General features: G+C 64.9%; 46 protein-coding genes (2 of these 46 only partly in view). 20 read left to right on the forward strand and 26 right to left on the reverse strand.

What is annotated here, in order from left to right; all coding sequences use genetic code 11:
* Positions 1–547, reverse strand: partial view of a calcium/sodium antiporter gene (locus IEV75_RS01665; RefSeq protein WP_188450803.1) — the 5' portion only. The gene continues 398 nt to the left of window position 1, outside the view; the window shows 547 of its 945 coding nt (coding positions 1–547); its start codon is at positions 545–547; its stop codon lies off the left edge, out of view.
* 193 nt (positions 548–740) lie between these two features.
* Between IEV75_RS01665 and msrA the strand changes: the two genes are divergently transcribed.
* Complete coding sequence (gene msrA, locus IEV75_RS01670) at positions 741–1,409, forward strand: peptide-methionine (S)-S-oxide reductase MsrA (RefSeq protein WP_188450804.1); 669 nt, start codon at positions 741–743, stop codon at positions 1,407–1,409.
* Between the two features lie 28 nt (positions 1,410–1,437).
* Complete coding sequence (locus IEV75_RS01675) at positions 1,438–2,109, forward strand: HAD-IB family phosphatase (RefSeq protein WP_188450805.1); 672 nt, start codon at positions 1,438–1,440, stop codon at positions 2,107–2,109.
* Positions 2,110–2,213: 104 nt separating this feature from the next.
* Here IEV75_RS01675 and IEV75_RS01680 read toward each other — a convergent pair whose 3' ends face one another.
* A complete protein-coding gene (locus tag IEV75_RS01680) occupies positions 2,214–2,630 on the reverse strand; it encodes a DUF1330 domain-containing protein (protein ID WP_188450806.1) in 417 nt (138 codons plus the stop codon).
* Between the two features lie 106 nt (positions 2,631–2,736).
* Between IEV75_RS01680 and IEV75_RS01685 the strand changes: the two genes are divergently transcribed.
* From IEV75_RS01685 to IEV75_RS01695, 3 genes are all read left to right on the forward strand, one after another.
* On the forward strand, positions 2,737–4,905 hold the full coding sequence (locus tag IEV75_RS01685; RefSeq protein WP_188450807.1) for a penicillin acylase family protein: 2,169 nt from the start codon (positions 2,737–2,739) through the stop codon (positions 4,903–4,905).
* Between the two features lie 317 nt (positions 4,906–5,222).
* On the forward strand, positions 5,223–6,266 hold the full coding sequence (locus tag IEV75_RS01690) for a strictosidine synthase family protein (protein WP_188450808.1): 1,044 nt from the start codon (positions 5,223–5,225) through the stop codon (positions 6,264–6,266).
* Between the two features lie 98 nt (positions 6,267–6,364).
* Entirely contained in the window at positions 6,365–7,711 is a 1,347-nt protein-coding gene (locus IEV75_RS01695) for a spinster family MFS transporter (protein WP_217978809.1), read from the forward strand.
* Here the strand turns inward: IEV75_RS01695 and chrA are convergent.
* Together chrA and IEV75_RS01705 are read right to left on the reverse strand one after the other, a co-directional pair.
* Positions 7,708–9,009, reverse strand: coding sequence for a chromate efflux transporter (gene chrA / locus IEV75_RS01700; RefSeq protein WP_188450809.1), 1,302 nt, complete (start codon positions 9,007–9,009; stop codon positions 7,708–7,710). The two genes, IEV75_RS01695 and chrA, sit on opposite strands and share 4 nt — an antisense overlap.
* On the reverse strand, positions 9,009–10,316 hold the full coding sequence (locus IEV75_RS01705; RefSeq protein WP_188450810.1) for a HAMP domain-containing sensor histidine kinase: 1,308 nt from the start codon (positions 10,314–10,316) through the stop codon (positions 9,009–9,011). The genes chrA and IEV75_RS01705 overlap by 1 nt, the downstream gene beginning before the upstream one ends.
* A 110-nt stretch (positions 10,317–10,426) precedes the next feature.
* Here IEV75_RS01705 and IEV75_RS01710 point away from each other — a divergent pair, with 110 nt between their 5' ends.
* Positions 10,427–11,014 (forward strand): hypothetical protein, encoded by a 588-nt coding sequence (locus IEV75_RS01710; protein WP_188450811.1) that lies wholly within the window; start codon positions 10,427–10,429, stop codon positions 11,012–11,014.
* A gap of 9 nt (positions 11,015–11,023) precedes the next feature.
* Here the strand turns inward: IEV75_RS01710 and IEV75_RS01715 are convergent, their stop codons facing one another.
* Positions 11,024–13,942 (reverse strand): CHAT domain-containing tetratricopeptide repeat protein, encoded by a 2,919-nt coding sequence (locus IEV75_RS01715; RefSeq protein WP_188450812.1) that lies wholly within the window; start codon positions 13,940–13,942, stop codon positions 11,024–11,026.
* Between the two features lie 191 nt (positions 13,943–14,133).
* On the opposite strand from IEV75_RS01715, the gene IEV75_RS01720 reads away from it, so the two are divergent.
* Positions 14,134–15,861: an alpha/beta hydrolase gene (locus IEV75_RS01720; protein WP_188450813.1), complete on the forward strand. Its 1,728-nt coding sequence runs from the start codon at positions 14,134–14,136 to the stop codon at positions 15,859–15,861.
* A gap of 2 nt (positions 15,862–15,863) precedes the next feature.
* On the opposite strand, the gene IEV75_RS01725 is transcribed toward IEV75_RS01720, so the two are convergent.
* From IEV75_RS01725 to IEV75_RS01735, 3 genes are all read right to left on the reverse strand, one after another.
* Positions 15,864–17,648 (reverse strand): CHAT domain-containing protein, encoded by a 1,785-nt coding sequence (locus tag IEV75_RS01725; RefSeq protein WP_188450814.1) that lies wholly within the window; start codon positions 17,646–17,648, stop codon positions 15,864–15,866.
* 4 nt (positions 17,649–17,652) lie between these two features.
* The gene (locus IEV75_RS01730) at positions 17,653–19,983 is read right to left on the reverse strand and encodes a caspase family protein (RefSeq protein ID WP_188450815.1); all 2,331 of its coding nucleotides are present in this window, start codon (positions 19,981–19,983) and stop codon (positions 17,653–17,655) included.
* A gap of 218 nt (positions 19,984–20,201) precedes the next feature.
* Positions 20,202–20,885, reverse strand: coding sequence for a hypothetical protein (locus tag IEV75_RS01735; protein ID WP_188450816.1), 684 nt, complete (start codon positions 20,883–20,885; stop codon positions 20,202–20,204).
* A 263-nt stretch (positions 20,886–21,148) separates the two neighbouring features.
* Between IEV75_RS01735 and IEV75_RS01740 the strand changes: the two genes are divergently transcribed.
* The 4 genes from IEV75_RS01740 (at position 21,149) to pbpC (ending at position 30,411) form a co-directional block, all read left to right on the forward strand.
* Positions 21,149–22,588, forward strand: coding sequence for a trypsin-like peptidase domain-containing protein (locus tag IEV75_RS01740; protein WP_188450817.1), 1,440 nt, complete (start codon positions 21,149–21,151; stop codon positions 22,586–22,588).
* A gap of 41 nt (positions 22,589–22,629) precedes the next feature.
* Entirely contained in the window at positions 22,630–23,337 is a 708-nt protein-coding gene (locus IEV75_RS01745) for a response regulator transcription factor (RefSeq protein ID WP_188450818.1), read from the forward strand.
* Positions 23,338–23,452: 115 nt separating this feature from the next.
* Positions 23,453–28,354 carry an alpha-2-macroglobulin family protein gene (locus IEV75_RS01750; RefSeq protein ID WP_188450819.1) on the forward strand — a complete coding sequence of 1,634 codons (4,902 nt, stop codon included), beginning with the start codon at positions 23,453–23,455 and terminating at the stop codon, positions 28,352–28,354.
* Complete coding sequence (gene pbpC, locus IEV75_RS01755) at positions 28,354–30,411, forward strand: penicillin-binding protein 1C (RefSeq protein WP_188450820.1); 2,058 nt, start codon at positions 28,354–28,356, stop codon at positions 30,409–30,411. Before IEV75_RS01750 ends, pbpC begins: the two co-directional genes overlap by 1 nt.
* Before the next feature lie 9 nt (positions 30,412–30,420).
* Here the strand turns inward: pbpC and IEV75_RS01760 are convergent, their stop codons facing one another.
* Positions 30,421–31,029 carry a hypothetical protein gene (locus IEV75_RS01760; protein WP_188450821.1) on the reverse strand — a complete coding sequence of 203 codons (609 nt, stop codon included), beginning with the start codon at positions 31,027–31,029 and terminating at the stop codon, positions 30,421–30,423.
* Between the two features lie 126 nt (positions 31,030–31,155).
* Between IEV75_RS01760 and rsmI the strand changes: the two genes are divergently transcribed.
* Positions 31,156–31,914 (forward strand): 16S rRNA (cytidine(1402)-2'-O)-methyltransferase, encoded by a 759-nt coding sequence (gene rsmI / locus IEV75_RS01765; protein ID WP_188450822.1) that lies wholly within the window; start codon positions 31,156–31,158, stop codon positions 31,912–31,914.
* Between the two features lie 206 nt (positions 31,915–32,120).
* Here rsmI and IEV75_RS01770 read toward each other — a convergent pair whose 3' ends face one another.
* Positions 32,121–32,783 (reverse strand): COQ9 family protein, encoded by a 663-nt coding sequence (locus tag IEV75_RS01770; protein WP_188450823.1) that lies wholly within the window; start codon positions 32,781–32,783, stop codon positions 32,121–32,123.
* 226 nt (positions 32,784–33,009) lie between these two features.
* On the opposite strand from IEV75_RS01770, the gene rpsU reads away from it, so the two are divergent.
* Positions 33,010–33,243 (forward strand): 30S ribosomal protein S21, encoded by a 234-nt coding sequence (gene rpsU / locus IEV75_RS01775; RefSeq protein WP_036514953.1) that lies wholly within the window; start codon positions 33,010–33,012, stop codon positions 33,241–33,243.
* A gap of 78 nt (positions 33,244–33,321) precedes the next feature.
* Here the strand turns inward: rpsU and IEV75_RS01780 are convergent, their stop codons facing one another.
* The 6 genes from IEV75_RS01780 to IEV75_RS01805 all read right to left on the reverse strand — a co-directional run bounded on the left by IEV75_RS01780 (position 33,322) and on the right by IEV75_RS01805 (position 42,099).
* Entirely contained in the window at positions 33,322–34,044 is a 723-nt protein-coding gene (locus IEV75_RS01780; RefSeq protein ID WP_188450824.1) for a M48 family metallopeptidase, read from the reverse strand.
* A 14-nt stretch (positions 34,045–34,058) separates the two neighbouring features.
* A complete protein-coding gene (locus IEV75_RS01785) occupies positions 34,059–36,368 on the reverse strand; it encodes a penicillin acylase family protein (RefSeq protein WP_188450825.1) in 2,310 nt (769 codons plus the stop codon).
* 81 nt (positions 36,369–36,449) lie between these two features.
* The gene (locus tag IEV75_RS01790; protein WP_188450826.1) at positions 36,450–37,871 is read right to left on the reverse strand and encodes a coniferyl aldehyde dehydrogenase; all 1,422 of its coding nucleotides are present in this window, start codon (positions 37,869–37,871) and stop codon (positions 36,450–36,452) included.
* A 33-nt stretch (positions 37,872–37,904) separates the two neighbouring features.
* Positions 37,905–39,509 carry a GMC family oxidoreductase gene (locus tag IEV75_RS01795; protein WP_188450827.1) on the reverse strand — a complete coding sequence of 535 codons (1,605 nt, stop codon included), beginning with the start codon at positions 39,507–39,509 and terminating at the stop codon, positions 37,905–37,907.
* Positions 39,509–40,828: a serine hydrolase domain-containing protein gene (locus tag IEV75_RS01800; RefSeq protein WP_188450828.1), complete on the reverse strand. Its 1,320-nt coding sequence runs from the start codon at positions 40,826–40,828 to the stop codon at positions 39,509–39,511. The genes IEV75_RS01795 and IEV75_RS01800 overlap by 1 nt, the downstream gene beginning before the upstream one ends.
* Positions 40,829–40,944: 116 nt before the next feature.
* Positions 40,945–42,099, reverse strand: coding sequence for a PQQ-dependent sugar dehydrogenase (locus IEV75_RS01805; protein ID WP_188450829.1), 1,155 nt, complete (start codon positions 42,097–42,099; stop codon positions 40,945–40,947).
* Between the two features lie 163 nt (positions 42,100–42,262).
* On the opposite strand from IEV75_RS01805, the gene IEV75_RS01810 reads away from it, so the two are divergent.
* A complete protein-coding gene (locus IEV75_RS01810; protein WP_188450830.1) occupies positions 42,263–42,703 on the forward strand; it encodes a hypothetical protein in 441 nt (146 codons plus the stop codon).
* 152 nt (positions 42,704–42,855) lie between these two features.
* Positions 42,856–45,555 carry a TonB-dependent receptor gene (locus tag IEV75_RS01815; RefSeq protein WP_188450831.1) on the forward strand — a complete coding sequence of 900 codons (2,700 nt, stop codon included), beginning with the start codon at positions 42,856–42,858 and terminating at the stop codon, positions 45,553–45,555.
* A 289-nt stretch (positions 45,556–45,844) separates the two neighbouring features.
* On the opposite strand, the gene IEV75_RS01820 is transcribed toward IEV75_RS01815, so the two are convergent.
* Positions 45,845–46,720 (reverse strand): glycerophosphodiester phosphodiesterase family protein, encoded by an 876-nt coding sequence (locus IEV75_RS01820; RefSeq protein WP_188450832.1) that lies wholly within the window; start codon positions 46,718–46,720, stop codon positions 45,845–45,847.
* A 90-nt stretch (positions 46,721–46,810) separates the two neighbouring features.
* Between IEV75_RS01820 and IEV75_RS01825 the strand changes: the two genes are divergently transcribed.
* Genes IEV75_RS01825 through IEV75_RS01835 form a run of 3 tightly spaced genes read left to right on the forward strand, consistent with a single transcriptional unit; the run spans position 46,811 to position 49,099 of the window.
* Positions 46,811–47,626: a PIG-L family deacetylase gene (locus tag IEV75_RS01825; RefSeq protein WP_188450833.1), complete on the forward strand. Its 816-nt coding sequence runs from the start codon at positions 46,811–46,813 to the stop codon at positions 47,624–47,626.
* Between the two features lie 44 nt (positions 47,627–47,670).
* Positions 47,671–48,150 (forward strand): hypothetical protein, encoded by a 480-nt coding sequence (locus tag IEV75_RS01830; protein WP_188450834.1) that lies wholly within the window; start codon positions 47,671–47,673, stop codon positions 48,148–48,150.
* A complete protein-coding gene (locus IEV75_RS01835) occupies positions 48,134–49,099 on the forward strand; it encodes a sterol desaturase family protein (RefSeq protein WP_188450835.1) in 966 nt (321 codons plus the stop codon). The genes IEV75_RS01830 and IEV75_RS01835 overlap by 17 nt, the downstream gene beginning before the upstream one ends.
* A 2-nt stretch (positions 49,100–49,101) precedes the next feature.
* On the opposite strand, the gene IEV75_RS01840 is transcribed toward IEV75_RS01835, so the two are convergent.
* Complete coding sequence (locus IEV75_RS01840) at positions 49,102–50,235, reverse strand: TraB/GumN family protein (RefSeq protein WP_188450836.1); 1,134 nt, start codon at positions 50,233–50,235, stop codon at positions 49,102–49,104.
* A gap of 244 nt (positions 50,236–50,479) precedes the next feature.
* On the opposite strand from IEV75_RS01840, the gene IEV75_RS01845 reads away from it, so the two are divergent.
* On the forward strand, positions 50,480–51,565 hold the full coding sequence (locus IEV75_RS01845; protein WP_188450837.1) for a ferritin-like domain-containing protein: 1,086 nt from the start codon (positions 50,480–50,482) through the stop codon (positions 51,563–51,565).
* A 77-nt stretch (positions 51,566–51,642) separates the two neighbouring features.
* On the opposite strand, the gene IEV75_RS01850 is transcribed toward IEV75_RS01845, so the two are convergent.
* From IEV75_RS01850 to IEV75_RS01870, 5 genes are read right to left on the reverse strand one after another with little or no spacing between them, the layout of a single operon-like run.
* Positions 51,643–52,542 (reverse strand): VOC family protein, encoded by a 900-nt coding sequence (locus IEV75_RS01850; protein ID WP_188450838.1) that lies wholly within the window; start codon positions 52,540–52,542, stop codon positions 51,643–51,645.
* A gap of 13 nt (positions 52,543–52,555) precedes the next feature.
* A complete protein-coding gene (locus IEV75_RS01855) occupies positions 52,556–52,912 on the reverse strand; it encodes a DUF1428 domain-containing protein (protein WP_188450839.1) in 357 nt (118 codons plus the stop codon).
* Between the two features lie 34 nt (positions 52,913–52,946).
* Complete coding sequence (locus IEV75_RS01860; protein WP_188450840.1) at positions 52,947–53,363, reverse strand: VOC family protein; 417 nt, start codon at positions 53,361–53,363, stop codon at positions 52,947–52,949.
* A gap of 33 nt (positions 53,364–53,396) precedes the next feature.
* A complete protein-coding gene (locus IEV75_RS01865; protein WP_188450841.1) occupies positions 53,397–54,011 on the reverse strand; it encodes a dihydrofolate reductase family protein in 615 nt (204 codons plus the stop codon).
* A complete protein-coding gene (locus IEV75_RS01870) occupies positions 54,008–54,676 on the reverse strand; it encodes a TetR/AcrR family transcriptional regulator (RefSeq protein WP_233351712.1) in 669 nt (222 codons plus the stop codon). Before IEV75_RS01870 ends, IEV75_RS01865 begins: the two co-directional genes overlap by 4 nt.
* 214 nt (positions 54,677–54,890) lie before the next feature.
* Here IEV75_RS01870 and IEV75_RS01875 point away from each other — a divergent pair, with 214 nt between their 5' ends.
* Positions 54,891–55,361: a GNAT family N-acetyltransferase gene (locus tag IEV75_RS01875; protein ID WP_188450842.1), complete on the forward strand. Its 471-nt coding sequence runs from the start codon at positions 54,891–54,893 to the stop codon at positions 55,359–55,361.
* Here IEV75_RS01875 and IEV75_RS01880 read toward each other — a convergent pair.
* The 3 genes in view from IEV75_RS01880 to IEV75_RS01890 are tightly spaced (at most 48 nt apart) and all read right to left on the reverse strand, a layout consistent with a single transcriptional unit that may run on beyond the window.
* Positions 55,358–56,362 carry an alpha/beta fold hydrolase gene (locus IEV75_RS01880; RefSeq protein WP_188450843.1) on the reverse strand — a complete coding sequence of 335 codons (1,005 nt, stop codon included), beginning with the start codon at positions 56,360–56,362 and terminating at the stop codon, positions 55,358–55,360. The genes IEV75_RS01875 and IEV75_RS01880 overlap by 4 nt on opposite strands.
* 17 nt (positions 56,363–56,379) lie before the next feature.
* Complete coding sequence (locus tag IEV75_RS01885) at positions 56,380–57,141, reverse strand: slipin family protein (RefSeq protein ID WP_188450937.1); 762 nt, start codon at positions 57,139–57,141, stop codon at positions 56,380–56,382.
* Between the two features lie 48 nt (positions 57,142–57,189).
* Positions 57,190–57,671 carry the 3' end of an NfeD family protein gene (locus IEV75_RS01890; protein ID WP_188450844.1) on the reverse strand. 988 nt of this gene lie beyond the right edge of the window, so only the last 482 of its 1,470 coding nucleotides appear in the window; the start codon falls outside the window, past its right edge; its stop codon occupies positions 57,190–57,192.

Here is a 57,671-nt window from a genome sequence, read left to right on the forward strand (position 1 = left end):
CGCCGGCAAACCCCGCCGCCAGAAAGGTCAGATCGATGCCGAGGCGGCCAGCCGGTACAGCTGCCGGACCGATATCTGTTGCAGCCGCCGCATCCTGCCGGCCTGTATGCCAGGAGATCGCGAGATAGGTCACCAGCCCTGCGAGCAAAATGGCGCCGCCCCAGCGCTCCAGTCCGAAAAACGCAATCAGACCAGCACCCAGCAGGGCAGAGAGCGCCAGCGCCGTGCCGTCACGCCGGAAGGGGCCGGGATCGACCGCCAGCGGGCGGACCAGCGCCGCGAGGCCCAGGATCAGCAGGATATTGGCGATGTTCGAGCCGATGACATTGCCGACCGCGATGTCCGGCGCATTCTCCAGGGCGGCGGTGATCGAGGTCGTCAGTTCCGGCATCGAGGTGCCAAAGCCCACCACGACCAGACCGATCAGCAAGGAGGGCAGGCCGAGCCGTGCAGCCAGCCCTGACGCGCCGCGTACCAGGCTTTCGCCGCCGGCCACCAGCAATACAAGGCCGCCAGCGATAAATGCGGACATTGCAAGGAGGGACATTATGTTGTCTTGCCTTTCGTGATCCTGCCGCGCCGGGCAGTTGCTGCGAGTGATCATCACAATGCCATCATGGCGCGTTGATGGCAGTCCGGTCATCGCGGAACGATTTACTGCTTCTCGCACAGGTGGCAGATGACGGCGGCGGCCCGGCTACCTATGTTCATGACAGATCAGATTTTCAGGAGTGCCATGGATGCGCCTGCGCAGCGATACGCAATGGAAAACAGAGCTGGTGCCCGCCGGCAAGGCCTTGCCGGGGCGTATCCAGTCGATCCCGACGGCAGCCACGCATTTTGTGAAGGGCGGCACGCTCAAGGCCCCGGTGCCCGCAGGTCATGAGGAAGCGATTTTCGCCATGGGCTGCTTCTGGGGCGTGGAGCGTGTGTTCTGGCAGTTGCCGGGCGTGGTGAACACGGCTGCGGGCTATGCGGGCGGCATCACGCCCAACCCCACCTATGAGGAAGTGTGCTCAGGGCGCACCGGCCATACCGAAGTGGTGCGCATTGTATTTGACCCCAAGCGGATCAGCTTTGAGACCCTGCTGAAGGTATTCTGGGAAAGCCATGACCCGACGCAAGGCATGCGTCAGGGCAATGATATCGGCACGCAGTACCGCTCGGCGATCTACTGGACCAGCAAAGACCAGAAAAAAGCCGCTGAGGCTTCAGCGAAAGCCTATGAGGCGGCCCTGAAAGAGGCGGGTCGTGGCGCGGTGACAACCGAGATCCGCGAGGCTGGCCCGTTCTATTATGCCGAGGATTATCACCAGCAATATCTCGCCAAGAATCCGGACGGTTATTGTGGCATTGGCGGAACGGGTGTGACCTGCCCGATCGGAACGGGCATCAGCGCCGCGGGTTAGTCTCCGTAACGGCAAGGGACGGGGGCCGATGGCACGCATCATCATATTCGACGTGGATTCCACGCTTTTGAAGGTGGAAAGCCTCGACTTTGCCGTGGAGCGCGCGCTGGCCGGTCAGCCGGGCGGCAAGGCGCGTGCGGCAGAGCTGGCAGAGATTACCGACAAGGGCATGGCTGGCGCGCTGGATTTTCGCCAGTCGCTGGAGGTGCGGATCTCCATGGCGGGCCTGACGCGCGGCGATGTCGAGGATGCGGCGCAGGCGCTGGCCTTCGAACTCACACCGGGGATGGCGGAGCTTCTGGAGAAGCTGCGCGCCCGTTCAGCGGGTGTGTTCGCCGTCTCGGGCGGATTTGCCGAGCTGGTCAGCCCCGCGCTGGACGCTTTGGGCTTTGCGCCGGGGGATATCCGTGCCAACCGTTTCGTGTTCGATACAGATGGCAATGTCAGCGATTTCGACCGCGACAACCCGCTTTCGCGCTCTGGCGGCAAGGGGCCGGTGGCGGCGGCGCTCAAAAGCCTCACCGGCGCGGATCTCGCCGTGATGGTGGGCGACGGCATTACCGATTACGAGGCCTTCGCCGGTGGCGGAGCCGATGCGTTTATCGGCTTTGGCGGCGTGGTGCGCCGCGAGGCTGTGGCGCAGCGCGCACCGGCCTTTGCCGGTAGCGTGGACGAGCTGGCGAAATTGCTGGGGGTCTAGTTCTCCGGGAGTGGTCCGAAGAACCGAGGCGGATTATTCAATAAAGCCTCCCTCAGTCAGCTGCGCTGACACCTCCCCGTAAACGGGGGAGGACATCGTCCACCCTATCCGAACATGTCCCCGACCGGCAGCGCCGCATGGCGGACAAGGCGGCTGTCGGCCACGGCCGCCTGACGGTGCGGTACGGCGTTCTGCTGGTAGTGCGGGTCTGTCACCATTTCCAGAAACGCATTGGCGCTGGGATAGCGGGCGATGAAGGCCATGTCCCAGCGCTCCTCTGACGGCCCGATCAGCGTCAGCTGTGGCAGGCCGCGCCAGATGATCTTGCCGCCCACGCGCTGGAAGACGGGCGCGCTTTCGCGGCCATAGGCCTTGTAGGCGTCCTCCCCGCTCATCTTGCGATCATCCGGATAGGCGGCAATCTCGCGGAACCTGAGCAGGTTGAGCATCTCGACCGGCTGGGTGCGGTCGAGACCCTTGAACAGGGTGAAGGCGTCGCGTGTGGGATCAATATGGCTCATGGTCCAATGGTGCGATGCGGCGTGCGTGCACGCAAGCGGGTGATTGCGCACACGGCGCGGGCATGCACACTGACACACCAATAAACGAAACGGGGAGGGGGCGCTCATGCGTGCAGGACGGATCATTCTCATCGCGGTGCCGGTGGTGCTGGCGCTGGCGGTCGCGGTCGCGTTTGCCGCCGGGCTGCGCCTTGTACCGCTGGAAGTGCGCAGCTTCGACGAAGATGTGGCGCTTGCCGAGGCCATGCATTTCGAGGCGGAGATTTTCCGCGATGAATGGGGCGTTCCGCGCGTGCTGGGAGAAACCGATGGGGACGCCGCCTTTGCGCTGGCTTACGCCCATGCGGAAGATGATTTTGCCACGATCCAGTATGCGCTGCGCGCCGCTCTGGGCCCGGAAATGCTCGCCACCGACGAGAGCGAGGCGCGCGGCGCGTATCTCGTACAGGCGCTGGGTGTCACCGATCTGGTCGCAGCCGAGTACGAGACCCAGCTTACGCTGGATACGCGCGCCTTGCTCAGCGGCTATGCGGCGGGGCTGAACTATTACGCGGCGCTGCACCCGGACGAGCGTGTGCGCGATCTCTTTCCGGTGACGGGCCGCGATGTGGCCGCGCTTGCCGCCTTCTACTTCCCGCTCTTCTACGGGATGAGCGATGTGCTGACCGAGCTCTTTGCGCCGGATGTCGAGCGTGATGGCGCGCGCGGGCAGGAACTTCAGGTCCATTTCATCGCTCCGGGCGAGCAGCATGAGCTTGGCTCCAACGCAATTGCGGTCGCGCCCTCGCGCTCTGATGACGGGGCAACCCGCGTGGTCATCAACTCCCACCAGCCGGTCGAGGGCCCCGTCGCCTGGTATGAGACCCACATGATGTCGGACGAAGGGCTGAACTTTGCCGGCGGCACGTTTCCGGGCGTTCCCGTACTGCATCTGGGTGCCAATCCGGGCATGGCCCATGCCGCGACGATCAACCGGCCGGACCTCATCGATGTCTACGAACTAACGCTGTCTGAGGATGGCCGGTCCTACCTGCTCGATGGCGAGTATATGCCACTGGAGCGCTCTACCGCGCGCATGCTGGTCCATCTATGGGGGCCGTTTGCCTTTCAGGTGACGCGTCCAATAGAGCGCTCCGTTCACGGTACGGTGTTGCGTACCGAGCGCGGCGTCTACGCCATCCGCCACGCCACGCAAGGAGACTTGCGCGGGGTGGAGCAGACCTACCGTCTGATGCGGGCGCGCAATCTTGCCGAATATGAAGAGGCGATGGGTATGCGCGCCATGGGCAATACCAACCGGGTGGTAGGCGATTCCACCGGGCGCATCGCCCGCTATTACAATGCCCGCATGCCGCTGCGCCTCGACGAGCCGGGCCTCGACTGGCGGGGCATTCTGCCCGGCGACCGTTCCGATCTGGTCTGGAGCGAGTTTGCGCCGTTCGATGCGCTGCCGCACATGGTTGATCCGCAAGCGGGCTATGTGGTGGACGCCAACCACACGCCCTTTCGCGTGACGCTATCGGAAGAGGATCCGCAAGAGGCTGATTTCCCGCGCAATTTCGGCATCGAAACGCACATGACCAATCGCGGCCTTGTCGCCACGGCGGCGCTCGCCGAGCTGGAGACGATCAGCCGCGACGAGCTTCTGGCGATCAAGTGGGACCATTCCTTCCATCCCGACAGTCAGGCCATGCAGCTTCGTGCAGAGCTGCTGGCCATGGACTGGAGCGATGACCCCGTGATGGCCGAGGCGCTCGAGATCATCGAGGCGTGGGACGGACGGGCTGATTTTGACAATCGCCATGCCGCCCTGTCGCTCCTGACCTATCAGCCGGTGGGGACGGCGCGCGCCGCGGGGCGGGCCGGGCCGCCGCTGGATGAGGCGTTCCGCGATGCGGCAGCCTATCTCGCCGAACATCACGGCCGGCTCGATCCCCTCTGGAGCGAGGTCAATTTTCTCCGGCGCGGCGATGTGGCTATCCCGCTTCAGGGCGGGCCGGACACGCTGCGTGCCGTCTACGGCCAGCGCAATGGCGATGGCACGCTTTCCATGGTGGCCGGTGATGGCCTTGTCATGTTGGCGGAGTGGGATACAGACGGCGAGCTCTCGCTGTGGGCGGTTCACCATTTCGGCTCGTCCAATCGTCCCGGTGCGCCACACTATACCAGCCAGATGCAGGTCTTCGCCGATGAGGAGCTGCGCCGCGTGCCGATGAGCGTGGACGAGGTGCGCGGGAGCGCGGTGGAGGCTTACCGTCCGGGCGAGCGGGGTTAGTTTTCTCGTTACCGCGTTTCACCGGCGCAAGCCGGTGCCCAGTCTCTTTCAGTTCCGCAGCCTATTCCCCGCCTGCGCGGGGACAGGCCGGGCTGCGATGTTCCGCGAATACCTGCCTGCGCGGGCACAGGCAGTCGCGGGCGCCAAGGCCTGTCCCCGGCTTGATCGGGGATCGCGCTTGCGGCGCTGCGCGCCGTAACCGGGTGATGACAACTGGAGATATCGAAGCACCGGGGGCAATGCCCGCCATTTCCCCGCAAGACAGTCCGCCCGTCTTGCGTTAACCTTTACACCAATGCTCCGGGGAGGGTTTTTGCATGATCCGCGTCATTCTGATTGCCATCGGCCTTATTATCCTGATCGCGCTTGGGCGCATTGCCTATATGATTGTCCCGGCGTCCGGCATGCTTACGCCTTATGAGCCGCGGCTTGCGGAGCGCTGCGAGAGCCTGGAGGTCGCGCCCGGCACCGAGGATGTGACCATCCACCCGCAATCGGGCATCGTGTTTGTCTCGGCGGCTGACCGGCGTTCGGAAAACCCGGAAGCTGGCGGTATCTGGACGTTCGATATCGCCGATCCGTTCCAGACATTGCGGTATGCGAGTGTTGACGGGCCGGAGGATTTCCAGCCGCACGGGATCAGCCTTTATATAGGCGAGGACGGCCGCCAGAGGCTGTTTGTGATCAATCACCCCCTGGCCGGCGGGCACACGGTAGAGGTGTTCGAGGTGGACGAGGACTGGCGTCTCTTCCATGCCGAAACCATTGCCTATCCCGAATTGTCCTCGCCCAATGATCTCGTCGCGGTCGGCCCCAACCAGTTCTACGCCACGAATGATTCGCGCTATCAGTCAGGCATCATGCAGCAGCTGGAAGCCTATTTCGGCCTGCCGCTCGCCGGTGTCAGCTATTTTGACGGCGAGCAGGGCCGGATTGCCGCGGGCGGGATGATCTATGCCAACGGCATCAATGTGTCGGCGGACGGCGGGACTCTCTATGTGGCCGAGTTTCTGGGGCGGCGGGTCAACGTGTTTGACCGTGACCCTGAAACCGGAGGGCTGACCCACCGGCGCGCCATCCCGGTCCGCACCGGAGCCGACAATATCGAGATCGACGAGAGCGGGCATTTGTGGATCGGTGCGCATGCGCGCGTGTTCGATTTTCTGGCCCATGCCGAAGACGGGAACGCGCTTGCGCCCTCCCATGTGATCCGTGTCGATCCCGAGAGCGGCCAGGTGGTGACTGTACTCTACACTGACGGCGAGGAGCTGAGCGGATCCAGCGTCGGGGCGCCCCATGGCTACCAGTTCGTGGTGGGCGGCGTGTTCGATTCGCGTGTGCTGATCTGCCCGCGCGGCTGAGTGCTTGGCGAATAGGGCTTCACACGCGCCAAACGCGCTCTAACCTCTCCTTCTGACAGACGGGCAAAAGCCCGCGATTTTGAAGGGGAGGAACTGCCTTGGCCATTGCCAGCCCGCCACCGGGGATACCGGTGACCCAGCCGCTAGCGCCCGGCGCTCGCCGCTATGCCGTCGGCATGCTGCTTGTCATCTATATCTTCAATTTCCTTGACCGGCAGATCGTCAATATCCTGGCCGAGCCGATCAAGCTGGAGCTCGGCCTGGCCGACTGGCAGCTGGGAATGCTCACCGGCCTTGCCTTTGCGGCCTTCTACACGGTGCTCGGCATCCCGATCGCGCGTTACGCGGAGAAGGCCGACCGGGTGAAGATCATCTCCGTTGCCGTGGCTGTGTGGAGCGCTTTCACCATTGCCTGCGGACTGGCAGCCAATTTCACCCAGCTATTGCTGGCGCGTATTGGGGTCGGCGTTGGCGAGGCCGGGTGTTCACCGCCCGCGCACTCGCTCATCACGGATTACACGCCCAAGGAGGAACGTGCCTCGGCGCTGGCCTTCTACTCCATGGGTATTCCGCTGGGTTCGCTGGCGGGTATGGCACTGGGCGGGCTGATTGCCGATGCGTTCGGCTGGCGGGCGGCCTTCTTTGTTGCCGGGGCCCCGGGGATTATCCTGGCGGTCATGGCTTTCCTGACCTTGCCGGAGCCGCGCCGGGGGCTGGAAAAAAAGGTCGTGCCGGTCAAGGGGCCGAGCTTTGTCGACGCCATCAAGGAGCTGAAATCGAAGAAGTCCTTCTGGTGGATTTCCATTGGCGCGGCCTTAAGCGCCATGGTCGGGTATGGCCATATCGCCTTCTACGGCTCCTTCTATCTGCGCAATCACGGCGAGGGGCTGACGGCCATGGCCGTCAGCGTGAACGAGATGATCGGCGTCAGCTTCGGACCTATCGGTTTTGTCGGCACTGCGCTTGGCCTCATCATCGGCGTATGCGGCGCGGCGGGAACCTTCCTGGGCGGTGTGCTGGCCGACCGGGCGGCGCGCAAGAATGTGGCCGGTTATGCGACCGTGCCGGCGATTGCAGGTCTCGTGACGGTGATCCCCTTCATCGCGGCCATGCTGGTGGACAATGTGGCGCTGTCTTTCCTGATCCTTGCCGTGCCGGTCTTTGCCGGGGCGATCTGGTACGGGCCGATCTTTGCCAGCGCGCAGAGCCTTGTGCATCCGCAGACGCGGGCAACGGCGGCGGCGGTCCTGCTGTTTATCATCAACCTCATAGGCCTTGGCCTCGGCCCGCTTCTGGTGGGCACGTTCAGCGATATCTTCGCCCAGACCATGGGCCCGGCTGAAGGTATCCGCTGGTCAATGGTGACGTTTGGCGGGGTGGGGGGCATTGCCTCCATAGCCTTCTTCCTCGCCGCGAGGACGCTGAAGGACGAGGTGGTCGCCTAGATGAGGCCAAGAAGCGGCAGGGCGAGGCCCATGGCCAGCCCTGCCGCTACGAGCGTCATTACACCGCGTTTGAAGGCAAAGGCCAGAACGGCGCAGACAGCCGCAATCGCGAGAATGGGGGCATTGATACTGGCCGGATCAAGCGTGATAAGCCGGAAGGGGCCGAAGCTTATCTCGCCGGTCACGGCGAACATGACCTGTGTGGCAAACCACACTGCCAGACTGGCAATCACGCCCACCACGGCAGCCGAAATGCCGTTGAGCGCGCTTTGCAGGATTTTGACGCGGTTCAGGCGTTCCATCCACGGCGCCAGCGTGAAAATCGCGATGAAGGATGGTAGGAAGACGGCCCATACCGTCAGCAGCGACCCCAGCATACCCGCCAGCAGGGGTGAGAAGGGCGCGCTCTCGCGGAACGCCGCCAGAAAGCCCGTGAACTGCGTGACCAGAATGAGCGGGCCGGGCGTCGACTCTGCCAACGCCAACCCGTCAGCCATCTCGCCTGCGCTTACCCAGCCATACTGCTCGACACCGGCCTGCGCCATGAAAGCGAGCACCGCGTAGGCCCCGCCAAAGCTGACAATCGCCAGCCATGAGAAGAAGGCGGTGATCTCCGTCAGGCGATGCGCGCCGCCCAGCAGCACAAATACAAGCGCGAGCGGAGCCAGCCATAATGCCAGCCCGGACAGGAAGGTGATGGCGCTGCTGCCGATCTGGCCGGGCTGATCGGGGTTGGAGGGCGCTTCGGTCCTATCGCCGGTGTCAGCCTTTTGTGTCAGCCACAGTCCTGCAAAGCCCGCGACGACAACAATCGCCGGGAAGGGCAGGCCGAACAGCAGGGCCACAAAGGCGCCAGCCGCAATTGTGAGACTGCCGGCCGACTTCAGTGTCCGCTTTCCAAGCCGCAGGACGGCGCCGGCCAGAATGATCAGTACGGCGGCCTGTACGCCCGTAAAACCGGCGCCGACCAGGGTGAGGTCCGCCGCATAGGCGTAGAGGGCCGATAGCGCGAAAATCACCAACACGCCGGGCAGGACGAAGAGCCCGCCCGTTATCAGCCCGCCGCGAATGCCTGCCATTCGCCAGCCGATCCAGGTGGCCAGCTGCATGGCTTCCGGACCGGGCAGGAGGTGGCACAGATTGAGCGCGCGCAGGAATTCCTGATCGCTGATCCAGCCGCGCTCCTCCACGGCCAGCTCATGCAGCATGGCAATTTGCGGGGCAGGCCCGCCGAAGCTGAGAAACCCGATGCGGGCAAAGTCGCGTGCAAGGCTGGTGAGCGGCGGACGCGGGGACATCAGGCGGCTCCGGCCCGGCGGACGATGAAGCGCGCCCCGGGCCGGGCAGCACCCGGCCTTGCATCTTCCACTTCGATGGTCAGGCCATGGCGGCGCACCACGGCGTGAACGAAGGAGAGGCCCAGCCCATGCCCGCGCGGTCCACCATGGCTGATGCGCGCGAAGCGCATGAAGACCCGTTCCCGCCAGTCGGCCGGGACGCCAGGGCCGTTATCCTCCACGATCAGGACCGGGCCTTCGCGCACGATCACCGTCACCTCGCCGCCCTCAGGCAGGAATTTGACCGCATTGTCGACCAGATTGGCGATCAGCCGGCCAAGCTGGGCCGGGCTGCCGCGCATCATCACCGGCCGTGGCGCATCCAGCTTCACTCTGGCTCCTTTCTCACCCGCCACATCATTGTAGAGCGGGGTGACCGAGCGCGCGAGGGCAGCCAGATCGAGCGTTTCCAGCCCCCGGGTATCGCCGATCTCGGCGCTGATGGCGGAGATGTCCATGAGGGAGTTGATAAGCTCACCCAGCTCAGCGAGCTGTTCGCGGGCCTGTTCGATCCGTTCAGGGCTGTTTGCGGCATCAGCGAGGGTCCGGTCGATGCGGACCAGTGGCGTGCGCAATTCGTGCGCGGTCAGGTCCGACACGTCGCGCTGGGCGCTGATCAGGCGTTCAATGCGGTCCAGCATGGCGTTGATATTGCGCGAAAGGAGGCCGAACTCGTCGGCCCCCTCCGCGCCCGGCGCGCGCTGGTTGATGGCGCCGTCCCGCACGGCATGGCAGGTGCGGTTCAACCGCTCCACTCTCTGCATGATCCAGCTGGCCGCGATCAGGCCGGCAGCAATGCCCAGGGTCAGCGTGATGAAAAAGCCCGCCGTGAAGATGGTGCGCAGGCGGGCCAGCGCCTCGGCCTGACTTGTCGTGGACCGGCCGACGAACAGCCGGTAGTCCTGCGGCATCAGGAACGCCCGGCCAATCAGGGGCAAGGCCTCTCCGTCCACGGTAAAGACCCCGCTCACCCAGCTGGCATCCAGTAAAAACGCCTCCGGCCAGGCGGCCAGATTGCCGGCCAGCGGATTGCCCTGCGGATCGGTCAGCAAATAGACAGGCCCTTCGCCTTCCAGTGGCCGGAAGGCCAGCCGGTCCTGCAAGGAGCGTTGCAATCCCGCCTCGCCCTCAATGGAATATATGTCCACCAGGCCCGCTGCATCGGTGTCTACCAGCTGGCGCAGCGTCTGGTTGGAAACGAAGGCGAAGGCAAAATACGCGATCAGGAACACCGCTGTTGCCGCGGCGCTCACCAGGGCTGCGATCATGGCGGCAAGCCGTGCGAAGCTGGAGCGCAGAATGCGCCAGTGCGCCCCTTTCCGCTGCGGGCGTGTTTGGTCTAGGCTGGTGTCCGCGTTCATGAAAGCAGAGTTCTCCGATGCACCAGCGCCTTTGCGCCCTTGCGATTGCCGTTGTTTTTGCCGCCGTGCCGGCGGGCTGTGCGTCGCAGCAGGCTGTGACGGCCCTGCCTGCCGTTGGCGAGCCCGATGGCCAGATATTCGCCGCGCTTGATATCGGTCTGCGCGCGGAAGCGGCCGATGACGGCGCAGCATTGCTGGCGGCGGCCAGCCTTCTGGAGGCCAGCGGCGCACGTCCGGGTGATGGGGAAACCGATCTTGCCGCGCGCTGGTATGACAGGGCGGCCGAGCTTGGCGAAAGCGTACCGCCCTCGCGTGGACGCATTGCCGGCCCGGCTTACCGCAACGGCGTTGTCGGGGCCGGGGAGACGGCCCTGTTGCGCGACAGCTTCCATTCCGGCCGTGCGGCGCGCGTGTCGCTGCAGGCCCGCGGCGCAGGCACTTTGCGCCTCGCGATCCGGCGCAATGACGGCGAGCCTGTGTGCGAGGCGGTGGTCAGCACGGCACCGGTCAGCTGCCAGTGGGTTCCTGTCTGGTCGGAACCTTTCACGATTGAGGTCGTCAACCTCACGGGCGCCCAAATCCCCTATTATCTGATCACCAACTGACATTGGCGGCTACCGGCCAATGAGGGCAAATGGCCCCCATACGCCCGGATGCGCGCTCCCGGGTATCGCCTCATCCCGCATGAGTTCCAGCACGGCGCTGCGGAAAGCCTGCGCGCGGCTATCGCCCGACAGACTGCGCCCGGCGGTTCTTGCGGTGAGGTAGGCGGCCGCATCATCGCGCACGGTCCAGTGGGAGACCAGAAGACTGCGCGCACCGGCATAGAGGAAGGCCTGTGCCAGGCGGTCGGGCGCGGTTGCCATGCCACCGGCGGCGAATGTGTTGCACGCCGAGAGCACCACCCAGTCCGCATCAAGCCGCAGCCCGGCAATTTCCGAGGCGGTCAGCAGGCCGTCATCCTGCGCGCCGGGCTCTGCGGGCGGGGTGAAGGCGAGCGCGGGTTCAAGGACGGTCTCCAGCTCGCCGGGCAACAGGCCGTGCGTGGCAAATACAAGAACGCTGGCGCGGAGAAGGTCGGCTGATTTCACGGCCGCTTCGGTGGCCCATAGTCCAAGGCGTATGTCAGAACGGTTTTCGCCAAAAAGCCGGGCCAGTTCCTCCAGCTCGGCGCGCGCGCCGGGCAGGGGAGGCAGTGAGGACAGGGCCTGCACGCCATCGGTGCTGCGCATCAGAGCGGCCAGTGTGACAGGCTCTGAAGGGGCCTCGCCGGAAAACACCGGTGCCCCGAAACCGATGAGATAGGGCTCGACACTGTCCGGCCTGGCTTGCCGGTCTCTCAGCGCTGCAAGGGATGCAAGTGCTGTTACCGCATGGCGCGTGATCAGCCAGGGCGCATTGCGATGGGCGGCCTCGCCGTCCATCGGCGCGTCAGGCAGCGCCGTCAGCAGGACCGGGAAGGGAATCGAGCGGTAAGGCCCATCGGCCAGGATGGAAAGCTGTGTGTCCGGCTCCAGCCCGCTGGTCAGGCGGGGCGTGAAAACGCCCGCGTAAAGCTGATGGGCTTCAGCCGCCGGAAAGGAGCGTGTCAGGCCCGCTGCGGCGCCTGTCTGGAGTGCCGGGCGCAGGACCGTCAGGGCCGATTGCGCGTCCTCGCGGCTTATCGCCAACCTGTCCATCACGATGCCGGCGCGTGTGATACGCAGGCTGACCCCGCCGCCGGGTGTGAAAGCAAAGGCGATGATATTCTCATCCGCCTCCAGCGCTTGCTGCACGTCTTCCAGCGACAGCGTTTCCAGTGCGGCAGCGCCATGGCTGGTGCTCGAAAGCCCGTCAAGATCGGCCCGGGCCCTCTCGTAGGCGTTGCTTGCGGCCGAGAGAGCGTGCGGATCGGGTGAACCACTGGCCGAGCGGATGCGGACATAGTTTTCTTCCGCCAGGCGCAATGCGCGCCAGCCATCCTGCCGGGCGCGGACAAGCTCTGCGGCTGCGCCGGCGCCGCTGCGCGTCCTCACGGCCGTTGCCTCGGCAGCGAGCGCCAGGCCGGTGGCGTGGACCAGCTGCATGTAACGCAAGGCCGCCCGCTGGTCGCTGGCGGCAAAGGCGATGTCCAGGGCGCGGCGAAAGGCGCGCTGGCGGGTGCGGGCCATGTCGCGCGCGCTATCGACATCGGCCAGATCAAGATCGGCGGCAAGGGCGGAAACGGCTGTATCGACCTCCTCGGGAACATGGCGCATCGCATCGCCGGCCATAGCCGAAATCCAAGCCTCGTCTATCGCCAGCTCATGGCGGCGTTCATGGCCTTCGGGCAGGTAGCTGGCCGCAAGCACCCGTGCATCAGCCAGATAGCGGTAACCCTCTGACGGGTTGCCGTCCATCGCCTCCAGCGCAGCCAGTTCGGCCAGAACCCTGATCCTGTCGGCGCCCGTTGTTCCGGCTGCGTCGAACACGTCCAGCACATTGAGCCATTCGGTGCGGGCATCGCCGTACAGGCCGAGCGCAAACGCCGTGTCGGCTGCGTTCATCTGCATGCGCGCGGCCTCGACAGACTCGGCACCTGCGGCATTGCGGTAGATGTCCCGTGCGGCGAGGAAAAGCGGTCTTGCCTCGGCGGACCGGCCCTGCCCGAACAGTGAAACCCCGAGATTGTTCAGCGTATCGGCGACTTGCGGGTGCGCGTCGCCAAGGCTGGCACGCCGGTCTTCCAGAATACGCCGCAACAGGGGTTCAGCGGCTTCATAACGGCCCCAGGCATTGAGCGCGCCAGCATAGCTGGACCGGGCAAAGCCGATAAAGGGGTGACCGGGCGGCAGGCCGGCCTCAAGCTGCTCGGCAGCCTCGCGCGACAGCTCGGCGGCTTCGGCAAAGCGATAGGCCCGGATAAGGATTGCAGCCAGGCTCACCTGGGTCATCGGGATATGCGGATGACCGGCTTCCAGAACCGTTTCGCGGATGCGCAGCGACCGCTCGACCAGGGCAACGGCATCGTTCAGCTCCCCGCGCGCATTCAGTATGGCGCCGAGTTCAAAATAGGACCGCGCGATCTGGACATGGTTTTCCGGATAGAGCCGCTGGCGGATAGCCAGCACGTCGCGGGCCGCCGCTTCTGCTTCATCCAGCCGGCCCAGCGTGGCAAGGATCGAGGCCACATTGCCGAGCGCCTGTTCCAGCGGCTCAAGATGGTCCGGGCCCGCTGTCTCGAAGACGCTGGCGGCCTCCTGGAAAAGCTGGAGCGCTTCCTCGCGCCCTCCTGCGTAAAAGATAGCTGATCCAAGCTGGTTGAGGATGGCGGCGCGGTCAGTTGCGGCAACGCCATCAAGCGTCAGGACGGTATCGTAGGCGCTCTGCCAGGCAGCGCGGGCACCGGCCGGATCCTCTTCCATGTCGATCGCTTCGGCGGTTTCGATCAGGGCGCGCGCCTCCGGTTCGGTGACCGATGGCGCGAGCGCCGGGGCCGTTTCCTGCGCCAGCGCGCAAGGTGCAGCCAGCAGGGACAGGACAAGTGCCCACGTCCTCAGATGATTGCGTGCCATTAGTTAGCACCTCCCCTTGCTCGCCCGCAGAGTGCCCATGATTGCGTGGCGCGCGCCTGCTGGCAAACACTTGCGGGAGGGCGGGTCTGACAAAGGCGGACAGGCTTGGCGCCAGCCGCTCGACAGCCCGTGTTTCCTGCCACAAAGTTCGGGCGGATCAGGGGTCGCTGTGACAAGGGGGACCAGCGCAGATGAAGATGTTTGCGGGAGTGTGTGCCTCGCTGGCTGTGCTGGCGTTTCAGGGCACCGCGATGGGACAGGGCTGTGAGCTTGAGCCGGAGCGCGTCGAGGCGCTCGACCTGTCGGAGCTGGAGCTGGATGTCTCCGAGCAGGTGGCACTCTATTTCGACCTTGGCGGCTGGCGCAGCGATTGCGGCGATACGGAGGGTGCCCGCGCCGCCTATGCGCAGGCGCGCACCCTTATTGCCATGGCTGATAGCGTGGAGGGCGCGTGGGCGCACGGACTTGTCAATGAGGCCCGGCTGGAAACCTCGCAGGGCCGGTTCGACCGGGCGCGCGAAATCCTCGACGAGGCCTATGCGGTTCTGGAGGAAGCAGGCGCAGTGCGCGCGCGTGATTTCCTCTATCTGATGGAAACCGCGCTTGCCGTCGAGGCTGCGGCCTCCGGGGCGAGCGAGGCACACAGTCTTGAAGGCGCGCAGGCGGAGCTGGCTGTCCTGCGGGCCCGCATTGCGCGCGAGGATGAGGAGGCGTTGACGCGCGATCCTGAGGCGGGAGCCGATGCTGATCATGTGATAGTGCCGGTTTTCTATGGGACGAACCGCGTGCGCACCGGCTCTGAAGATCCCAACGCCTATTACGGCGTAACCGCAGCGCCGCTCGACCTGGGCGTGGTTACCGTCTCGGTGCCGCGCAATCGTGAGGCGGGTTCGATTCCGCGCCGGCGCGATTATCCCGGCGATCTTGACCAGTACCGGGCGGACTATTTCATCCTTGAACGCGTCGAGCCGTTCGCGGACGACTATGCCTTTACCAGCGCGCTGGGCGAAGCGATGGACGCGTCAGAGCGCCGCGAGCTCCTGGTCTTCATCCACGGCTTCAACTCTGATTTCCGCGGTGCGGCGGAGCGTGCGGCCCAGCTGGCGGTGGATCTGGAAATCGACGGTGTGCCAGCGCTCTACTCCTGGCCATCGCGCGCTTCATTGCTGGGATATTTCGCCGACGGGCGCGAGGTGAACGACGCCAATATCCGCGATCTTGTGGATTATCTCTATCTTCTGATGAACGGGGCGAATGCGGACCGCATCCACCTGGTTGCCCATTCGATGGGCAATCGCTTTCTGGCCCGCGCGCTTGAACAGCTGGGCGAAAGCTATCCAAATCCGCCCGAACCGCTCTTCGATCAGGTCGTATGGGCTTCGCCGGACGTGGATGCCCGGGAATTCATGCATCTGTTGCCGCGCATTGATCATCTGGCCAGCGGCATGACGCTCTACGCCTCCAGCCGGGACCGCGCCCTGCTGCTGTCGCGAAGGATCAATGGCGGCAATCCGCGCGCGGGCGATTCCAGTCCGCCTTACCCGGTTGTGGTTGCAGGGCTCAGCACAGTCGATACGACAGCGGCGGGCGGGCGCGGCCTTGGGCATTCGGATTATGCCGGGCCGGCCATGGATGATTTCCGGGCCCTGATCTGGCTTTCGCTAAGCCCGGACGAGCGCTGCATCCTGCATACCAATACCGGCGAGATGGGGCAGTTCTACGCCGTGGACCCGGAAACCGGCGGCAATTGCGAACCGGACGTGTTCAAATACTCGATCACAGCGCTGCGCCGCAGCGGTGAGGATGGCGAACCGATGGAAATCCTGCAGAGTGCCGCTGCACTGCCCGGAACGGCGATTGCCGGCCGGCTGGAGGATGTGCGTCAGCTGATCACCCGGCTGATGGCAGAGGGGCGTTAGCGCTACTCTGCGGGCCGGTTCTGCCCGACCAGCACGAAGGGTGCCCACATGGCCGGGTGGGCAAACTGGGGGTCATCCATCATCGACATCATGGACTGGCGCAGCGCCTCGGCGCGCCCGGCCGACGGGTTCGCGTTCATGGCAGACAGCGTGCCGGTGGTAATGCGCCGCGCGGCGGCGTCGTCGACAACCCAGTGCGAGACCAGAAGAGCGCGCGCGCCTGCGTAGAAGAAGGCGCTGGCGAGCCCTGAGAGGCTTTCTGCGCCTGCGCCGCCGGGCGCTGCCGTGTTGCAGGCTGACAGGATCACCCAGTCGGCATCCAGTGTGAGATCGCGCGCAATTTCAGAGGCTGTCAGCAGGCCGTCATCGCCTTCACGGGCTTCTGCTGGCGGGGTGAGGACCAGAGCCGGCTCGGTCAGGCCCGGCAGCTCGTCGGCGATCAGGCCGTGCGTGGCAAAGGCGATCACCTGACGGTCTGAGAGGCCCGCTGCACTGCGCAGATTGGCTTCTGTCGCGCCATCCCCCACCAGCAGGTCACGGCCGGTATGTGCGCCGAAGGCCTCTGCCAGCGCAATCAGTTCGGGGCGCGTATTGGGCAGGGCGCTGAGGGCGCGTACCGCTTCGACATCGGCCATAAACACACCGTCAGACGATGCACTGGCGTTGAAGACGCCGCGCGTGCTGCCGCCGCCACGCTGCGGGCGGTCCCCTGAGCTGGAGGGCGCACGCTCGCAGCCGGCACCGGCGCGCGCGCCAATGCAGGGGTCGCCTACACCCAGGAAGGGGGCTGATGCGCGGCTTGCGCCGAAGCGTGTCAGTGACCGCAGCGAGGCAGGCGAAGGCAGGACTGTCATCGCATAGCGGCGTCCGAGCCAGGCGGTCTGGCGCAGCGCATCGACCTCGTTGTCTGCTCCGGATGGCGGTTCGGTAACCAGCAGCGCCAGCGGCAGGCTGGAAAGTGCGCCGGAGGGGACCGCGTAGACATGGGCCTTGCCCTCTAGGCGTGCCTCGACCGGCGCAAGAAGCTGCTGGTAGAGGCGGAAGGCCGCCTGCCGGTCAAAGACGGGCAGGCCTGACGCCGCGCTGCTGGCCTGCACGGCGACCGCATTCCACGGACCGCGCCCGTGATTGAGATCGACGCCCTGGCGTAACAGGTCGACCGCCTCGCCGAGCTCGGCTGCCGTTATCTCCACGCGGGCCCAGTCAATCCCCTCCTGGTCGATGGCAAAGACGAAGGTGGATCGGTCCCCTGCGAGGATCAGTATCAGCGCCTCATCGCCGCGCAGCAGGGCCTGTGTCGCCTCGACCGACAGGGGCTGGGGGCTAGTCAGCTGGGTGTATTCGGGGAAGTCGCGCGACAAGATGGTGTCGATTTCCGCGAGGCGCCCTGATACTGCCTCAAGCGTGCTGCGCGCTGCCGTGCCGGCCTCTTCACGCGCCGAAGCATCTGTGATGGCGAGCGCCTCGTATAGACGGCTCTCGGCGGCACTGCGCTGATCGGCCAAGCGGCGGCGCTCGGCGACCAGAAGGCCCAGCGCGTCGTCACTGGAAGCAAAGCGGGCCCCGACCTGTGACAGGGCGCGGGCCGCGGAGGTCTGGATCGCCCACTGGGCCGCCCAATACCCTTCCGCGCGCAGGCAGTGATACTCCATCGAGCCTTCGGTACAGGCGTCAGAGCCTTGTGCGATGGCCGCGCCGGACATTGCAGACACGGACAGGGCGGTTGAAGCGAGCAGGGTGCGGACAAGGCGGGCCGTTGTCAGATACGGCAACTTCAAGGCATGCATGGCATTACTCCCCGGCGCCCGGCGGTATCAGCCGCCACTGGAACATGATGGTGCCCGCGCGTGCATCCAGCGCCGGGCGTGCGCGCGCGCTGCGCGTCGCAGATCCGCCAAAGGCGGCCATGCTCATAAGCTCGCCGAGCGGCGAGTGCTGCGCATCGTTCACCGCGCCATCGGCGGACCGGGTCAGGCTGGCCTGGGTCAGGAAGCTGAAATCCATCGGGATGGCTGCGTCCGGCTCGCGCTCCACTGCCAGCAAGACGAGGCGTTCCAGCCCGGCGCTCGCCGGATAGCCGCTGGTCCAGTCGAACGTGCGAAGCCCGGCCCAGACGATACGTGGCTGCTCACCCGGTTCGATGCGCGTGGAGGCGCTGGAGCCGAGGAAGGGCAGGCGGTGGATACCGGCCTGACTGTCGATATAGAGCGGGGTGACATCAATCGGCCGGTCGCCGGTATTGGTCAGGCGGACATAGACGATATCGCAATGGCTCAGTTCGAGAGCGTTGAGATCGCTTGTTCCCAGCTCATCGAAGGAAACGGCGTCGGCCGGAATGGCGGACGGATCGGGCAGGGCGCAGGCCCAGTCATCGGCTGCGCGGGCATTGGCCGTCAGACGCGGCGGCGTGGCGCGCCAGACAAAGGCCTCATAAGCGAGGTTTTCCAGACCGCTGGCGCCTTGCAGCGCGCTGGCGGCATTGAGGACGTTGCGCACCCGCGCGAGCTTTTGCAGCTCGCCTTCTATCTGACTCATCAGCGCGTCACTGCTGGCGGCATCATCAATCACGATGCGCGCGGAGCGGTCACGGCCGGTAGCAATTATGTCCGGTTCGCCACGCAGCAGCCAGATCGCGTCATCCTGCACGCGGATACGGATATCGGCCGGCTCGCCCGGCTCGCGGAAATCAATCGGTGCGATCAGTGTTTCCGGGTTGGCTGCTGCCAGCCGGCCGAGCGCATCCAGTGCCAGCTGCTCGCGCGCATTCATCTGGCCGCCCGTCTCCTCGAGGGTGACCGAAAGCCACAGGCGCACACCGGGGTCGGCAAGACGGGCGGTCATGTAGGCGGTGCGGCCGGGCAGGGAGCGGGCGGCCTCATTGTTTTCAAAAGCGGTCAGCACGGCGCGGGTTGCGGTCTGGCCGATCTCGGCCGCCTCCACATAATAAGGGCCGGGGAAGGCGGGGTGCGGGCCTTGTGTATCGGGGTCGCGCACGATGATCTCGAACACGGCGCCCTCGCCTATGCCTTCGAGGAAGCCCGCCTCGATTTCAGCCGTGTCGCGGGCCACAAAGCGGGCATGCCATTGCGGAGAGCGCACTGTGCCGCCCTGGCCGAGAAGCGCCCTGTCCAGATCCCCTTCGAAGAGGGGGGCCGGCGCCCGGCTGCCCCAGTCATTATAGCCGGAGAGCACCCGGTAGGCGAGATCGCGATAGCTTGCCACGCCGCCAGCCAGAAGCCCGTTGGCGATGTGAAAGGTCATCACGCCGAAATTGTCACGCGCCTCGGCAGCGCCCACTTTCGGCATCAGGCCCTCAAGGGCCAGCTGGCCGGAATGGGCCGCATAAAAGGCTACAAAGCCGCCTTCACCCAGCGTGACCGGGGCATCGGGGCGCGGCGAACCTGCTCCCGAGCGTGTGGCCTGCGCGCGCTGTTCAGCGGCGGTGCGCGCCTCGAGGGGAATGCCCAGCAAGTCCTCGGTAACGGCACGGGTGCGGAACTCGCCGCCAGGGCCGGCCCCGCGATTGGCGCCGCCCGAATGGCAGGTGTCGACGACCAGCCAGACAAAAATGTTGCGCTCTCTCAAGGCATCGAGAAATTCGCCGATCTCGTCATCGAGCAGCGCGTTGTGCACGCCGGCCTGACGGTCGCCGTGCGCGCCTTCCCAGTGACCGATATCCAGCGGCAGGAAAATCTCGTCAAACCCGTTGGCCTCGGGCTCGGGCGCGCCCTCCGGCTGGGGCTGGCGCGATCCATGGCCGGAAAAATAGACCAGCACTTCGTCGCCTGGCTGGACGCGCGTCAGCATCCCGGCAAAGGCAGCGAGGATCTCATCACGGTTGGGATCGCCGTGGGCGGCAAAGTCGATACCTGTCTGGTCCAGCCCGTCGGCGAGCACCAGCATGTTGGTATCGGGGACATTATAGGCCCGGAGCGCGCGGATCATAAGCGCCACATCATTGCGCGGCCCCAGCAGTTCCACACCCGGTCCGATGCGGCTCTCGTCATAGCCGGACGCACCGATCAGGAGGGCATGGCGGCGGGGCGTATCGGCTAGCCCCGGCGCTCCGCACGCCAGCAGAGTTGTCAGAACCGCGATGAACCTGATTGTGATGCGCAGCATAAGCTGTATTCCCCGTCCCGAACCTTGCCGGCCAGACTAGCGCGAGGCGTGCCGGGGCTGCGAGCATGTGTTTTCTGACAAAGGCCGACAGCCATTGGCGTGAACGGGAGAGAAAAACGGCACGGACGGCGAATGGCTGGCAGGCCATTCGCCGTCCGCCTGTCCGGTTTCCGGCGGGAGCGTCCGGAAAGCCGGGCCGGTCCCGTCAGGCCAGGGGCCTAGTTGGTGACCATGTTGTAGCTGACGCCTACGCCGCCCAGATTGCGGATCTGGACCGTGAACGTGCCAGTCCAGCGCGGGGTCCAGAAGCAGGACATCCGGTCGGAATAGTCGATATGGCGGCAGATCAGATTGCCGTTCTGGTCATAGACATACATGTCCAGATCGGTGCGGCCGGGGCCGCTGGCCCAGATCGCAGCGCGCTCGCCGCCGCGGAAGGTGATATTGTAGCTGGTCGTGCCGCGTGCGCCGACCCAGCCCGAGGCGCGGCCCGGTCCACCGACCCGGCCACGGCTTGCATCGGCTTCGACTTCCGCGATCAGGCCGGCAAGGGTCTCGTCGCCGCGAGCCAGGACGCGCGCTTCATCCAGCATGTCGGCAGCAGATGCGAATTCGATCTCGGCTTCTTCCGGCTCGCCATCCTGTTCGGCGATCTCGTACTCGCGTTCCTCGACCTCCACGCCCTGACGGATACGCGCGGCAACGACCAGCGCCAGCGGATCACGGGCATCGACGCCATAGGCGTAAAGTTCCTGCGACAGGGCAAGCTGTTCGACGCCGGTGGTTTCCTCGCTGCGCTGGTCCTCGGCGAAGTTGGTGCCGGTCTCGTCAGCATCCTGGGCGATAACAGACCCCGTCAGGGCGATGGCTGCTGTTGCAGCAAGCAAAGACGACATTTTCATTTCATTTACTCCTGTAAAGACAATTACCCGCATTTGCCAACAGGCTTCAGTATTTAATGTGCCCGTTTCGGGAGCACTTTCTCCTGCTGTCTTATCCAGCCCTAACTCAACGGGTGATGCCGGAAAAGCCGGAAAAAAAGACTGTCCGTTATTGTCAGAAAGCCCGGCCTGCCTGTGTCTTTGCTTTCCTGACAGGCCTTGTCAGTAGCTGTGGCTTTGCCACCGCGCCTAGATTTGTCCCGAGACATGCGGGAGCCCTGTTCATGTACGATTCCGGCCGGCGCGCCCTGATTGCGGCAGCAGCTATCACCGCCCTGCTGGCAGGTGCCCAGCTCTTGCCGGTCCGCCCGGTAGCCGCAATGCCGGCGCCCGAGCGCGCCCCTATGCCTGTTGCGCAGGCCGAAACCGCTATCCGCTCTGTTGTCACCGTGTATGCCGAACGGGCGGTCAGTCAGCCGGTAATGGTCCTGAACGAGGGCGGGGGCGAAGGAGCACGCAATAGCAGCGAGGATCAGACGGGCTGGTCCTGGCGCTCCGGCTCCGGGTTCGCGGTGGCCGAGGGTGGCTATGTGCTGACCAATTTCCATGTCATTTCGGGTGCACGCCGGATCGAGGCCCGCCTGGCCAATGGCAGACGGGTGGCAGCAGAACTGATCGGCACCGATCCGCTGACCGATCTGGCCCTGTTGCGCGTGCGGGCGGAGCTGCCGGTGCTGGAATGGGGTGATGACGCGGCGCTGCGCCTCGGTGCGCCGGTTCTGGCGGTCGGCTCGCCTCTGGACTTTCACCTCTCGGTCAGTTCGGGCGTCATTGGCGGGTTTGCCCGGGCGTATGACGGTGCTGATCCGGTTGGCTATATCCAGCATGACGCGGCGTTGAACCCCGGCAATTCCGGAGGGCCACTGATCGATGGCCAGGGGCGGGTAGTGGGCGTCAACACAGCGATACCGCAGGAGGCATTCTTCAATGTCGGCATTTCACTGGCCATCCCGGCCGATATCGCGAGGCAGGTTGCCGCAACACTGTTGGCGCGCGGACAGGTGGAGCGGGGCTATCTGGGATTGACGGTGCGCACCCTGCACGGCCCGCTGGCGAGCGCGATGGGGCGCCAGAGCGGGGAGGGTGTGCTGATCGAGGCGGTCGATCCGGACTCGCCTGCTGCCGATGCCGGTATCCGGGCCGGCCAGACCCTGCTGGCGGTCAACGGGATAGAGCTATCTACACCGCGCGACCTGGCGCGCGTACTCCTGCTGGCCCGTCCCGGTGAGTCAGCAGGGCTGAGCCTGCATGACGGACAGGCGCGATACCGCGTCGAAGCCCTGCTGGACCGCCGCCCGGAAGGTGACGTACTGGCAACCGGCCGCGATCTGGGATTTGAGCCTGCCAGCAGGCGTGGCTACGGCATCAGTTTTGCTGCCAGCGACACGTCCGGGGTGCAGGTGGCCTCGGTCGTGCCCGGCAGTCCGGCCGCGCAGGCCGGCCTGCGCGAGGGCGATACGGTTCTGGCTATCGGGGCGACTGACATGACAGACCCTGACGAGGCGCAGGTGCGCCTGATGCTGGCCCGGCGGCAGGTAGCGTTGCGGGTATTGCGTGGCGGCGACACGGCCCCCCGCTATATTGCACTGGCGCTGGATGAGGGCACGGCGGCACATGCGCCCGATCATGCGGCGTTCGCCGATGCCTCCGGCGGCCCGTTCTGACAGATTGCCTGCACGCGCGGCGCATTCGGGGAGACGTGAAAATGCAGATACTTATGGTCGAGGACGAGGATGTGTGGGCTGACAAGGCCACTGAAGCCGTCACGGCCGAACCCGGCTGGACGCTTGAACGGGTGGCAACAGGCAGGGATGCGCTGGCGCGCGCCGCATCCAGCGCCGTTGACGTGCTGGTCATTGACCGGGTGATCGAGACCGACGGCACGGACGGGCTCGACCTTCTGACGCGGCTGCGGGACATGGGTGTCGTCGCGCCGGCACTGATCCTGTCCAGCCTTGGCCAGACCCATCAGCGCGTTGAAGGGCTGGAGGCCGGCGCAGACGATTATCTTGCCAAGCCGTTTGAGGCGATCGAGCTGCGCGCCCGGCTGAAGGCGCTGGCCCGGCGGGCCGGCTTTGCCGCGAACCCGGAAGTCATCGTGCTGGGCGGGCTGGAGGTGCGCGTCAAGGCACGCACCGCCCACTGGCACGGCGCCCACATCCCGCTCTCGCCCCAGGAATTCAACATATTGAAGCTGCTGGCCGAGAATGCCGGCCAGCCCGTCAGCCGCGACACGCTATGGGCGCAGGTGTGGACCGATTTTCCCAACCTGCCGCCGCAGATCAATGTGATCGATGTGGCGGTTGCGCGCCTGCGCCGTTCGGTCCGTGCTGTGGTCGGTGACGACCTCATCGAGACACAGAGGCTCAAGGGCTATGTGCTGCCTCTCCAGGCAGAAAGCGCGCCCGCCTGACCATCAGGGCAGTGTCCCTGACGGCACCCGGAAATTTTGCATGAAGGGGTGAACTTGCGCCGTCATCATGCAAAGGTGTGGCGGCCTTTTCTGGGGCAGGCAGGGAGGACAGGTCATGGGGATTTCCAACAAAGCGCTTTTCCACGCAGGTGCAGCGTCCTTGCGGCGCCTGGCCGCTCTGGCAGGACTTGCCGGTGCGCTGGTGCTGGCCGGGTGCGGCGATGATCCTGCCTCAACCTCGCGCGAGCACGGCGTGGCCCTGCAATCGCGCTCCGCGGAAGCACCGCGCGCCACACCGGAAGTCTCTGACCGTTTTGAGTATCTGCGCTATGCGGCCGACATTGATGGCGATGCGCCGCGCCTGTGCCTGACATTCTCCGGCCCGCTCGATCCCGATACCGATTACAGCGCCTATGTGGAGGTGGATGAGCCGGTCGCCCTCAGCGTGGACGGGCAACGCCTGTGCATTGGGGGCCTCAGCTTTGGCCAGACGCGCACGCTTATCCTGCGCGAAGGCCTGCCCTCGGCCGATGGCCGCCGTCTGGAAACAGAGGAAACCGATACACTGAGCTTCGCCTCGCGTCCGGCCTTTGTCGGCTTTGCCGGTACGGGCGTGATCCTGCCGCGTGTGGACGCGGATGGTGTGGCCATCGAGACTGTCAATGTCGACGCGGTGCGCGTGACCGTGACACGCGTGACGGACCGGGCACTTGCCTTCCGGCAGATCGTGTCCGGCTTCAATGCATCGTCTGGGGACTGGTACTGGCTGGACTCCGAAGAGCAGCCCGGTGATGCCGGCTCGCCTGTCTGGCAGGGCGAGATGGACACGCCCGGTCAGGCCAATGCAATGACAACCACGGTCTTTCCGCTGGCCGAGACCATCGGCAGCCTGCGTCCGGGTGCCTATTTCCTGCGCGCGGAAAACCTCGCCGAGATCGATACCGACCGCTATGGCGAATATGCCCGCGCGGCGCGCTGGCTGATCGTCACGGATCTGGCCTTCACCGCCTATCGCGGTCGCGACGGGATCGATGCGATTGTGCGTTCCTTGCAAACCGCCCGGCCCCAGGCCGGTGTCGAGGTGCAGCTGATCGCGCGCTCCAACGAGGTGCTGGCGACCGCGCACAGTGATGAGCGCGGGCGGGTGCGCTTTGGCGAGGCACTTGTGTCGGGCCGGGAAGGCGACGCGCCGCGCCTGTTGCTGGCCTATGGCCCGGATGGTGATTTTGCGGTGCTGGACCTGTCCCGCGCGCCGGTGGACCTCTCCGCCCAGCCGGTTGACGGGCGTGACCGCGCAGAAGGTGCGGACGGTTTCATCTGGCTGGACCGCGGCATTTACCGGCCCGGAGAGACCATTCATGCCTCGGCGATGATCCGCGATAGCGAGGGCCGTGCGCTGACGGACCGGCCGGGCACCATCGCGCTTTATGCGCCCAATGGCCTCGCCCATGAGGAGGTGCGTTTTGAGCGCGCCGCGCAGGCCGGTGCCGTGTTCCATGATTTTGAGCTGCCGCGCGAAGCGGCCCGTGGCCGCTGGCGGCTGGCTGTTAGCGTGGACGGCGTTGGCGAGGTGGCGAGCCAGAGCCTGTCGGTGGAAGACTTCGTGCCGCAACGCGTCGCGCTGACGCTGACCGCCGACACAGATACGCCGATCCGTGCCGGTCAGACGCGCATGGTGGAAAGCTTCACGCGCTTCCTCTATGGCGCGCCGGGGGCTGGCTTGCAGCTTCGCGGCACGGCCCGCATCCAGCCTGATCCCAACCCCTTCCCGGAGTTTTCCGGCTTCCGCTTTGGCAAGCATGATGAGCGCTTTGCCGAGGAAGTGATCGATCTGCCCGATACCCTGACGGACGGGCAGGGCAATGCGGCCATGCCGGTCGCGCCGGGGCGGGCGGGCCGCGATTCCTCGCTGCCCTTGCGGGCTCGCGCCGTGATCACGGTGGAGGAGCCCGGCGGGCGTGCCGTCAGTGATGATGTGCGCATCCCCTACCGGCCGCGCGACCGCTATGTCGGCATCCGGATGGCCGGTGATGATGATACTGTGCGGCGCGGCGAGGCAACGCGCCTCTCCGTCATCGGTGTCGGCGCGGACGGCGAGGCGCTGGCCATGGAGGCCGGCTGGCGCCTGATCCGCACAGACTGGCAGTATGACTGGTACCGCACTGATAATGGCGAGTGGCGCTGGCGGCGTTCGCGCCGGGTCGTGCCGATCGAGTCCGGTGTTGTCCGGCTTGATGGCGAGACCCCGGCCATTGTGGAGACGCCTTCGCTTGATTGGGGCGATTACACCCTCATCGTCTCGGCTGAGGGCGAAGATCTGGCGAGCTTCGGCTTCTGGTCGGGATATGGAGGACGGCCCGAAGATGGCGAGGCGGCCCCTGACCGGGTGCGCCTGTCCGGTCCGGCAGAGGCGCCTGAAAGCGGCGAGACGGCACGCGTGTCGATCTTTGCGCCGTATGCAGGCCAGGCAGAGCTGGTGGTGGCAACCGACCGGGTGATCCTGTCACGCACGCTCGAAGTGGGTGAAGGCGCCACGGAGGTGGAGCTGCCCGTGACTGCCGACTGGGGCGCCGGCGCCTATGTGATGGTATCGGTCTTCACCCCGCGTGATGCCGTGACACGTCCGACGCCGCGCCGCGCCGTGGGCGTGCTGCATGTGCCGGTCAATGTGGACGACCGGACATTCGAGCTGACACTGGATGCGCCCGAACGGATCAATCCGCGCGAGCGTTTCGAGTTTACCGTGACAGCGAGTGACGGCCCCGCCCGCGAACAGGCTTATGTGACGGTGGCCGCCGTCGATGAGGGCATATTGCTGCTGACCGGCTTTGCCTCACCGGACCCGGAAAGCTGGTTCTTCGGCAAGGCGCGCCTGGGCGTGGATCTGCTGGATGATTATGGCCGCCTGCTCGATCCCAACCAGGGACCGGCAGCGCCCGTACGCTCTGGCGGCGACGAGATTGGCGCAGCGGGTCTTTCCGTCGTGCCGACCCGTACTGTCGCCCTGTTCTCCGGCCCGGTGCGTTTTGACGGGCAGGGCCGCGCGCAGGTCAGCTTCGACATCCCGGACTTCAACGGTGAGCTGCGCCTGATGGCGGTGGCGTGGTCGGATCGCGGGGTCGGCTCTGCGAGCCAGCCGCTCACCGTGCGCGATGATGTGCCGTCAGAGCTGATCCTGCCGCGCTTCCTCGCACCAGGCGATACGGCGTCGGCCACGCTGACCATGGACAATGTGGACGGTGCTCCGGGCGATTATGCCGTGGCTCTGGACGCAGACGGTCCTGTCAGCTTTGCGGACACTGCCTTCACCCAGAGCCTGCCTGCCGGGCAGCGTACGGACCGCGCTGTCGCGCTTTCCGCCGCGTCTTCGCCGGGAGTGGCAGAGCTCTCCCTGTCGGTGACCGGACCGGACGGCGAGGCCGTGGTGCATGAATACCCGATAGAGGTGCGATCGGCCTTCCTGCCGATGACCTCCATCACGCGGCGCACCTTGCGGCCGGGCGAAAGCTGGCAGCCGCCCGCAGACGCGCTCAGCGCTTTTGCGCCGGGGGCGAGCCTGCGCCTGTCGGTTGCGGCAACCCCGATTGATGTTGCGGCCATCTACGAGGCGCTGTCGGCCTATCCCTATGGCTGCACCGAACAGATGGTCAGCCGGGCCCTGCCCTTGCTTTATGCCGGGCAGATGGCCGGGCTGTCGGGCGCGGACGCGCCTGCTGACGCGGACAATATCGTGCGCCGTGCGGTGGAGTCGGTGCTGGCCCGCCAGAGCGAGGACGGCGCTATCGGCCTTTGGCGCATCGGCGACGGCCAGGCATCGCCCTGGCTGGGGGCCTATGCCACCGACTTCCTGATGCGGGCATCGGAGGCCGGTTACAGCGTGCCGCGCGCGGCGCTGACCCGCGCGCTCGATGCGCTGGTGCCAGTGGCGCGCGGTGATCTGTGGCAGGCCTATGGCTATGACACGAGCGCGCCTGATCCGCGCTGGAGCCGCGATACGGCCGACCGCATCAATCACCGCAGCACGGCCTATGCCTCCTACCTTCTGGCCCGCGCGGGCCGGGCCGACCGGGCGCGTCTGCGTTATCTGCACGATGAAATGCTGGGCCGGATCGAAAGCCCGCTGGCGCGCGCCCAGATCGGGGCCGGGCTGGCATCCATAGGCGATCGGGCAAGGGCTGTCAGCGCGTTCGACAGCGCCACCTCCGTGCTCGGCTATAACAATGCCGGCGACTGGTATCAGACGCCCGTGCGTGATCTCGCCGGCGTTACCGCTCTGGTGGCCGAGGCTGGCGTCGAGGATCGCGTAGAGGGTCTGCTGGCCCGCCTGTCGCGTGATCTGCCTGAAGCCTCGCGCATGACCACGCAGGAACAGGCCCATGTCCTGATGGCAGCGCGGGCTTTTGCCGGGGATGCTGAAGGCTTGTCGGTTGAATGGGGCGGCGCAGCGCTGGAGGGTCAGTCTGTCACGCTCGACGCCGATGGTCTGGCTGAGGTGCGCGAGCTGACCAATCGCGGGCAGCAGCCGGTCTGGGTCACCGCCTTTGCGCGCGGTGTGCCGCTGGAAGCGCCCGATGCGGCGTCTGAAGGCGTGAGCGTGGCGCGGGCGATGACGGACCGGCGTGGCAATTCGGTCGACACCGGTGCGATCCGGCGGGGCGACCAGATCATTGTCAGCCTGACCATCACGCCGGAGCAGACCCGCGCCATGCCGCTGATCGTGGCGGATCTCCTGCCTGCAGGCTTCGAGATCGAAGGCATTCTGCGCCAGAGCGATGCCGGCGAGACCGGGCCTTATGCCTTCCTCGGTGACCTTGCGTCCACGCAAGTGGCTGAAAGCCGCGATGACCGCTTCATCGCGGCCATCAATACGAGCGGGCGCGATCCGGTGCGGGTGGCCTATATGGTCCGCGCCGTCACGCCGGGCGAGTTTGTGCAGCCCGGCACGGTGGTGGAAGACATGTACCGGCCGGACGTGTTTGCGCGCTCTGAAGCCGGCCAGGTCACCATCCGCCCGTAATGGCAGGCGGGCCGGCATTATGGGCAAGGCGGGCGAGCGTGCCGCTCGCCTCGCTCATCGCTGCCGGTGTGCTGCTGGCAGGGCTGGACCGGACCCTGCCGCCTCCCCCCATGCCGGAGGTCTCCGCGCTGGTGACAGACCGGGAAGGGCGGGCCTTGCGTGCCTTCCCGGTGGAGGATGGGCGCTGGCGTCTGCCGGTTGATCCTGAAGCCGTTGACCCGGCGTTTCGCGCCGCCCTGATCGAGATCGAGGACCAGCGTTTTTACAGCCATCACGGTGTTGATCCGCTGGCGATGGCGCGGGCGGTGGGGTCTCTCGTCAGCACGGGCCGGATTGTCTCTGGCGGCTCGACCATCACCATGCAGACGGCCCGCCTGCTGGAGCCGCGCCCGCGCCGCACCATTGGTGCCAAGCTTATCGAGATGGTGCGCGCCATCCAGCTGGAGTGGCGCTATTCCAAGGCTGAAATCCTGCAAGCGTATCTGACGCTCGCGCCCTATGGCGGCAATCTTGAGGGCGTGCGCGCGGCAAGCTGGGCCTGGTTCGGGCATGAGCCGGACGTGCTGACGCCTGACGAGATTGCGCTTCTGATAGCCCTACCGCAAGCGCCAGAAGCGCGCCGTCCCGATCTGCGCCCGGACGCGGCCATTGCCTCGCGTGCGCGGCTGCTCGCCCGCATGGAGCGCGCAGGCCTTATCAGTGCAGACCGTGCCGCCGACGCTGCAGAAGAGCCCGCACCGATGCGCCGCGCCTTTCCGGCGCTTGCCTGGCACGCGGCGGAGCATCTTGCCCGCCCGGGCGGTGAGGTGCGTTCTACGCTCGATATCCGGCTTCAGACTGCGCTGGAGAGTCGTCTTGCCGAGCTGGCCGCGAATGCCGGGCCGGATGTGCAGGCTTCCGCCCTGGTCGTCTCGCTGGACGGGCGGGAAGTGCGGGCAGCCGTGGGATCTGCCGGGCGTGACCGTGCGGGCGGCTGGATTGATCTGACCCGGCGGGCCCGCTCGCCGGGTTCGGTCTTGAAGCCCTTCATCTATGGTCTTGCCTTCGAGGACGGGCTGGCAGGCCCCGGCACGCGGATTGCCGATCTCCCGCGCCGGTTTGCCGACTATAATCCGGAGAATTTCGACCGTACGTTCAGGGGCGATGTCACGATTGCCGAGGCGCTGCAGCACTCGCTCAACGTGCCGGCCGTGCAGGTGCTGGATGCCGTGGGTGCCAACCGCTTCCTCGCCGCGATGAGCTTTGCAGGCGGGCGTGCCATCGTGCCGCGTTCGAACGAGGGCGATGCGGGCCTTGCCATTGCGCTGGGCGGGCTTGGCATCACGGCGGAGGAAATCGCGGTCATGTTCGCGGCGCTCGGCGCGGGCGGTGAGGCCTTGCCGCTGGCCTGGACGGAAGGGGAGGCCGCAGCCAACCGCTCCGGGACAGGCTACCGCCTGCTGGGAGCGCGCGCCGCTGCAACGCTGGTGGAGGTGCTGCAGCGCTCACCCGCCCCGCCCGGGCGCATGCCGGCCCGTCTGACCAGCGGCGCGCCTGCCATCGCGTACAAGACCGGGACGTCCTATGGTTTTCGCGATGCCTGGGCGGCGGGTGTGTCGGGCAATTATGCCGTGGTGGTCTGGGTGGGCCGGGCCGACGGGGCGCCGCGTCCCGGAGAGACCGGCCGGCAGGCGGCCTTGCCTGCCCTGTTTGATATTTTCGATGTCATCGCGCGGCGTGATCCGTCCGGTATCTCCGCCCTGCCTGAAGGGCCTGCTGTCCGCCGCGCCAGCGGTCCGCTGGCGCGCTTTGAACGCGGCGTCTCCGGGCCCGATATTGTATTCCCGCCGGACGGATCGGATGTCTGGGCGGATGGCCCGGGCCGCGCGTTCGCGCTTTCGGCCCGGGGCAGCGCACCCTTGCGCTGGTATGAGCGCGGCACCCCGCTGGAAATCGATGCGGCCGGGCAGTCCGTGTGGCAGCCGCGCGGGCCGGGCTTTTACGAGCTGACGGTCGTTGATGCGAACGGGCGCAGCGCCCGCACCCGTGTCAGGGTGCGGATGCCCGGCCCCTCTTGAATGCGTAGTCTAGTCACCGCCATACCAGTAGAGGCTCATATTGCGGACGCGGTCTCCGCCCACCTCCATGCCGCCGGTGAAGGCAGGCTCTCCGGTGTCCTGCGCACGCACCACATCACCATGCAGCGTGCCGTCAATGATTACGGTGCCGAGCTCCGGATCGGCGCCTTCGAAGGTGAATGCCCCGTCCTCAATCCGGTAATAATCGGCCCGGACGCGCGTCGAGACCTCGTAATACTCCTGTCCTAGTTCATTGGTGCCCATCGGGCTGCTGACATCTTCAAAGACGGCAAAGACCGGACCGAAGGGCATGGCGTCGCGGCGGCCACCGGCTTCCCATGCCTCGAATTCAAAGCCCGGAGCAATGTGAATGTGGTGAAGGCGCCAGTTGCCGAACTGCAAGCTGCCTTGCGGCATGTAATAACCATAGGCGTCGAAATGCTGTTCACGTGTCGAGACGCGTTCCTGTGCGGCGTGATCCGGTTCGGCTGCCGGCGTCGTGGCGGCTTCCTCGACATCGACCCAGCCGGCGGTTCCGGCATTATCCTCGCATGCTGCCACACCGTTGAGCGCCAGCGCCCCGGCGCCCGCCGTCAGCAGTCTTGAAATTGCCGTCATCAGCCTTTTCCTCTCATCGCTGTCGTTTTCGAGTGTCCCCGCGCCGGGCCAGAAGGTTAACGGCCAGATGCGCCATCTGGAAGTGTGTACTGGCCAGAAATCCGTGATGGGCTAAAACATTTCGCCATGAGCGCGCCCGCCAATCTTGAAACGCCCTATGAGGGCCCCCGGCTGTGGCTTGTGGGCACGCCTATCGGCAATCTGGAAGATCTGACGCCCCGCGCGGCGCGGACCCTGTCGGAGGTGAGCGTGATTGCGTGCGAGGATACCCGCACCACGCGCCGGCTTCTTGATCTGGCCGGTATCACCCCGCCGCGCCTCATTGCCTGTCATGACCATAACGAGCAGAGCAGTGCGGCCGGGATTGTGAAACTGCTGCAACAGGGCGAGAGCGTGGCGCTGGTGAGCGATGCGGGCATGCCCGCCATCTCCGATCCCGGCTACCGCGTGGTGCGCGCGGTGATCGAGGCAGGCTTCGAGGTCAGTGCGGTGCCAGGGCCTTCGTCCGTGCTGACGGCGCTTGCCGTATCAGGCCTGCCGACCGACCGTTTCACCTTTCTTGGCTTTGCGCCGCGAAAAAGCGGCAAGCGCCAGCGCTGGCTGGAGCCGTTCAAGGCTGATCCTGCGACGTTGATCATCATGGAAAGCGCGCAGCGCCTGTCAGAGACGCTGGCCGATGCCGCCGCCGTGCTGGGCGAGCGGCAGGGCGCGGTGGCGTTCGAGCTGACCAAGGCGTTTGAACGCGTGCATCGCGGCACGCTGTCTGAACTGGCCGCACGTTATACAGACCCACCGCTGGGCGAAGCGGTGATCGTCATCGCCGGGGCGGTGGTGGTGCGCGAGAAGGTCAATAAATACACGCCCGATGGGGGCAAGAAGAAGTAGCCAGAGTTGTCATGGCCCGGCTTGTCCGCGCCACCCATGCCTGAGAGTTGGGGGCTAGGGGGGCAGGCCGCGAAGCGGCCTGAAAAGCGCGACTGCGCGCCCGCGACTTTTCGCGGAATATCGCAACGCGGATGCGTTGCGGAACTAAAGAGGCATGGGTCCCCCGCATAAAGCGGGGGATGACAAGCCGGACGAGGGCTTCACCCCTACCGCGTCCCGTAGCGCATTTTCGCGGCTATGGCGGCAAAGTCCGGCAGACCCGCAAGCTGCTTGTTCACCTTCGCTTTCACCTTCTCGAATTCCATCACATTGGCGATGCGCCGGTCGAGGAAGGCTTTCGTTTCGGGCTTCTCCGCGTCCGCCTCGGACAGCCAGATGGCAAGGGTGGAAGTCCACACGCCGGTGAGGATCGCCCGCTTGGAGTACCAGTTGGCGTCTGTCGAGGTGTCGCCAATGGCCCGCCAGATCATGCCGGAGGTCTTCCATGTCAGCTCGGCGCCGGTGGCAATGCCATCCGGCAGGAGCAGGCGGGCTCGCGCACGGGCCAGGGCATCTTCATGGCCCTTGCCTGCTTCCAGGCGCAGAAGGACCGCCCGGCGGATGCGTTCACGGATCTTCGCCGGTGATTCTCCCGTCGCGATAGATTTTCGCGCGCTTTCATCCATCTGCCGCCACCAGAAGACGATCAGGCTGATCACACCCTCAGGGCAGTAGAGCGCCAATTCGTCATCACTCATGCCGGCATCACGCGCAGCCAGGCGCAGGAGCGATCCCGACCAGCCCTCGAACGGAACAAGCGGCAGGGCGGCGTCCAGCAGGCGGCCGCGGGCCTGATCGGCATGCGAACGGTTGGGGCGGGCTTCGTTCATGTTGATCTCCATGCGCGCCAATCTAGTGCGAAATCGTGTGCGCGTCATCGCGTCAGCATGCCGCGATGCGTATGGACACGGACGCGCCGCTCTGGTAACACCCGCGCCATATCGCAATGTTTCAGGCGGAACGCGCGATCGATTGTCGCGTTGTTACGCCTATATTCGTGTTGAAATTGGGTGACCGGCCAGGCCGGACCCGTTGCAGGACCTGGGAGAGTAGACCATCGTTCAGATCGTCGTGCGCGATAACAATGTCGAGCAAGCGCTCAAGGCATTGAAAAAGAAAATGCAGCGGGAAGGTACTTTCCGCGAGATGAAGCGCCGCAACCATTACGAAAAGCCGTCTGAAAAGCGCGCCCGTCAGAAGGCGGAGGCGATCCGCCGCGCCCGCAAGCTGGCCCGCAAGCGCGCCCAGCGCGAAGGCCTGCTGCCGCGTACGGCAACGGCTCGCCGCTAGGCAGCTTATCCCTTTACGGGACTGCAAATGAATTGCGCCGCGCCGGAGTTTCCGGCGCGGCGTTTTGCGTTGCGGTTCTCAGAACATATGCCCCGGGGGCGTACGCTCGCGCATGGCGGCACGCCGGGCCTTGTGATCGGGCATGATCCGGTCCAGCAGGGCGTAGAAGCGCTGTGAATGGTTCATCTCGATGAGATGGCAGGCCTCGTGTGCGCAGACATAGTCGACCTCGGCCTCTGGAAAGGCGATCAGGCGGGTATTCATGCGGATGACACCGTCGGATGAACAGCTGCCCCAGCGCGATTCCTGCGCGCGGACCTTTACCTGCGGGGGCGCAAGCCCCAGCTCCCGGGCATAGTGCGCGATGCGCGGCGTGTAGTGGGTAAGGGCAATATCAGCGCGCCAGCGTTTCACGGCCCGCAGCACGGTGGCATCGCGCAGTGACGGCTCCAGCCGTTCATCGATCTGCACCCGCAAATGACGGTCATGGACGCGGACCAGGGTGCGTGCGCGCCCGTGCGGTTCAATCACCAGTTCGAGTTCTCGGCCCAGATAGCCTATGGACTGGCCATGTGAGCCTGTGAAGTGTGGCCTTGCGCGCGCACGCCATTTCTCAAGGCGGGGCAATATCCATCCGGCGCGGTCGCGGGCCACACGGTCGGCCTCGGCAGCGGGGGTGCGCCTTGGCAGGGTGATGGTCAGCCCGTCCGCATCAATGCGCAGCCCTATCGTGCGCCGCGCAGTGTGGCGGACATGATAGGTGACGTCCGTGCCGTCCAGTTCGACTGTGCGGGTCTGCATGGCGCAATGAAAGCCTAGTTCGGCCTCAACGTCAGCCGGCGTGACCCTTGCGGCGCACTCTCAGGCGTCCAGTCATCGCGGATCTGGAAGTACTCGCCGCGTGACCACAGCGCCGCCAAGTCACGATAATGCGGCGAGAGCGGATGGCCCGACTGTCCGGGCCCGTGGATGAAGCGCGAATTGTTGAGGTCTGCCAGATCGTAGACAGCCCGCAGGGATGCGGCATGAACAATGTCGAAGCCCTCGCCGGCATAGCTGAAATTGGCGACATTCACCGTGGTGCCGTCACCGCCAACGGGCACGCGCACACCGAACATGTCTCCCAGCAGGGGAAGGGAATCCATCGGGTGGGCGAAATAGCCCTGCGCATGATCGCCCCAGCGCCAGCTGGAGATATCGCTGCCATTGGTGCGCGCCAGTTCGGCCATGGCGGTATCGAGCGCCAGTCCGGCAATGACGGGACAGGTTTCCACCGGGGTGGTCGTGACATTGTTGCACCAGGACGAGGCATCGCCCGTGAGCACCTCCTGCACGAAGACAGGCCGGGGGCCGCGGAAATAGCGCGCCATGCTGCCCAGCTCATCGGCCCAGACAGATTCGGTCAGCACACGCAGCCAAGCCGACAGGATGAGGCCTTCGGGGCCATCGGCGTCCAGCGACGCGTTCCAGCCTTCCAGCCGGGCAAGCGCCTGAAGCCCCAGCTCGCTTTCGGGCTGGGCTGCCAGCAAGGCCGGCAGAATGGCCTGTGCCAGCGCAGAGGTGACGTCCATCTGCATGGTCATGAAGCCTTCCAGCGAATGGCGGCGGCGCTCGGCCAGCATCTCCTCGATGCGCACGGCGCGGTGCACCGCATAGCGGCCGGGCAGCGGATAGGGATAGGCGGCGCCCGCAGGCAAATTATTGCCCGAGGCAATGGAGCCGCCCGCCGGATTGGCGATACGCGGCAGTTCCTCGAAGGGGACAAAACCTGTCCATTCGCCATCCTCATCGCGGATCGGCAGCAGCCCGGCCGTGGTGTAGCCGATCGTGCCGTCCACGCCGGCATAGTGCATGTTCTGCATCGGCGCGGTCCAGCCGCGTCCGGCCTCCACGAACTCCTGCCAGCCGGTAGAGCGCATGATCGAGAATGTGGCATCGGCAACCCGGTTATCTGGGTCTGACACCGTGGACCGGCGTACCACGAGGGCTTCGGAATCAAATCCGGTGAGGTCGAACCATTGCGGATCGAGTACCGGACCTTCGGCGGTCTCGCGTACGGTCAGTTCGAACGGATCGCGCTGGCCGCGGACTTCAATGGTCTCGATACGGGTGTTGAGCTGGACGGTCTCAGGGTCGCGCTCGAACAGGTCGATGACCTTGAAGCCGGTATTGGTGAAGCCCCAGGCGCCATGGGCGTTGCGCCCCAGCGTGATGAAGGGCGTGCCCGGCAGGGATGCGCCCAGCACCGGCCCGAAGGAGAGATTCAGCCGGGTGAAATACCAGATGGAGGGTGCCGACAGGCCGAGATGGGGATCATTGGCCAGCAAGGGCGCGCCGGTCTCGGTGCGGTTGCCTGAGACAACCCACGCATTGGAGCCGGGCTCGTTATCGGGCTGGGTGCCGGGAGGCGGTGGCAGGCTTTCGCGCCGTATGGCGCCGAAGGCGGCATTGATATCGTCATCTTTCAGCGTGGTTGGCGCCCAGTCGGGGAAGGCAGAAAGGAACTGTTCCAGCATCAGGCCGTCGAGCACTTGTGATGCACGGGCGCGCTCGCGGTCCTCCCCTTCGCCGGCGGCCAGATCGTCAGCCAGCACGATCACCACAGAGGCGGAATCGGCCAGCGTCCAGGGCTCCGGCCGGGTGCGCAAAAACAGGTATTCAGGCGCCGGATTGCCCTGTTCGAGACGGGCGTTCACGCCGCTGACATAGGCCTCGATGGCAAGGCGCGCCTCGTCAGACAGGTTTGCCAGCGCATGGCGCGCGGCCTCGGGAAAGCCCAGCGTGCGTGCGCGGATATCGGCGCGCAGCGCGCGCTCGCCGAAGAGCTCCGACAGACGCCCCTGCGCCGTGCGCCGGTAAAGGTCCATCTGGAAAAAGCGTTCGGCGGCATGGGTATAGCCAAGGGCGAAATAGATATCGGCGTCGGTCTCGCCGAAGATGTGGGCAACGCCATACTGGTCGCGGACCACGTTTACAGGTGCGGTTACGCCCTCAAGGCGGATCTCGCCCTCAAGACGCGGCTGCGAGCCCACAAAGCGCCAGCCTGCCCAGCCGGTTACGGCCAGCACCAGGATCAAAACCAACGCCGCAACGCCGATGACGCCGCGCACAATCCATTTCACCATGATAGCCCCCTCGACTCAGGCCCCGCGCCCGCAAGCGGCGCGAGCTTATCAAGCTGAAAGCGTGTGGGAAGCGGTGAGCGCTTACCCCGCCTGCAGTTTCTTGAAAAATTCAAACAGCTTTCCGTAAGGCGGTGCCATCAGGCGGATCGGATGCCAGACGGGCGCATGGAACACGCTGCGCTCATGGCAGAAGGTGCGGAAACCCTCCTCGCCATGATAGGCGCCATAGCCTGACGCCCCGGTGCCGCCAAACGGCAAATCCTCGACCGACAGGTGCAGCATGGGCACGTTGACGCCCACCCCGCCTGACATGGTCTTGTCGAGGAAGTTCTGCGCGGTCGCCTTCGATTTTGTATAGACATAAAGCGCGAGTGGCCGGTCGCGCTCATTGATGAAGCGTGCGGCCTCTTCAAGGCCGTCATGGCCCAGCACCGGCAATACGGGACCGAAAATTTCCTCGGTCATCAGCTTTGAGTCCGCAGGCGCATTCAGCACCACGGTGGGCGGGAAGGCATGATGATTGCCGCCTGTGCCGCTTTCGCTCGGAACCTGCAGCACGGTCGCCCCGCCCTTGCGCGCTTCCTCCACCATGTCGGTGATGCGCTTGTAGTGCCGCTCCGAGACGATGCCGGTATAATCGTCATTACTGTCCGGGCCGGGCCAGAACTTGCCTGCATTGGCAATGATCGCGTCGGCGAGGGATTGCTCGCTGCCCTTGGGGGTCAGCACATAGTCCGGCGCTACACAGGTTTGGCCGGCATTGAAATACTTGCCCCAGGCGATGGTTTTCGCCGCTTCCTCAATGTCGAAATCGGGCGCGATGACGGTGGGTGACTTGCCGCCCAGTTCCAGCGTCACGGGGGTGAGATTCTTCGCCGCTGCCTGCGCCACCATGCGTCCGACATGGGTGGAGCCGGTGTAGAAGAGGTGATCGAAGGGCAGATCACAAAAAGCCTGGCCCACCTCCGGCCCGCCCGTGATGACCGCTACATGGTCTTCCGAATAAAGGCTGCCAAGCGTTTCTTTCAGGAGGTCAGCCACGCGCGGCGTGTATTCGGACGGCTTGATCATCACCCGGCACCCGGCGGCAAGGGCTGGCACCAGCGGGGCCAGCGCCAGCTGGATCGGGTAGTTCCACGGCGCGACAATGCCAACAACGCCCTTCGGCTCGCGGCGGATATAGGCCTTGCCGGGCGCCAGCGTCATCGGTACGGGAACCGAACGGTCTGCCATCCAGCTTTTCAGTTTCTGGCGGGTGTGCTTGGCGGTCGCCAGGGTAAAGCCGATCTCGGCGATCTGGGTCTCCGCGGCCGAGCGGCGGCCATAATCGGCTGATACAGCGGCGGCGAAGGCGTCGGCCTTTTCCTTCACCATGGCCTCAAGCTTTTCCAGATCGGCCTTGCGCTCGCCATAGGGGCGGGCCTTGCTGGCCCTGAAGGCCGATTTCTGCGCGTCGAAGACCGATTTCATCCGCTCGATCTGGCGGGCTGCGGCATCACTCATCGGTTTACTCCTCGGCTCCGGGAAAGAAAGGTGTCAGGCGCTTGCGGTAATCATGTCGGCGGCGCGTGTCGCAATCATCATGGTAGGGGCGTTGGTGTTGCCGCCGACCACGCGCGGCATCACCGAGGCATCAACAACGCGCAAGGCTTTCACCCCGCGCACGCGGCATTCGGGATCGGTGACGGCAAGCTCGCCCGATCCCATCGCGCAGGTGGAAGTGGGATGGTAGAGCGTCTCGGCGTTGGCGCGCACATGATCGAGAAGCTCCGCGCGCGTGCCATCGGCCTTTGCAGGCAGTTCCAGCTCCCTGAACTCGCCGTCGAAGGCGTCGCTCAAGAGGATGTCACGGGCGATCTCCAGGCAGTCGGTCATCACCTCCGCATCCTCCTCATGATCCATGTAGTTGGGATCGATGAGGATGGCATCGCGCGGGTCGGCGCTCTTCAGGCGAAGATTGCCCCGGCTTTGCGGATAAAGGTGGCAGGCATGGATCATCATGCCATGCCCGGTCATGGTCTCACGCCCATGGGGTGAGCCGCGTGCCGGGATGAAGACGAGTTGAATATCGGGCAAATCCTTTGCCCGGCTGGATTTGACAAACCCGCAGCCCTGCACCGGATTGACCGTGAAATTGCCGGTGCCGGTGACGGCCCATTGCAGTACGTCGCGCGCCGTCGCCGGGAATTTCTTCAGCGAATAGCCGATGGATTTCGCCGAGCGCGTGGAGGCCCGTGCCATGATATCGAGATGGTCCTGCATGTTCGCGCCGACGCCGGGCATGTCGGCCTCGACCGATATGCCGTGCTCGCGCAGATGGTCCGCCGGCCCGATGCCAGACAGCATAAGCAAGTGCGGCGTGTTGATCGCCCCGCCCGACAGGATCACTTCCCGGCGGGCGCTGACTACACAAGTCTCGCTTTCGGTCTCGATCTCGATGCCGGTCGCCCGGCCTTCCTCGATAATCACCTTGCGCGCGAGCGCGCCCGTGATGACGGTCAGGTTTGGCCGCGTCATGGCGGGTTTCAGGAAGGCGTCCGCCGCCGAGCAGCGTTTGCCGTCCTTTTGGGTCACCTGATAGACACCGAAACCTTCCTGCTTCTCGCCGTTGAAATCGTCATTCCAGGGCAGTTGCCGGCGGCGGCAGGCCTCGTAATAAAGCTCGGTCAGCGGGTTGAGCGGGGAGATGGACTTGACGTTCAGCGGCCCGCCCTTGCCGTGCCAGGGCTCGCCATGGTTTTCGTTGTTCTCCACCCGCTTGAAGGCTTCGAGCGCCGCCTCGCGGCCCCAGCCGGTAGCACCGTAAGCCTTCTCCCACTCGTCGTAATTTTCCCACGCGCCACGCATATAGTGCATGGCGTTTATGGAGGATGAGCCGCCGAGCGTCTTGCCGCGCGGCCAGTAGAGCTTGCGGTTTTGAAGGTTTTTCTGCGGCTCGGTCCAGTAGTCCCAGTTGATGGAGGGCTCGGTGATGGCGAACTGCAAGAGCATGGGTGTCTGAATGATCGCCTTCCTGTCCGAGCCGCCCGCCTCGATCACGCAGACCGTGACAGACGGGTCCTCGGACAGGCGGGCTGCCAGTACCGACCCGGCGCTGCCCGCGCCCGCGATCACATAATCGTACACGGACGCGGCGGACATTATTCGCTGCCCTCTTCCGTTGCCTCCTCCAGAGGCTCCTCCTCGACACCCAGCGGAGCATCCAGAGCAGGTTCCTCGACATCCTCGACCGGTTCCGGCTCCACCTGAAGCGGCGAGACCGTTTCGGCAATCGCGCGCATAACGGCGAACACCTCCGAGCCGAGACGCCCCCAGGCCGGGTTACCGGCATTCTGGGCGATGACGACGCCGCGCCGCTCATCGACCCAGATATACTGGCCGTAGACGCCGGCGAAGAAATACTCCCCGTCATGGCCTTCAGGGATCCAGAAATGCAGGCCATAGCCGCGCGGTCCATAGGCGGGTGTCGCGCCTGTCTCATGGGCAGGCGAGACCGGGCGTGTGGCCTCCATCACCCAGCCTTCGGGCAGAAGGCGCTGCCCGTTCCACACCCCGTCCTGCAGATAGAACTGACCCATGCGGGCATAGTCCTCGCTGGTCGCCTGCAGGCAGCAATACCCGACCGCGACGCCGCGATCGCCCGGCACATGCTGCAGCCAGGTCGCGTCCGCGCCCATGCCGAGCGGCGTCCACAGGCGCTCCTCCACCACTTCGGCGAGCGAGCCGCCGAACACATTGCGGACAACGGCGGAGAGAACCTGCGTATTGGTGCTGGCATAGTGGAAATGCTCGCCGGGCACAGAATCGCTGGCGCCAAAAGCGCTGGCAAGCTGGTCCGGGCTGCGGCCCAGGATGAAAGCGTTGAAGAAGAAGGGCCGCACATCGGACGGGCGGTCGGGTGAATATTCCTCGTTGAAATCCACGCCCGCCGACATCATGAGGAGGTGGCGCAAGGACACCGACCCGTAATAGGTGCCTGCATATTCCGGCGCATAGCGTTCTGCCGGATCGTCGAGGCTTTCGATTAGTCCCTCGCCGACGCCCATGGCGATCAGGGTGGCAACAAAACTCTTGCCGACCGACCATGAGGTGAAGCGGGTGGCTTCGTCCGCGCCGTGGAAGAAGCGCTGGTGGATCATTTCGCCGTTGCGCAGAACGGTGAGCCCTGTGACACGGCCGTTTTCCAGATACTGGTCGAGCGTTCGGGTCTCGCCTTCCCACTCATAGCTGACATCAAGGGGCTGGAGATTGCGCGGGAGGGCTTGCGGCGCCGCCGCGGCGATGGTGGCGCTGGGCAGGATTTCATCCATGCGCTGGAAGGTGGTCACATATTGTTCGGGGTCATCGAGCGCGCGCACGCTGGCAGGTGAAAAGTCCGACCAGGGCCGGTAGTACCAGCCGGCAGCCACCAGACCGGCAACAATGATAACGGCCAAAAGGCCGATCAGAATACGCTTCATGCGCGCCTCCCCTAATGTTCCAAGTGCCGCGAGCGAATCCGTTTCCGCAGCCTTGTGTTTGGGGGAAGTGAACACCTTTCACGGCCCGAAGGCCAGCCCCTTCACTGAGCGGTGTGTCAGTCCGCCGGCGAGAGACGCAGGACCGCACCATTGGCATGGTCGGTGAGGACATAGACCAGCCCGTCAGGGCCGACCCGCACATCACGTATGCGCGCGCCCTCATCTGCCAGCAGGATTTCCTCCGCTATCGCCTGGCCGTTTTCTACGCGGACCCGGTGCAGGGCCTGTCCGGCCAGCGCGCCGATCAGAAGATCGCCATTCCAGTTGGGGAACGCCTCGCCGCGATAGACCGCAAGGCCGGACGGCGCGATAGAATCCGGCAGCCATTCGCGCAAGGGCGCGGTGTAGTCCTGCCCGTGTTCGGTGAAGGGCGAGATGCGCGCACCGGAATAATCAAGGCCCGCCGTCACGATGGGCCAGCCATAATTATTGCCGCCTTCGATAATGTTCAGCTCGTCCCCGCCGCGCGGCCCGTGCTCATGCGCCCAGACAATGCCGGTCGCAGGGTCGATGGCGATGCCTTGCACATTGCGGTGGCCATAGGTCCAGATATCGGAAAGCGCGCCGTCTTCTCCCGCCAGCGGATTGCCGCTCGCCGGTGAACCGTCCGGGTTCAGCCGCACGATCGTGCCGAAATGGTTTTCAAGATTCTGGGCTTCCTCGCGGAACTCGAACCCGTCCCCCAGCGTGAGCAGCAGCGTGCCATCATCCATGAAGGCGATGCGCCCGCCAAAATGCGCGCCGCCGGTCTTGTTCATCTGCGAGGTCCAGATCACTCCACCATCCAGCAGCGCGCCATCCTCGTAGCGCGCGCGGTAGAGCGCGGTGTTGTTGGACTGGGCCGTGCCGCTGGCGAAGGAGAGGTAGACAAGCGAGCTGGTCTCGAAGTCGGGCGGCAAGGCGATATCGAGCAGGCCGCCCTGCGAGAGTGCCAGCACCTCCGGCACGCCGCTGACCGGCTCTTCCGCCAGCGCGCCATCGCGGATCAGCCGCAGATCGCCTGTGCGTTCCGTCACCAGCATGCCGCCGCCGGGCAGGAAGGCGAGGCCCCAGGGGTGCTCCAGCCCCTCAATGACCGTCTCCACAAGGACGGCGTGGCCGGTGGCCGGCTCAGGCAGTTCCACCGCCTGGCGATTGTCTGCACAGCCACTGGCGAGAAGACCGAGCGCGCAGATGACAAGGGCGGAACGATAGATTGCGCGTATTGACATGAGCCTGACCCCTGAGCGTTAAAAATGCGTCCGCGCAAAAACAGAGATTGGCCACGCGGCGCTTTGCGGGGCATCATGGCCGCAAATCAGCCATTGACCAAGACGGTTCCCGGGAAATGGCAAACCGAGATGTCCGCCGGACACGAGAATGGGGAGGCGCCGCATGGCATGGTTCAGATACCCGCTAGGAGTCGTGCTCGCCGCCGTGTTCATGGCGTTGGCGGGCGTCATCGTGCAGACACAGTTCGTCCTGTCCGCGCTGGCGCGGGCTGGCGCGCAGATTTCCACCGGAGACCGGATATCGATGACACTGGCCGATATCGCCGGCCTCGGCCCGCTCTATCTGGTCTTCATCCTCATCGGTTTCCTCATCGCCTTCCTGGCCGGCGCGCTGGTGGTACGCTTCGCGCCTCTGCCGCGCACCCTGGTCTACGCGGCGGCCGGGGCAGTGTGCATGTTTGTCATGCTGATGCTGATGCGCGAGGTGTTCTTCGGCGTTCCCGTGATTGCGGGCGCACGCAGCCTGGCCGGCGAAATCTCGCAAGCCGTCTGCGGCGCGCTCGCGGGTGTGTTCTACGCACGGATCACAAACCGCCAAGGTTAATTTCCGTATGAGTGTGACGGGAATGCCGCACTTGACTGACAGACCACTAAAGACCCGATGACAAACCCGTGAAATCGCGCCTACAGTGCGCACCGGAGCCAAGTGGACGCGCGAATCCGCAGGCTGAACATATCCAGAGGGGGAGGAACCCAATGAAGCGTTTTTCAAGAGCCGCCGTGCTCGGTGCGACCGCGTTGGCCGCTGGCCTTGTCGGCACCGCTGCCCAGGCGCAAGTCGAAATCATCACCGTTACAGCCCAGAAGCGCGAGCAGACACTGCTGGAAGCGCCCGTCGCGGTAACCGCAGTTACCGGCGAAACGATTTCCGAGGCGCAGATCCGCGACGCAGCCGATCTGCAGACTCTCGTGCCGTCTCTGACCGTGGGCGAGTTTGCCGCATCCACCAACCAGACCTTCAATATCCGCTCTCTGGGGTCGTCCTCGTTCAACCCTGGCGTCGAACCGTCGGTCGGTGTGTTCATTGACGGCGTCTATGTTCCGCGTCAGGGCGCGTCGATCAACGACTTCCTGTCGCTTGAGCGCGTCGAGGTCATCCGGGGTCCGCAATCCACGCTGTTCGGCCGTAACACGCCTGCCGGTGTTGTCAGCTTCCACACCCGCCAGCCCGAATTCGAGTTCGGCGCCGAGGGTGAAGTGACGGTCGGCAATTACAACGCCCGTGTTGTTGGCGCGACGGTAACCGGTCCGCTGGTAGCCGACCAACTCGCCTTCCGCCTCGACGGCTCGATCAATCAGCGTGACGGCTTCATCACCAATGTTGACGGGCGCGAGTTCAACAATCGCGACCGCTGGAGCGCGCGCGGCCAGCTGCTGTGGGATAGCGGCGGCGCCACGACGGCCCGCATCATCGCCAGCGCCGGCAATATTGACGAGAATTGCTGCGCGGCGCCGTTCTCCAATGTCGCTCCGTCCGAGCTCTTTGCGTTCAACCAGCTAGGCGCGGTCGTCCCGTCCGGCGACCCGCATGACGGCACGACGGCCATTAACGGCCCGCTGGCTACCCAGGTCGACACGTGGGGGCTGTCGGCAGAGATCAACCATGATTTCGGCGGCTTCACGCTGACCTCGATCACGGCCTATCAGAACTATGAGGAAGATCAGGTCATCGACGCTGACTTCACCACGCTCGATGCGGCCGGTGCCCGTCAGCAATATCAGGACTATAATGCCTTCACCCAGGAATTCCGCATCGCCTCGAATGGCGGCGAGAATTTCGACTGGATGGCTGGCCTGTTCTATTACAATAACGAGCTGACCTTCCAGAACGAGACGCCCTACGGCTCGCAGCTGGCGGCTTTTGCCAACCTCGCCTCCTCGCTCGATCCGTCCGTCGCCGCGCTGGCGGCTGGCCTCGGCCTTGGGGCCGGTTCGGGCATTCCGGCGATCATGAACACGATCATTGGCGGCAATAATGCCACTGGCGTTGGCACGCTGGCTCCGACGCCGTCGGGCAATGCCATTCCGATTGTGCCTGCCAATGGCTATCTCGGTGCGGGTCAGGGCCTGGTCAACGAGACGTATAACTACGATACCGAGGCCTGGTCGGCGTTTGGCCAGGTGGACTGGCGGGTCACCGACCGCTTCACGATCACGGCCGGCCTTCGCTATTCACGCGAGACCAAGGACTATACGCCGAACGTGACGATCAACGATCCGTTCTCGCAGCTGGATGCGGTGGCACTGGGTCAGGATCTGCGTCTGCCGAGTGCGGCAACCTGTCTTGCGTTTAACCCTGGGCCGCCCCCGAGTCCGATCGGCGACACGTGCGCCTTCTTCGTACCGGCAATCCTTGCCGCCGGGGGCGCTCCGTTCAATCCGGCGGTTCCGCTCACCCCGGCACAGGCGGCCAATCCGGCCATCAACTTCCTGCTGCCGCTGATCGAGGGGTCGGGCCTGCAGTTCAACGTGGTCAACGCGCCGTTCACGCCGGGCTCGCGGACCGACGAGAACGTCTCCGGCTCGATCATTTTCGGTTATGACTGGAGCGATACGCTCAACACCTATCTGAGCGTCGGCACCGGCTACAAGCCGGGTGGCTTCTCGCTGAGCTCCAACTCGGCCGCGACCGGCCTCTTCCAGTTCGAGGAAGAGACCACGCTCAATATCGAGGTGGGTGTGAAGGGTACGGCGTTCGACAACCGTATGGTCTACGCCATCGCGCTGTTCGACCAGACCAACAAGGACTTCCAGACGGAAGTCTTCGTGGGCGGCGGCTTCTATCTCGACAATGCCGGCGAGATTTCGGTGCGCGGCCTCGAGGTCGAGGCAACCCTTGCCCCGACACAGAACCTCGTGCTGGCCGGCGGCTTCACCTGGCTGTTCCAGAACCGCTATGAAAGCTACGAATTCGGGCCTTGCCCGCGCACCTCGTCGCTGACCGAACCGGGTCTGGCGGGCAATCCGCTGTTTGCGGACTGTCTGGCAACCCGCGTCAACCAGAACGGCTTCACGGGACGCTTCAACGATTTGTCGGGTGTTGATCGCGGCTCGCCGGAATTCACCGGCTTCCTGACCGCCATGTATACCCAGCCTCTGGGCAACGGGCTTGAGTTGCGTCTGCGCGGCGAGACGTCCTACGTCTCGAGCCAGAACCTCAACGGTGCGCTGGCAGCCATGCCGAGCTTCGAGCAGGACGCCATTACGCTGGTCAACGGCTCGGTGGGTATCGGTGCCGAGGATGGTGCCTGGTCGCTGCAACTTTGGGGCCGCAACCTCACGGACGAGACCTACTACCGCGGTACGTTCTTCTCGGTCGGGACTATCGGTCCGAGCACGAACTCCTATCCCAGCAATCCGCGTACCTACGGCCTCACGCTGCGGGCACGCTTCTAGAACCTTTCTCCTTCGGGGGACAGGGCAGGGCCGGGAGGGAAACCTCCCGGCCCTTTCTTTTGGTCCTCCCCCACATCCGTGGGGTCGGTCCTCGCTTGCCACTCGCTAAAGCTCGCTATCGCTGCGGGCGCGCGTTCGCGCTCTTCTCACGGCCCTTCGCCGTTCCCAAACCACAGTTTCTGAACTCCCGGAAGCGCGCAGCGCTATCCGGGACCTGGCGCAGTGTCATTCTGATAGAGGCCCCGGATATCGCTTCGCGGTTCCGGGGTTTCAGGTATCAGGAGAAAATTTACTCCCCCTGGACGTTCCGCATCACATCCACCCGGTCGGTGATGATGCCATCGACGCCGCGGGCGATGAATGTCTCCATCTTTGCAGGATCATTGATCGTCCAGACCTGCACTGCGATGCCGCGCGCACGGGCGGCTTCAATCAGGCGCGGATGGAGAGCGTCGAGGCCGGAGGCGCGGGGCGGCAGCTGCATGGCCTGCGCCGGAGTGGGGTGGAATTTGGCGAGGCCGAGGCGGGCCATCACATAGAAGCTGAAAGCCTCGTTGCGGGCCATGCCGGTGGCGATTTCCGGGCAGGCCTCGCGAAAATGCCTCATGGCACTGTCATGGAAGGAACCGACGAGCACGCGCGTCTCCATGCCCGCTTCCCGGATCGTCTCGCACATCACGCGCGCAGCCTCCTCGGTGTCCGGCTTGATCTCGACAATCCAGCGCATGGCCGGGAAAGCCTCGAAGGCTTCGGCCAGCGCCGGCACGGTGATGCCGTTCGCGGCAAAGCGCTCTGCCGGTTCGCCCTCATAGCCGAAGGCAGCGTTGAGAGTGCGGATTTCAGCCAGCGTCAACGCGTCCACCCGGCCGGTACCGTCCGTGGTGCGGTCGACCGTGTCGTCATGCATCAGCACCAGAGCGCCATCGGCGGTCAGCTGGGCATCAACCTCCAGCACGTCCGCGCCGTCGGCAACCGCCCGTTCCAGCGCGGCGAGCGTGTTGGCGGGTGCCCGGCCAAGACCACCGCCATGGGCGATGCGCTCTGTGCGCTCGTCCGCCCTGCTTTCCAGCCACGGGTGAGAGACCGGTTCCGGGCCGGGCCAGAGCAGGGCTGTCCCGAAGGCTGCCGCCAGAACCAGCAATGTGATCAGCATACCGCGCATCATCTATCCTCCCCGCCCGGTTCCGGGGTTAGGATATGGCATGAAGGCATGTCAGTCAGGTGACGGGCAGGAGCGGGAGAAGGACCGGGGTCTATGGCGCGTATCATCCTTATCGGGGCCGGTATCCTTGCCGGCATTGTTCTGGTGGCCGCGCTCGCCGCCCTGATGATTGCCCGCTCGCTCTTTGCCGAACCGGGCGTTGAACGCCTCATCGATCTGCGCGGCGAGCTGGGCGAGGCCGGACTGCTGTTCGTGTTTGCCCATCCCGATGACGAAATCACGTCCAATGCGCTGATGGCGCGCGGCGTGGCCGAAGGTGTGCCGGTCCATCTTTTTACCGCCACGCGCGGCGAGGCCGGCACGCAATATCCGCCTGTCGTGGACCAGCCGCATCTGGGTATTGTGCGCGAGGCGGAAGCCAGAAAGCACGGCTTCGCGCTGGGTGTCGCCTCTCACACCGTTCTCGATCTGGGTGACGGCCAATTGCGCTCACGCCCGTTCGATCAGCTGGTGGAGCGCGTCGCCGCGGAGATTGAACGCACGCGGCCCTCTGCTGTCATCACCTTCCATCCTGAAAGCGCGATCTCGCTCCACCCCGATCACATGGCCATTGGAGAGGCCACCCGGCAGGCAGTGGAGACGTTGGACCAGGATGCGCCGCGCCTTGTCTATGTGCTCGCCCCGCGCCCGGGCCTGCGCCGGTTTGGCGGTGAACGCGGACGGCTGATAGCCGATATCCAGCCCGATCCGGACTTTGCCGTGCCGTCACCATCGCGTGACAAGCAGCGTGCCTGGCGCATCCATGAAAGCCAGTCGCGCTATCTGCAGGCGACCTATGGCATCGGCCCGCGCGTGATGTATGCGCTCTGGACGCGCGAATACTATGCCTTCGCGGATGCAACTGACTGAGTGAACGCTCAGCGGCTTGCGCTCCGGCGGCAAAGACAGCAAGTATGGGACGCATGGATGATAGCCCTCTAGCCATTCTCGCCGTACTGGCTGTGTCCGCCCTCGCGGTGAGCGGTCTCATCGTGCTCAACCGGCTGATTGGCGGCTGGCAGGATATCCGCTTTGACGATACTGCCCTGCCTTCACAGCGCCTGGAGGAAGACGTGGTGGGCTTTCGTGCGGGCGAGGGTGTGGTGTCGGCCAGCGGGCTCGCTGCGCTGGTGATGGAACAGGGCGAGGAAAGGCTGGGGCTGGTGCTGGCCCGCGCGAACCGCTGCGTGACACGCGTGATACGGCCCGGCGAAATTGACCGGCTGGAGGCGGACGGTCCGCGCTTTCACATCCATTTCAACGATTTCACCCTGCCGCGCGTGACTATCGATCTTGATGACGCGTCAGCGCAGGGATGGGGCGAGCGTCTGCGCCGCTTTGTCCGCCAGAGTGAAGCCCAAACACGCGGAGAGGGTCATGCCCGAGCTTCCTGATCCCATCCTGATCGCCATTCCGTTCTTCGTCGCGCTGATCGTCGCGGAGATGATTTATGCGCGCATGACGGGCAAGGCCGAGTTCGAGCCGAAGGACACCGCCGCCAGCCTTGCCATGGGGCTCGGCAATACCGTCTCGGGCGTGCTGCTCGGCTTCATCGCGCTCGCCTGGTTCGCCTATATCGAGCGCTTCGCCCTGTTTGACATAGGCTGGGCGTGGTGGGCGTTTGTCATCTGCTTCGTGCTGGACGATTTTCTCTATTACTGGTCGCACCGCTTTGCGCACACCGTGCGCTGGTGGTGGGCCGATCATGTGATCCACCACTCCTCCCAGCACTACAACCTGTCGACCGCGCTTCGCCAGCCCTGGCTCAGCCCGCTCACCTTCAAGTTCATCTTCTTCGGCTCCTGGCTGGTGCTGCTGGGCTTCCCCATCGCGATGGTGGCCTTTGTCGGCGCGCTCAATCTCGTCTACCAGTTCTGGATCCATACCGAGGCGGTGAAGCGCCTGCCCGCGCCCATCGAATGGCTGTTCAACACGCCCTCGCACCACAGGGTGCATCACGCGACGAACCCGCTTTATCTCGACCGCAATTATGCAGGCGTGTTCATCATCTGGGACCGGATGTTCGGCACCTTCCAGAAGGAGCTGGACGAGGAGAAGTGCCGCTACGGTATTGTGAAGAATCTGGGCACCTACAACCCGATCCGCATCTGCCTGCATGAATGGGTGGGCATCGTGAAAGACGTGTCTTCGGCCAGGTCCTTACGCGATGCGCTTGGCTACTGGCTCGGCCCGCCCGGATGGTCGCCCGATGGCAGCCGTGAGAGCTCGAAAATCATCAAGGCGCGCTGGGCCGAGGAGCAGGCGGCAAGACGCGGCGAGACCGGCCCGGCCAGCCCGCGCGAGGCGCCTGCCGCCCAGCCGGCAGCGGCGCCCGCCGAATAGGATCACGGCCCCTCCACCACGTAGCCAGTTGCGGCAAGGCGGGCCTGAATACCGTCGTCTGACAGCCAGCCTGCTGCGCCGACCACGGCCAGCGTGACGCCGCCGGAGTTTACCGCCTCGCCAATGGCTGCGGCCCATATGCCCGAATAGTCGATATCGCTGGTCGTCGCGCCGCCGAAGGTACGAAATCCGCCCATCTCGCGCTCCATGGCGTGCTGGCATTCCATCCCGGCACGGCGGCTGGCGAAGCCGCGCAACGTGTCCACGTCACCGCGCGCCCAGGCCTGCGCGCTGATCCATGCCGAGGGCAGATCGGAAGTGGCGAAAGTCACGGCTTCGGATATGCAGATCTCGTTGGTCTCGCGTGAGAAATCCTGCACCGAGCGGATGACGGCGGAAATGTCCGATACCGCCAGATCATAGCTCTGCACGGCGCGCACCGGCACACGGTTGCGGCGGGCCAGGCGCGTCACGCGGCCTTCAATGGCCGATGCGCCTTCCAGATCAACGCTCTCGGCGGCCCTGCCTATCAACGTCATTGCCTGAAAGAAGGGATGCATCCGGCCAGGTTCCAGATTGGCGAGGCGCTCGGCGAGCGCCGCCTCTTCCGGCTCATCCAGCAGGGCCTCTGCGCTCATGTCTCCATCGCCGCGCCGGGCCGCCCGCTGCAGGTCCCGGCGTCTCTGGTTGCGTTCTTCGGCGATAGCGCTGGCACGGTAGAAATCCGCCGCCAGCGCCGCGTCCACCCGGTCGGCCAGCGTCGTGCCCCTGGGCATCATGATCCGGCTGCGGCTGAAGGTGATGGTGCGCAGCATCATGGCGGCCATGCGCGCCGTGCCGACGGCACCGGAATTGACCTCGAACTCGGTCAGGACCTCGCCTGCCTCCTCCAATACGCTGGCGACAGGGCGCTCATTCCATTCAAGGCTTGCCGGCAGCCAGGGGACGGTGATGAAGACATAGACCTCGCCGGTGTGGTCTGGATGGTGCACGCGCCAGAGCTGGGGGCCGGATCGTTCACCGCGCACCACAATCACTTCTGTAGTGACAGGTTCGTCGGCTGATGTGGCTTGCGCCGCGAGTGCGGCGGAGCCGATGGCAAGCGGGATGAAGACAGCACAAAGCACGCGCAGCATGGTCACTCCGGTTCCGGGGAGGCGATGGCGCAGCTTTGCCCGCGCCCGGTCCGGCCCGCCAGTGAATTCGAGTCCATGAATTTTCACTGACTGGTTAGTCAGGGGTAGACAGGGAGGCCCTCCCGGAGTCATGCTCTGATCAGCGGGTGAACGGCGTTCACCCGCCACAGACGAGGACCGGGCAGCGCCCGGCAGGGTTTGCACGCGCTGCACCGGCTTCCCGCTAAGGAGGAGAGCTGAAGCGATGACGGCCTTGCGCGACTTGTATCCGATGCCGGGGATTGATGATCACTGGCACGTGCCCCAGCAGTTCGACGCGGTGTTTGACTGGCGCTTCGATGAGGGCCGCACGACGCTGATGCACCTCTACCAGAAGGGCAAGGACATGCAATGGGATGCGCTCAGCCGCATCGACTGGACGCAGGAGCTCGATCCGGAAAACCCGATGCAGATGCCCGACGAGGCGGTGGCGATCTATGGTTCGGATGTCTGGAACAAGATGACCAAGAAGGAACGCATCGAGCTGCGCCGCCATACGCAGGCCTGGAATATCAGCCAGTTCCTGCAGGGCGAGCAGGCGGCGCTGCTGGCCGCCTCGAAGATCGTGTCGTCAGTTCCCGATCTTGATGCGAAATTCTACGCCGCCACGCAAGTGATGGACGAAGCCCGCCATGTGGAGGCCTATCGCCTGTTGCAGGGCAAGTTCGGTGTCGCCTATCCGATGACCGATCCCTTGCAGGAGCTGGTCAATGACGCCTTGCGCGACTCGCGCTGGGACGTGACCTATCTCGCCATGCAGGTGGTTATTGAGGGGCTGGCACTTGCCGCCTTCGGCACGATACGCGATCTGGCGCAGAACCCGCTGGCGCGCATGGTCAATGCCTATGTCATGGAGGATGAGGCCCGGCACGTCGCCTTCGGGCGGCTCTCGCTTCGCGATTACTACCCTCAACTGACCCAGAAAGAGCGTGACGAGCGCGAGGAGTTTCTGGTGGAGGCCTGCTATCTCATGCGTGACCGCATGACCCAGAGCCACGAACTTTATGACGTGCTCGATCTGCCGGCGGCCGAATGCAAGGAGTTCGTGGAAAACTCCGAGATCGTGAAGCTCTACCGCACGCTGCTCTTCCAGCGCATTGTGCCGATCGTGAAGGATATCGGTCTGTGGGGACCGCGTATCCGCAAGGCCTATGAGGATATGGGCGTGCTGCACTATGCCGAGCTGGACCCGCAAACCCTGCAGGATGAAGATGAGCGCATCGCCGCGCAGATCGACGCCAACAAGGCGCGCAGCGATTACGTCCACGCGGTCGCCGGGCTGGCGGAATAGGGGGCTCACCCGGTACCACTTTGCCCTCGTCCTTCGAGACGCTTCGCTGCGCTCGCCCTCAGGATGAGGGTCAGGCCTTACCCCTCATATGCCGCCTTCAGCGCCGCGATATCCAGCTTCTTCATGGCGAACATGGCCTGGCGGGCGCGGCTGCGCCCCGCCGGATCGGGGCCGTTGATATAGCCTGTCGCGCCTTCGGGGATGACTTGCCAGCTCAGCCCGTAGCGGTCGGCGAGCCAGCCGCACTGTTCGGCTTCGGGCACGCGGGTGAGCGCATTCCATACCCGATCGGTCTCTTTCTGGTCTGCGGTGAACACCTGCAGTGACTGACCCGGCGTGAAGCCGAAACCGTGATCGTTTGGCGAGTCAAAGGCGATGAAGGTCTGACCGGCGATCTTGTACTGGCCGTGCATCAGCAGGCCTTCATTGACCCCAGTGCCCGGCGGGTAGTGGTTCACCTCAACAGGCCTGAAACCGCCCAGAATTTCACCGTAGCGCGCCATTGCCTCCTCGGCCTTTCCGGCTGCGCCTTGCGTGAACATGAGGGCCGGAACGATCACCTGACCCAGCTCGCCCGGATCGGCCGTCATCAATTGCCAGCTGACGCCAAAGCGGTCTTCCACCCAGCCATAATGTTCGCACCAGGGGTAGCTGCCCAGCTCCATCATGGCCTTGCCGCCCTCGATGAGGGCCGCCCACAGCCGGTCGATCTGCGCCCGGTCATTGATAAAGACGAAGAAGGACATGGCGGGGTTGGGCGTGAATACCGGGCCGCCATTCAGGAGCGTGAAGGCCTGTCCGCCGAGCGTGAGCTCGATCACCATCACGCTGCCGTCCGGCTGGCCGTGATGCTCAAAGCCCTCCTTTGAGAAGTACGCTGTTTCGCCGATGGAGGCGCCGGGGAAGAGGCCGGTGTAGAAATTGGCGGCCTCTTCGACCCAGCCGTCCGACCAGATGCAGGCGCTGATACGGATCATGGGTTGTCTCCCGTCAGAGGTCTACCACGGGGACGAACCCGCCATAGATCATGCGCTTGCCGTCAAAGGGCATCGGGTTGTTGGCGGGGTCCATGCGCGGGTCTTCCATGATTTTCGGCATGGCAGCATCCAGCGCCGCTTTAGACGGCCAGATATACCAGGAGAAGACCACCGTCTCGTCCGGCTTGGCCTTCACGGCCATCGGAAAGGAGGTCACTTCCCCGTCCGGCACATCATCGCCCCAGCATTCCACGCATTTGAGAACGCCATATTCCTTGAAGATTTCGGCAGCTTCCTTTGCATGCTTGATGAAGGTGTCCTTGTTGGCGGTGGGCACCGCCAGAACAAAGCCCTGTACGTAATAGCTCATGGTTCCTGTCCTTCCCTGTTTGCCAATAGTGTGTTTATGCGCCGCAGCCTTCGGCCTCGTTGAACGCCCACTGGATCCCGAACGGGTCGCGCACCAGCCCCCACCGGTCGCCCCAGAACTGCATCTCGAAGGGCATGACGATCTCGCAACCTGCCTCGACCGCCCGGTCCCAGCGCGCCTGCGCGTCTCCGGCCACGATCTGCAGGTGAAAGCCCTCACGCTCCGCGGCCGCGTCGCGATGGTCGGTCATCATCAGTGTGCCGCCATTGATCTCTATCTGGCAGTGGGCGACGCGGCCCGCGCTCTGGCCCGGCACATGACCGATTATCTTCGCGTCAAAGGCTTTCTCGTAGAAGGCGGCCGCTTCCAGCGCCTTTCCGCCCATGTCGAGATAAGGGATAACCCCTTTGGTGGTTTCGGGATTGGTGATGGATGTCGTGAGATCAGCCATGGGCAGCGGTTCTCTTTCTCAAGTGGGCGGGATTCATTCATCGGTCTCTGCAAAGCTGCCGGTGCGTGCAGGTCCGGCCGGTTTGTAAGTGCTGATGACCACGCCGGATGCGGCGGGCTTTGAAGCGATCAGTGTCAGCCCGGTGGCCGCCGCCGTGTCCGAAAACACGCGCTTGCCCCTGCCGAGCAGGACCGGAAACATGAGGAGCATGACCTCGTCAGCCAGTCCGTGTTCGATCAGGGCGGATGTGATTGTCGAGCTGCCCCAGACAATGAGATTGGGACCGTCGCCCGCCTTGATGCGGCGGATGCCCTGCACGATGTCACTGCCAAGATCTTCCGCCGGTCCCCAGCCAAGGCTGTCCGGCCGGTGCGTCGCGACATATTTGCGTGCGGCGTTGAGCTGATTGGCCATTGGCCCGGTCTGGTGAGGCCAGTAGTCCGCCCAGATGTCATAGGTGCGCCGGCCCAGCAGAACATCGAAATGTTGGCCATGGGCGGCATCTATCGCCTCACCGACTGCCTCATCAAAGTGATGAAAGGCCCAGCCGCCATGTGCGAAGCCGCCATCCATGTCCTCATCCGGGCCGCCGGGGGCCTGGATCACGCCGTCCAGCGACATGTGCTCGATGATCCGGATCGTTCTCATGCGGCGCTCCTGTCCTCTGCGCGCGTGGCGCTGCCCTCGAAAATGAAGGCGAAATAGCGTTTGAGGTGTGCGACGGCATCAAGGGCCGGTCCCTTGTGACCAGCGGCCTTGGCCGTGATGAACCCGCCCTGGAGGACGGTCTGGGTGAGGAGGGCGAGGCTCTGGGCGGTAAAGGGCGCGCCAACGCCGCGCATATCCATGGCGGCCTGAATGTCGGCCTCCAGCGTGGCGGCATGCCCGGTGATACTGGCGTTGCAGGCCGCGCGGATCGCGTCGCTGGAGCCATAGGTCTCCTGCACCATCGTGCCGACAAGGCAGGTAAACCCGGCGATCTCGCCATCGATCAGGGCGGCGCGGAAGTCGAGATAGGCAAACACCCGGTCGAGCGGGTCTTGCGGCGCGTGATAGGGCGCGTCCGCAAACATGGCCGAGGTCGTTTCCGACCAGTAATCGGCGGCAGCCGCTCCCAGCGCTTCCTTGCTGTCGAAATGGTGGAAGAAGGCACCCTTTGTGACGCCCGCCTCCTTGCACAGCGCATCAACACTTGTGGCGGCAAAGCCCTGCTCGCGGATCAACCTTAGCGCCGTATCCAGCAGGCGTATGCGTGCTTCGCCGCGTGGAATGCGCGTGGGGCGGGCGGGTTCGGGCGGGTTCGGCGTGTTCATGCCGGAATAAATACCAACCGGTTGGTATGTTTGCAAGCCCGGAAGACAGGATGACTTCAACGGGCGGAGGAAAGCAGCTCTTGCGTGCCCGTCGCGCCTGGATGCCTGTCGGGGGAGCAGGAGGCTGCCGAAGCAGGGCTGCACGGCCAGTCCGACTTGAGGGACAGGGGGGGAGCGCGCTAGCGCGGCGGCCATAACCAAAAGGGGTGGCGGCATGTTCGAGATTCGCGAAGACGATATGACGGGCGAGGCTACGCGTGCGCTGCTCGCGCTACATCTGGCGGGCATGCATGCCAGTTCCCCGCCCGGCAGCGTCTTTGCGCTCGATCTGTCAGGCCTTCAGCTACCAGGCATCACGGTCTGGACCGCGTGGCGCGATGAGCGGGTTGCCTGTGTAGGAGCGCTGAAGACGCTCAGCGCCACGCATGGCGAGGTCAAGTCGATGCGGGTGCATCCCGATTTTGCCGGACAGGGGGCCGGGGCAGCCATGCTCGACCATATCATCGGGTCAGCGTGTGATCGTGGCCTCACGCGGCTAAGTCTGGAGACCGGCAGGGGCCCTGCGTTCGAGGCGGCGGTGAGGCTCTATGCCCGGCGCGGATTCCTGCCGGGTGACGCCTTCGCGGACTACCCGCAAACCGCGTTTAACCAGTTCTTCCATCTCGATGTCGGCACCGGGCGCTAAAGGCTGGCAATCACGTTCCTGACCACCTTGAAGACCGGCTCGCTCATGGCATGGCCATGGGCCGGCACGATGACGAGGCGGGCATCGGGTGCAGCATCCTTCAGATCGAAGGCCGATTGCAGCGGGCACACCATGTCATAGCGGCTGTGGACGATATGCACCGGCATGTCCAGGCGATGCGCGTCGGTGATCAGCTGGCCTTCTTCGAGAAAGCAGCCATTGGAAAAATAGTGGGCCTCGATGAGTGCGGTGGAGACCAGCTTGTCACGCCCCTTGTTGCGCAGGTTTGCAAGGGCGCTCTGCGGGGTGGCTTCGAGATGCGAGAGGAGTTCCTCATAAGCGATCCAGCGGAAAATCATGCTGTCCCGGAGGGCTGCCTCGCCTGCCGGGTCGTCAAGATGGCGAAGGAGCGGCGCGCCGGCGGCCAGCTCGGTCTGCATGGCTTCGAGCGCCCAGCGCGCGAAGCCCGGCGGATCGTCATGCAGCGCTGGCGGCACGCCCTGCATGAGCCAGTCGTGGGCATCAGGATAGACCGCGCCTGCGCCGCCCTTGCCATGCCACCAGCCCAGCTCGCGTCTGGTGGCCAGGAAGACGCCTTCCACGAGCACGCTGGCCACGCGTTCGGGATGCGCCTCGGCATATGCCAGCGCCAGCGTGGTGCCCCAGCTGGCCCCCATCACGCAATCGAAGTGTTCAAGGCCCAGATGCTCGCGCAAGGCCTCGATATCAGCGATGAGGTGAGCGGTTGTGTTGGCCTGCAGCTCGAACAGAGGCGCTGAACGCCCGCACCCGCGCTGGTCGAACTGTATGGTTTCCCAGATTGCCGGATCGGCATAGCGGCGGTGGCGCGAGCTGGCGCCCGAGCCCGGTCCGCCATGCAGGAAGAGCAGGGTGCGTCCCCCCTCCTTGCCTGACCTTTCCCAGTAAAGGCTGTGACCGTCCGAAACGGGCAGCAGTCCCGCCTCCCGGGCCGCAATATCCGGAAACAGCGCGCTATGCATGCCGGTAGTCAGTACGGTCAGCTCTGGCCTCCGCTTCGCGGCGCCGTGAGGTTCGCTATCAGATCGCCGGCCATCGGGAACACGATGGTGTTGGTGCCCTTCTGGCCTATATCGGCGAGCGTGCCGAGATAGCGCAGCTGCATCGCGCCTTCCTGTGTGGCGAGAATTTCGGCGGCCTCGGCGAGCTTGGCGGCGGCCTGCTGCTCACCCTCTGCGGCGATGACCTTGGCGCGCCGCTCTCGCTCGGCCTCGGCCTGCCGGGCGATGGCGCGGATCATCGACTGGTCGAGGTCGACATGCTTGATCTCGACATTGGAGACCTTGATGCCCCACGCCTCGGTCTGGGAATCGAGGATTTCCTGGATATCGGCATTGAGCTTGTCGCGCTGGGAGAGCATTTCATCGAGATCGTGCTTGCCGAGCACCGAGCGCAGCGTGGTCTGCGCCAGCTGGCTTGTCGCCTCGCGAAAATCGCTGACCTGGTTGATCGCGCGCTGCGGATCGACAATGCGGTAGTAGAGCACGGCGTTCACGCGCACAGAGACATTGTCCTGGCTGATCACGTCCTGGCTGGGCACATCTTCCGCCACGATGCGAAGGTCAACCTTCACCATCTGCTGCACGATGGGGATGAGGATGATCAGGCCCGGCCCGGACGTGCCCGAATAGCGCCCGAGCGTGAACACCACGCCGCGCTCATACTCGCGCAGGATCTTGATTGCCGAGGACAGGAAGGCGAACACCACCGCGCCAAGGCCCAGAAGAAACCCGATATTCATGCCCAGTTCCGCCATAGCGTTCTCCTTGCTCGTGGTCTTGTGTACGGCCTAGCTGCGGCCCGATGATTTCACTTTTAGCGTCAGCCCGTCCACCGAAACGACCTTCACACCGTCGCCCGGTTGCAGATCATCAGATGATACCGCCTGCCAGCGTTCGCCCTCGACCTGGACATGGCCTGCGCCATTGGCCCAGCTCAGCACCGTTCCGATGGCTCCGGTCAGGCCCTCGCGGCCGGTGACGATCCTGCGCGCCTGAGCGGCAAGGCCGTAACTGCCCGCCAGCAGAACCGAAATGCCCATCACGGCGCTCATCACCAGTACCAGCGGCCAGTCAATGCGCAGGCCCTCCACATCGGTATCCACCAGCATCAGCGCGCCAATGGCAAACGCCACCACCCCGCCGAGTGCCAGCAATCCGTACGAAGCGACGAAAACCTCCGCTATCAGAAGGCCCAGCCCCAGCACGATCAGCGCCGCCCCGGCATAGTTCAGGGGCAGGGTGTTGAGGGCGTAGAGCCCGACAATAATAC

This window comes from Glycocaulis albus (assembly GCF_014639075.1).
GTDB lineage: Bacteria > Pseudomonadota > Alphaproteobacteria > Caulobacterales > Maricaulaceae > Glycocaulis > Glycocaulis albus.

Excerpts from the sequence above, each read along its gene's own strand:
- msrA (WP_188450804.1), top strand. The coding sequence starts at position 741 with ATGCGCCTGCGCAGCGATACGCAATGGAAAACAGAGCTGGTGCCCGCC.
- IEV75_RS01725 (WP_188450814.1), bottom strand. The coding sequence starts at position 17,648 with ATGCATGCCTTGAAGTTGCCGTATCTGACAACGGCCCGCCTTGTCCGC.
- IEV75_RS01805 (WP_188450829.1), bottom strand. The coding sequence starts at position 42,099 with ATGTCAATACGCGCAATCTATCGTTCCGCCCTTGTCATCTGCGCGCTC.
- IEV75_RS01740 (WP_188450817.1), top strand. The coding sequence starts at position 21,149 with ATGTACGATTCCGGCCGGCGCGCCCTGATTGCGGCAGCAGCTATCACC.
- IEV75_RS01690 (WP_188450808.1), top strand. The coding sequence starts at position 5,223 with ATGATCCGCGTCATTCTGATTGCCATCGGCCTTATTATCCTGATCGCG.
- IEV75_RS01715 (WP_188450812.1), bottom strand. The coding sequence starts at position 13,942 with ATGGCACGCAATCATCTGAGGACGTGGGCACTTGTCCTGTCCCTGCTG.
- IEV75_RS01750 (WP_188450819.1), top strand. The coding sequence starts at position 23,453 with ATGGGGATTTCCAACAAAGCGCTTTTCCACGCAGGTGCAGCGTCCTTG.
- IEV75_RS01880 (WP_188450843.1), bottom strand. The coding sequence starts at position 56,362 with ATGCATAGCGCGCTGTTTCCGGATATTGCGGCCCGGGAGGCGGGACTG.
- IEV75_RS01705 (WP_188450810.1), bottom strand. The coding sequence starts at position 10,316 with ATGATCGCAGCCCTGGTGAGCGCCGCGGCAACAGCGGTGTTCCTGATC.
- IEV75_RS01840 (WP_188450836.1), bottom strand. The coding sequence starts at position 50,235 with ATGCTGCGCGTGCTTTGTGCTGTCTTCATCCCGCTTGCCATCGGCTCC.
- IEV75_RS01830 (WP_188450834.1), top strand. The coding sequence starts at position 47,671 with ATGGGACGCATGGATGATAGCCCTCTAGCCATTCTCGCCGTACTGGCT.
- IEV75_RS01675 (WP_188450805.1), top strand. The coding sequence starts at position 1,438 with ATGGCACGCATCATCATATTCGACGTGGATTCCACGCTTTTGAAGGTG.
- IEV75_RS01780 (WP_188450824.1), bottom strand. The coding sequence starts at position 34,044 with ATGCAGACCCGCACAGTCGAACTGGACGGCACGGACGTCACCTATCAT.
- IEV75_RS01720 (WP_188450813.1), top strand. The coding sequence starts at position 14,134 with ATGAAGATGTTTGCGGGAGTGTGTGCCTCGCTGGCTGTGCTGGCGTTT.
- IEV75_RS01735 (WP_188450816.1), bottom strand. The coding sequence starts at position 20,885 with ATGAAAATGTCGTCTTTGCTTGCTGCAACAGCAGCCATCGCCCTGACG.
- rsmI (WP_188450822.1), top strand. The coding sequence starts at position 31,156 with ATGAGCGCGCCCGCCAATCTTGAAACGCCCTATGAGGGCCCCCGGCTG.
- IEV75_RS01710 (WP_188450811.1), top strand. The coding sequence starts at position 10,427 with ATGCACCAGCGCCTTTGCGCCCTTGCGATTGCCGTTGTTTTTGCCGCC.
- IEV75_RS01800 (WP_188450828.1), bottom strand. The coding sequence starts at position 40,828 with ATGAAGCGTATTCTGATCGGCCTTTTGGCCGTTATCATTGTTGCCGGT.
- IEV75_RS01845 (WP_188450837.1), top strand. The coding sequence starts at position 50,480 with ATGACGGCCTTGCGCGACTTGTATCCGATGCCGGGGATTGATGATCAC.
- pbpC (WP_188450820.1), top strand. The coding sequence starts at position 28,354 with ATGGCAGGCGGGCCGGCATTATGGGCAAGGCGGGCGAGCGTGCCGCTC.
- IEV75_RS01815 (WP_188450831.1), top strand. The coding sequence starts at position 42,856 with ATGAAGCGTTTTTCAAGAGCCGCCGTGCTCGGTGCGACCGCGTTGGCC.
- IEV75_RS01855 (WP_188450839.1), bottom strand. The coding sequence starts at position 52,912 with ATGAGCTATTACGTACAGGGCTTTGTTCTGGCGGTGCCCACCGCCAAC.
- IEV75_RS01835 (WP_188450835.1), top strand. The coding sequence starts at position 48,134 with ATGCCCGAGCTTCCTGATCCCATCCTGATCGCCATTCCGTTCTTCGTC.
- IEV75_RS01865 (WP_188450841.1), bottom strand. The coding sequence starts at position 54,011 with ATGAGAACGATCCGGATCATCGAGCACATGTCGCTGGACGGCGTGATC.
- IEV75_RS01860 (WP_188450840.1), bottom strand. The coding sequence starts at position 53,363 with ATGGCTGATCTCACGACATCCATCACCAATCCCGAAACCACCAAAGGG.
- IEV75_RS01730 (WP_188450815.1), bottom strand. The coding sequence starts at position 19,983 with ATGCTGCGCATCACAATCAGGTTCATCGCGGTTCTGACAACTCTGCTG.
- IEV75_RS01760 (WP_188450821.1), bottom strand. The coding sequence starts at position 31,029 with ATGACGGCAATTTCAAGACTGCTGACGGCGGGCGCCGGGGCGCTGGCG.
- IEV75_RS01810 (WP_188450830.1), top strand. The coding sequence starts at position 42,263 with ATGGCATGGTTCAGATACCCGCTAGGAGTCGTGCTCGCCGCCGTGTTC.
- IEV75_RS01795 (WP_188450827.1), bottom strand. The coding sequence starts at position 39,509 with ATGTCCGCCGCGTCCGTGTACGATTATGTGATCGCGGGCGCGGGCAGC.
- IEV75_RS01885 (WP_188450937.1), bottom strand. The coding sequence starts at position 57,141 with ATGAATATCGGGTTTCTTCTGGGCCTTGGCGCGGTGGTGTTCGCCTTC.
- IEV75_RS01790 (WP_188450826.1), bottom strand. The coding sequence starts at position 37,871 with ATGAGTGATGCCGCAGCCCGCCAGATCGAGCGGATGAAATCGGTCTTC.
- chrA (WP_188450809.1), bottom strand. The coding sequence starts at position 9,009 with ATGTCCCCGCGTCCGCCGCTCACCAGCCTTGCACGCGACTTTGCCCGC.
- IEV75_RS01785 (WP_188450825.1), bottom strand. The coding sequence starts at position 36,368 with ATGGTGAAATGGATTGTGCGCGGCGTCATCGGCGTTGCGGCGTTGGTT.
- IEV75_RS01820 (WP_188450832.1), bottom strand. The coding sequence starts at position 46,720 with ATGATGCGCGGTATGCTGATCACATTGCTGGTTCTGGCGGCAGCCTTC.
- IEV75_RS01770 (WP_188450823.1), bottom strand. The coding sequence starts at position 32,783 with ATGAACGAAGCCCGCCCCAACCGTTCGCATGCCGATCAGGCCCGCGGC.
- IEV75_RS01745 (WP_188450818.1), top strand. The coding sequence starts at position 22,630 with ATGCAGATACTTATGGTCGAGGACGAGGATGTGTGGGCTGACAAGGCC.
- IEV75_RS01875 (WP_188450842.1), top strand. The coding sequence starts at position 54,891 with ATGTTCGAGATTCGCGAAGACGATATGACGGGCGAGGCTACGCGTGCG.
- IEV75_RS01685 (WP_188450807.1), top strand. The coding sequence starts at position 2,737 with ATGCGTGCAGGACGGATCATTCTCATCGCGGTGCCGGTGGTGCTGGCG.
- IEV75_RS01850 (WP_188450838.1), bottom strand. The coding sequence starts at position 52,542 with ATGATCCGTATCAGCGCCTGCATCTGGTCGGACGGCTGGGTCGAAGAG.
- IEV75_RS01680 (WP_188450806.1), bottom strand. The coding sequence starts at position 2,630 with ATGAGCCATATTGATCCCACACGCGACGCCTTCACCCTGTTCAAGGGT.
- IEV75_RS01870 (WP_233351712.1), bottom strand. The coding sequence starts at position 54,676 with ATGAACACGCCGAACCCGCCCGAACCCGCCCGCCCCACGCGCATTCCA.
- IEV75_RS01825 (WP_188450833.1), top strand. The coding sequence starts at position 46,811 with ATGGCGCGTATCATCCTTATCGGGGCCGGTATCCTTGCCGGCATTGTT.